This window comes from Streptomyces sp. NPDC047515 (genome assembly GCF_040643055.1).
GTDB lineage: Bacteria > Actinomycetota > Actinomycetes > Streptomycetales > Streptomycetaceae > Streptomyces.
Genome location: NZ_JBEYTM010000062.1, coordinates 1 through 46,863, shown reverse-complemented (window position 1 = coordinate 46,863; position 46,863 = coordinate 1). Strand labels below are relative to the sequence as shown.

The window sequence follows — 46,863 nt, the reverse complement described above, 5'->3', positions numbered from 1 at the left end:
GTGGGTGAACGCGCGCAGGAAGGTGCCCAGCGTGGACGGGGCACGGATACCCGCGAACACGGCCGGCATCGCCCCGTGCCGCAGCATGTCCAGGTTGTCGATGCTGTCCGCGCCTGCGGCCATGCCGGCGACGATGCTGGTGACCTTGGCGTCCGCCCAGGCGCCCGCGCCGTTCCTCGCTCTGGTCAGCCGCACCCTCTCGGCCACCAGCCGGGACAGGCCACACCGCTCGGCCAGCCGCATCACCGGGACCAGCCCGCCATACGCGATCAGATTCGGGTCATCGAACGCAGCGGAGACCGCCGCCGGAGTGTGGGAAACTTGCATCTCGGAAGTGCCTTGCCGATCGTGCGTGCTGGAAGCCTCAAGAACTCCCATCATCGCAGGTCGCAGGGCACTTCCTCGTTTCCCGAACAGTTATCCACCGCCATCAGATCGGTGGATCAAGGCTTAGACGGGGGCGGGACGGTGCGTACTCACTTGGTGATGCCCGCGGTCGGCAGGGACACGATGAGGTCGAAGTACATACCGATGGAGAGCACCACACCGAGGACGCCGAGCGCGATGCCGGCGGTCGCGACGGCCCGCACCCAGCCGGGCTGCGGGTGCGGGGAGGGTGTGCCGAAGGCCGGTCGCACCAGGGCGAAGACGCCGACCAGCACGGCGAGCAGCGCGAAGAGGCCGTTGACCAGCGCCGTGGAGTGCCAGGCGTCGCCGTAGATCTCGGAGATCTGCTGGGCGGCGGAGCTGCCGGTCGAGGTCTTGATCTGCCCGATGAGGGTCTCGCGCTCGGCGGCGACCTTGCCGGTCCAGGACCCGCTGAGTGCGACGACGCCGAGACCGGCGGCGGCCACGGCCGCGGCGGCCGGGCCGAGACCGGACGGCCCCGTGTCGGAGTCCGTGAACTCGGAGTCCTCGATCTCGGAGTCCCTGATGCCCAGGTCCTTGAGGTCCGGATCCTTGAGGTCCGGGGCCTTGAGACCCGGGGCCTTGCGGTCGACGTCCGTGGGGCCGGATTCGCCGGGTTCGGCGTCCGGGCCGACATCCTGCGCGGGCTCCGGGGCGGCGCCCGCCCCTGTGTCTCCGGCGGCCACCGCGCGCTCTCCCCCGGCTTCGGCCGCTCCCTCGTCGAGGCTGTGCGCCGTGCCCTCGGCGGCGGCCTGTTCGGCACCCGTCTTCTCGGCGTCGGAAGCGGCGGGGCCGGTGGGGGTGGTGAGGTCAGTGGGGTTGGTGGGAGTCCTGGGTTTCATGTCCCGCACGCTAGGCGGCCCGGATGAGAACCCTCTTAACACCCGCCCCGGCCGCCCTCCGCCCGTCGCGATCCCTCCGGCCGCCCTCAGGCGTTCCGCGCCCGCCACTCCGGTGCCAGCACGGACCAGATCTCCGAGTCGTGCCGCTCGCCGCGGTACAGGTAGTTCTCGCGCAGCACCCCGTCCCGCTTCATGCCGAGCCGCTCGGCCACGGCGATGCTGCGGGTGTTCGCGGCGGACGCGTCCCACTCCACGCGGTGCATGCCGCGCTCGAACACCGCCCAGTCGATCAGCTTCCGCGCCGCCCGGGTGATCAGCCCGCGCCCCTGTCCAGCCGGTTCCAGCCAGCAGCCGACCTCGCAGTTCCCGGACCCCGTGTCGAAGATCCGGAAAAGGACGCCGCCGACGAGGGTGCCGTCCAGCCAGATGCCGTAGAGCCGTCCCGTGTCGGCCGCCTGCTTCTCCGCGTACCGCCGGAGCAGGGCACGCGCCGAGTCCAGGTCGGTGGCGTAGGAGGCGAAGGGGATCCAGGGGTCGACGAGCTCGCGGGCCCGGTCCACATGAGCGAGGAACTCCTCCGCCTGCCAGATCTCCAACGGACGCAGTTCCGCTCCGTCGTCGCCCAGGGATATCGCGAACATCATGCTCCTTCTCGAACCGCTTCCACCGCGTGCGCCGACTGCGTCACGTCCACCGGATCCACCGGTCTTGCTGTCTGCGGGATCTTCGCACGCGGCGCGCGGCATTCGGGAGACTCGATGCTGATCCGCGGCAGCCGCCGGTCCAGCCAGCGCGGCAGCCACCAGTTCGCGCCGCCCAGCAGATGCATGAGCGCGGGGACCAGCAGCGTGCGGAGAACGAAGGCGTCGAGGGCCACGGCCGCGGCCAGCGCGATGCCGAACATGGCGATGACCCGGTCCCCGCTGAGGACGAACGCGAGGAAGACCGAAATCATGATCACGGCCGCGGAGTTGATCACGCGGCCGGTCTCGGCGAGGCCGACCCGCACCGCCCGCCTGTTGTCGCCGGTCTCCAGCCACTCCTCGTACATCCGTCCCACCAGGAACACCTGGTAGTCCATGGAGAGCCCGAAGAGCACCGACACCATGATCACCGGCAGGAACGGTTCGATGGGACCGGAACTGCCCAGTCCGAGCAGGTCGCTCCCCCACCCCCACTGGAAGATCGCAACGACGACTCCGAACGAGGAGGCGACGGCGGCCACGTTCATCACGGCGGCCTTCAGCGGGATGCCGATCGACCTGAAGGCCAGCAGCAGGAGCAGACAGCCGAGCCCTATGACGACACCGACGAAGAGCGGGAGTTTACCGATGATGACCCGGGCGAAGTCGTCGTAACTGGCCGTCACCCCGCCCACATGGGCCTTGAGCGAGGTGTTCGCCTCGGCCCGCGGGAGGACGTCCGTACGCAGCCGGTCGACGAGCGCGCTGGTCTCCTGCGACTGCGGGGAGGACTTCGGTACGACGGTGACGAAGGCCGCACTGCCGTTGCCGTTGTACGTGACCGGGCCGACCGAGGCCACCCCGTCGGTGGCCCGCAGCGTGGCCGGCAGGCCGTCCATCGCGAGCCGGTCGTCCGCGCCGTCGAGCTGCGCGGCGATCGTCAGCGGGCCGTTGACACCGGGCCCGAATCCGTCGGCCAGCAGGTCGTACGCCTGCCGGGTGGTCGATGAGGAGGGGTTGTTGCCCTGGTCGGAGGTGCCCAGATGCAGGGAGAGCGTGGGCAGGGCCAGGACCAGCATCACCACGGCGGCGCACGCCCCGAGCAGCTTGGGGTGGCGTGCGACGAAGGCGGCCCAGCGGGCGGCGAAGCCGGTGGGCAGTTCGGGCTGTGGCCCGTGTTCGGCGAGTTGTCTGCGCTCGCGCCGGCTCAGCGCCCGCATGCCGATGAAGGACAGCAGGGCCGGCAGCAGGGTCACGGAGGCGGCCACGGTCAGGACGACGGTGAGCGAGGCGGCGACCGCCACGCCGTTGAGGAAGCCGAGCCGCAGGATCAACATGCCCAGCAGCGCGATGCAGACGGTGGCTCCGGCGAAGACGACGGCCCGCCCGGTCGTCGTGACGGCGTTCCGCGCCGCCTCGGTGACCGTCATGCCTCTGCGCAGCCCGGAGCGATGCCGGGTGACGATGAACAGTGCGTAGTCGATGCCGACGCCGAGCCCTATCAGCATGCCCAGCATGGGCGCGAAGTCGGCGACGGTCATCACATGACCGAGCAGCACGATGCCCGCGTACGCCGTTCCGACGGAGACGAGGGCGGTGGCGATGGGCAGCATGCTGGCGGCGAGCGAGCCGAAGGCCAGGAACAGGACGACCGCCGCGACGACGACCCCGATGGCCTCGCTGAAGTGGACGGACGGCGCCTCGGTGAGGGCCACCGCCGAGCCGCCCAGTTCCACCTGGAGATGTTCGCTCGCGGCCGCCTTCGCGGTGTCGACGACGGCCTGTGCCTGCTGCACCGGGATGTCTTCGGACTGCTGGTCGAAGGTGATCGTGGCGTAGGCGGTGTGTCCGTCCTCGCTGATCTGTCCGGCCCCGGATGCCCCGTACGGCCCTATGACGGCTCCGACGCCGGGCAGTGCCTCGACCTCGTGCAGGGTCCGGGTCATCGTCTGGCGGACGTCGGCGGCCCGCACGGTGGAGTCGCTGGTGTGCCAGACGATGGTGTCGGTGTCACCGCCGAGGTCCGTGAAGCCGTTCTTGAGGAGTTCGGCGGCCTGGCCGGACTCCGTACCGGGCGCCTCGTAGTCGTTGGAGTACGCGGAACCCGCGAAACCCGCCGCGGTGGCCGCACCGCCGAGGGCGAGGAGCCAGATGAGAACGGCGATGAGGCGGTGCCTGATGCACCAGCGGGCAATGGCAGCCAACGGACGTGCTCCCTGAGGGTTCGCGGCTCTTCAGCGGGACAAAACATGAATTTCCCGTAAAGAACACATGACCTGAGAACAGCCACTCTTGCAGCCGATGGTGATCATTTGCCCTATTCGTGGCCATACTCACAATGGCTTCGGGACTCGCCGAGGCTTCCCGGCTCACCCGGTCAGCCGCTCCTCCTCCGTTTTCAGTTCCGCCTCGAACCGCTCCTCGATCTCCGCGACGCCCTTCGCCACGACCTCCGCCAAGCGGGCGGGGCAGGTCAGCGGCCCGCTCCCGGCGGCGTTGCGGGGGCAGGCCCCGGCCCCGTCCGGGGCGGCGAGCGGAACCCGGACGTCCGGCACGTCGCGCAGCGCGCTCGCGTCCGTGTCCCACCGCTCCAGGCTCCCGGTGTACGGATGAGCCGTGCGTCCGCAGCCGTCGGCCCCCGGGAGCCGCGCGTCCAGGGCCTTCGCCGCGGCGGCGAGCGCGTCCATCGCGACCCGTTCGACGGCGGCACCGCGCCGTCCGAGAACGTACGGCGCATGTTCACCAGACCGAGGGTGAACAGGACCGCCTGCTCACCGCCCGGTTCGACGATGAGCAGGCGGGCGCACTCCAGAACGACGGGGTCCGCCTCCTCGGGAGTAGCGCCCGACGTGACCCCGTCCCATTTCTCGATCAGTTCACTCGTGATCAAGGAAACGCCGCCCGTGCTCCGGCGGTTCCGTCGAGTGTCGAACTTCCGTACGCACAAGGGCCAACCGACCGGCCTGTCGGCCTGTCAGCCCGTCAGCCCGTCAGCCCGTCAGCCCGTCAGCCCGTCAGCCCGTCAGCCCGTCAGCCGGAGATGCTCGCCCGGCCGTTCTCGATGTGCCCCATCAGCCTGCGCCGGAAGGCGTCGTCCCCGTCGACGGTGACGGCCAGGTCGTACCAGCCGTGCGCGTCGGCCGCCGAGTGCACCACCGTACGGCTGCGTCCCGGCTTGACCTTGACCGTCCTGGTCCAGTCCCGCAGATCCGCCTCGTCGACGTATCCCAGCGGCCGTACGGTGAAGGTGAGCGTGGTCCGTCCCGTGTTGCGCAGAGTGAGGTGCAGATCCCGCTCGTGCGCGTCGATCCGCGAGGCGACCTCGGCCCCGGCGGACACGCCGTCCTTCGCGGGCCCGGCGAACTCTCGCCGGAAGCCGTTCGGTCCCGTCACCGTGAACCGGTACGCCGCACCGGTAAGGGGCACCGTCCATTGCGCCGTGCCCCTTACATCCCGGTGCTGCGGAACGGGGAACTCGCCCGCGTACGGGTACAGCGCGAAGTGCGCGGACGAGCGCCCCGTGTTATTGAGGGCCACCCGCACCGCCCCGTCCACCAACTTCGCCTGGGCGTCCGGCTGGTACGGCAGCGCACGGGCCGGGCGCGCTCCGGGCTCCTGTACGGCCATCTGCTGCACGAGCGGCGGCTTCGGCGCCCAGCGCCCGCTGAACGGCGGGATGGCGCCCGGCTGTTCCACCTCGGGCCGGCGCTGTCCACGCGTGAAGTCGAAGGCGGAGGTCAGATCGCCGGTGACGGTGCGCCGCCAGTCGCTGATGTTCGGTTCCTTCACCCCGGTCCAGCGCTCCAGGAAGCGGATCACCGAGGTGTGGTCGAAGACCTCGGAGCAGACATAGCCGCCGACGGTCCACGGCGACACGACGAGCAGCGGCACCCGCATCCCGAGACCGGTGGGCTTGCCCTCCCACTGCTCCTCGGTGACCTCGGGCGGCGCGACCGGCGGCGGCACGTGGTCGAAGAAGCCGTCGTTCTCGTCGTAGTTGATGAGGACGGCGGTGTGGCGCCACACGTCGGGGTGCTTGCCCAGCGCGTCCAGGACCTTGTAGACGATCGTCGCGCTGTGGATCGGCGAGGAGACGCTCGGGTGCTCGGAGTCGACGGCCGACGGCACCAGATAGGAGACCTCGGGCAGCGTCCCCGCCGCCACGTCCTTGGCGAACTCATCGGCCAGCGTTCCGGTCTCCACCCGGCGCAACGCCCGCTCGAAGAGGCTGCGTTCGGCCTTGCCCAGGGTGGCGACACCCTCTTCGAGCAGACCGAACAGGCGCTCCCGCTCCGCGGCGCCGGCGTCTCGTATCGCGGAGTAGAACGACTCCATGTACGTATGGCCGCCGGTCTTCGCGAGTGCCTTGCGGGCGATCGCCTTGAAGGTGGCGAAGAACTCGATCTGGTTGTCGGTGAAGTTCTCCCACTCGGTGTACGTACGCCAGCTGCGCCCGGCCTTCTCCAGCCGCTCCGCGTACGTGCCCCAGCCGTAGCCGGGGTGCGTGCCCTCGTCGTACGCGTCGTTCCCGACGGCCCGCTTGCCGTTCGCCTCGTTGCCCGTCTTCCCGCTCCACAGGTGGTTGCGGTTGGGGCTGGTCGAGGAGTGGATGGAGGAGTGGTAGGCGTCGCAGACCGTGAAGGTGTCGGCCAGTTCGTAGTGCAGCGGGATGTCACGGCGGTCGTAGTACGCCATGGTGGCGGCCGTCTTCGCGGTCACCCAGCCGTTCATCCACCCCCCGGCCCACGCCCTGCCGCCACCGCTCCAGGAGTGGTCGAGGGCGCCGATGTACTGGAGGTCCTTCTTCTGTGTCTCGGCGGCGTCGCGCACCGGGAACGGCAGCACGGAGGTGCCCGCCGCGGCGGGCTGCTCGAAGACCGGCTTGCCGGAGGGCAGCTCGACGGCGTTGCGGTCGCCGAAGCCGCGTACGCCCCGGAGCATCCCGAAGTAATGATCGAAGGAACGATTCTCCTGCATCAGGATCACCACGTGCTTGATGGCCCCGAGCCCGTCGCCGCCACCGGACCCCGCCGAGTGCGCCGGCTGCGCGGCCATCGCGGCCTGCAGGGATGGCGGCAGCAGCGACCCCGCCGCCGCAACACCGAGCGCGCCGCCGCCGAGCGCGAAGAGCCGCCGCCGTGAAATGTCCGTGGTCAAGTGAACCTCCCGAGTCCTGTCGTACAGCCGGGAAACTAATCAAGCCAGGTGGCGCCGGGAAGGATTTCGTACGGCTCCATGGTGAACGTCCAACAGGTCGGCCGGGAAAGTCCAACCGCGCTCCCCGGGCCGGGTCACACCCCGATCAGCCGCAGCGCGCCCCACAGCGCGAGGATCGACACGCCCAGGGTCGCTGGTACGGTCAGCAGCCCGAGCCGGGTGAAGTGGCCGAGGTCGGGCGCGGCGCCGTGGCTGTGCAGGATGCGGCGCCAGAGCAGGGTGGCGAGCGAGCCGACGTAGGTGAGGTTCGGGCCGAGGTTCACCCCGATCAGGGCGGCGAGGACCGGTCCGGGACCGGCCGCCGCGACGACCGGGAGCAGAGCGAGGATCGCGGGCAGGTTGTTGATCAGGTTGGCGAGCACGGCCGCCACCGCGGCCACCGCCAGCAGGGCGGGAAGTGACGAGCCGTCCGGCAGGAAGGTTTCGATCCCGGCGCCGAGGCCGTTGTCGACCACGGCCTCGACCACGACGCCCAGTGCGAGCACGAACAGGCAGAACAGCGGGTTGGCGGAGCGGACGAGGCCCCTCGCGGTTGTCTCGCGCCGCACCAGCGCGCGGACCGCCAGCACCCCGGCACCGGCCAGCGCCGCCCACAGCGGTTCCACACCCACGAACGAGGTGACGACGAAACCGCCCAGGGTCAGGGCGAGGACGACGAGTGTGAAGACGGGGACGTCAGGACGCTCCTCCTGCGGCTTCGGCGGATACGCGCCGGCTGCCAGGTCGGCGGCGAAGACCCGGCGGAAGACGACGTACTCGACGGCGATGGCGGCCGACCACGGCAGGGCCATGAGCGCGGCGAAGCGGGTGAAGGAGAGGCCGCTCGCGGTGAACGCCAGGAGATTGGTGAGATTGGAGACGGGCAGCAGCAGGGACGCCGAGTTGGCCAGGTGCGCACAGGCGTAGACGTACGGGCGGGGTCGGGCACCGACGCGGGCCGCGGTGGCGAGGACGACGGGGGTCAGCAGGACCACCGTGGCGTCCAGGCTGAGCACGGCGGTGATCACCGAGGCGACGACGAAGACGCCGCCGAGCAGCGGGCCGGTCCGGCCGCCGCAGGCCCGTGCGACCAGATCCCCGGCGGCCGTGAACAGCCCCTCGTCCGCGCAGAGCTGGGCCAGCACCAGGATCGCCGCGAGGAAGCCGACGACCGGCAGCAGGCTGCCCACCTGATCACGGGCCTGGGACCAGGGGACCGCACCGGCCACGATCACCAGCACGGCCGCGGGTACGGCGACGATCGCCTCCGGCAGCCCCCGGGGCCGTACGACGGCGAAGGCCAGTACGCCGAGCAGGAGCACGACGGAGACGATCTCTGCGGTGACGGTGTTCAGCGGACCGGGGACTCTCTGGACGGGTGAAGGGACGGCGCACCCGTCCCACGGATGCACCGCCCCTTCAGGGACGTGCGGAAGCCGCCCGCGCAGGGGCCGGGGTCAGCCCTCGACGCCGAGCTTCTCCAGGATCAGCTCACGCACCCGGGCCGCGTCGGCCTGACCGCGGGTGGCCTTCATCACCGCGCCGACGAGCGCGCCCGCGGCCGCGACCTTGCCGCCGCGGATCTTGTCCGCGATGGCCGCGTTGGCGGCGATGGCCTCGTCCACGGCAGCGCCCAGCGCGCCCTCGTCGGAGACGACCTTCAGGCCGCGCTTCTCGACGACGGTGTCCGGGTCGCCCTCGCCCGCGAGGACGCCCTCGATCACCTGGCGTGCCAGCTTGTCGTTGAGATCGCCCGAGGTGACGAGCTCGGCCACCCTGGCGACCTGCACCGGGGTGATCGGCAGCTCGTCGAGGCCGCGGCCGGTCTCGTTGGCGTTACGGGCTAGCTCGCCCATCCACCACTTGCGGGCCTGGTCCGAGGGGGCGCCCGCGTCGGTCGTGGCGACGATCAGGTCGACCGCGCCCGCGTTGAGGATGGACTGCATGTCGTGCTCGGAGACGCCCCACTCCTCCTTCAGCCGGTTGCGACGCAGCCGCGGCAGTTCGGGGAGGCCGCCCCGGAGCTCCTCGACCCACTCGCGGGCCGGGGCGACCGGCACCAGGTCGGGCTCGGGGAAGTAGCGGTAGTCCTCGGCGTTGTCCTTGATGCGGCCGGCCGTGGTCGAGCCGTCCTCCTCGTGGAAGTGCCGGGTCTCCTGCACGACCGTGCCGCCCGAGTTCAGCACCGCGGCGTGGCGCTGGATCTCGAAGCGGGCGGCGCGCTCGACGGAACGCAGCGAGTTCACGTTCTTCGTCTCGGAGCGCGTACCGAACGTCTCGGTGCCGTTGGGGCGCAGCGACAGGTTGACGTCGCAGCGCATCTGGCCCATTTCCATCCGGGCCTCGGAGACACCGAGCGCCTTGATCAGCTCGCGGAGCTCGGCGACGTACGCCTTGGCGACCTCGGGTGCGCGCGCGCCCGCTCCCTCGATCGGCTTGGTGACGATCTCGATGAGCGGGATGCCCGCGCGGTTGTAGTCGAGCAGGGAGTGGGACGCGCCCTGGATACGGCCGGTGGCACCGCCGACGTGGGTCGACTTGCCGGTGTCCTCCTCCATGTGGGCACGCTCGATCTGCACCCGGAAGATCTCCCCGTCCTCCAACTGGACGTCCAGATAACCGTTGTAGGCGATCGGCTCGTCGTACTGGGAGGTCTGGAAGTTCTTCGGCATGTCCGGATAGAAGTAGTTCTTCCGGGCGAAGCGGCACCACTCGGCGATCTCGCAGTTCAGCGCGAGACCGATCTTGACGGCGGACTCGACGCCGATCTCGTTGACGACCGGCAGCGCGCCGGGCAGGCCGAGACAGACCGGGCAGGTCTGGGAGTTGGCGTCCTGCTTGAGCTCGGTCGAGCAGCCGCAGAACATCTTGGTCTTGGTGCCGAGCTCGACATGGACCTCCAGGCCCATGACGGGGTCGTAGGACGCGAGCGCGTCCTCGTACGACACCAGGTCGGTGACAGTCACGGTGAAACTTCCCTCTCAGCCCAGCAGTACGTCGTCATCGCCGAGGCGCTTGAGTTCGCGCAGCAGCAGGGCGAGACCGGTGGCGATGGCGGCGGCGGAGACAACGGCGTCGATCAGTTGGAGCGTGTCGTGCTCGAAGCGGGCCTTCCTGGCCTGCTTGATGACGCCCAGCGCTCCGAAGGCGGTGGTGCCGATGGACAGGTACGTACCGGTCTTGGACTTCTTGAAGCCCTTGGCCTTGGTCAGTGCACTCACAGTGACGGAGCCTCCTCCAGCAGCGGGTGTCCCCACTTTTCCACGAAGGCGGCCTCGACGGCGGCTCCGACCTTGTAGAGACGGTCGTCCTTCATGGCGGGGGCGATGATCTGCAGTCCGACCGGCAGGCCGTCCTCCGGGGCCAGGCCGCAGGGCAGCGACATGGCGGAGTTCCCGGCGAGGTTGGTCGGAATGGTGCACAGGTCCGCGAGATACATCGCCATCGGGTCGTCGGCGCGCTCGCCGATCGGGAAGGCGGTGGTGGGCGTCGTCGGCGAGACGATGACGTCAACCTGCTCGAAGGCCTTCTCGAAGTCCTGGGTGATGAGGGTGCGGACCTTCTGCGCCGAGCCGTAGTACGCGTCGTAGTAGCCGGAGCTGAGCGCGTACGTACCGAGGATGACGCGGCGCTTGACCTCGTCGCCGAAGCCGGCCTCACGGGTGAGCGCGGTGACGTCCTCGGCGGACCTCGTGCCGTCGTCGCCGACCCGCAGGCCGTAACGCATCGCGTCGAAGCGGGCCAGGTTGGACGAGCACTCGGACGGCGCGATCAGGTAGTACGCCGACAGGGCCAGGTCGAAGGAGGGGCAGTCCAGCTCGACGATCGTGGCACCGAGCGACTTCAGCAGCTCGACCGACTCGTTGAAGCGCTGGACGACACCGGCCTGGTAGCCCTCGCCCGCGAACTGCTTGACGACACCGACGCGCATGCCGTCGACGCTGCCGTTGCGGGCGGCTTCGACGACCGGCGGGACCGGGGCGTCGATGGACGTCGAGTCCATCGGGTCGTGCCCGGCGATCACCTCGTGCAGCAGGGCCGCGTCCAGAACGGTACGGGCGCAGGGGCCGCCCTGGTCCAGGGAGCTGGAGAACGCCACCATGCCGTAGCGGGAGACGCCGCCGTAGGTGGGCTTGACACCGACCGTGCCGGTGACGGCGGCGGGCTGGCGGATGGAACCGCCGGTGTCCGTGCCGATGGCGAGCGGGGCCTCGTACGACGCGAGCGCGGCCGAGGAGCCGCCGCCGGAGCCGCCCGGGATCCGAGTGAGGTCCCACGGGTTGCCGGTGGGGCCGTAGGCGCTGTTCTCGGTGGAGGACCCCATGGCGAACTCGTCCATGTTGGTCTTGCCGAGGATCACGACGTCGGCGGCCTTCAGCCGCTTGGTGAGGGTCGCGTCGTACGGCGGGATCCAGCCTTCGAGGATCTTGGAACCGACCGTGGTGGGCATGCCCTCCGTGGTGAAGATGTCCTTCAGCGCGAGCGGGACACCGGCCAGCGGGCCCAGCTTCTCGCCGGCCGCCTTCTTCGCGTCGACGGCACGGGCCTGCGCGAGAGCGCCCTCCCGGTCGATGTACAGGAAGGCGTGGACCTTCTCGTCGACCGCGTCGATCCGGGCCAGGTGGGCCTCGGTGACCTGGACGGCCGTGAGCTCGCCGGACGCGATCTTCTCGGCGATCTCGGCCGCGGTGAGCTTGATGATGGTGCTGTTGTCCGTCATGGCTTTTAGTCCTCCCCCAGGATCTGCGGCACCTTGAAACGCTGCTGCTCCTGGGCCGGGGCGCCGGAGAGCGCCTGCTCGGGGGTGAGCGACGGACGGACCTCGTCCGCGCGCATGACGTTGGTCAGCGGCAGCGGGTGGGAGGTCGGCGGTACGTCTTGGTCGGCGACCTCGGAGACGCGGGCGACCGCGCCGATGATGTCGTCGAGCTGACCGGCGAAGTGATCGAGCTCTTCGCCCTTCAGCTCCAGACGCGCCAGCCGGGCGAGGTGGGCGACCTCCTCGCGCGTGATGCCAGGCATGCAGCGATCCTCAGGGGTTGGTGTGTGGTTTTGGCCCAATCCTATGGTGTCGGCCGCGACCGCTCCCGCCACGGGGCGAACGCCCTGGTCGGACGCCGGATTCGGGTCTGCCCGATGTCAGGCGGCACGACGGCCGCCGGGCGCCTCGGCACGCGGCCCCCGGACCGTGTACTCACCGACCGCGTGCTCCCGTGCGCCCGCGTTCACGGCGTCGCCGCCTCGCGCCCGGTGAGCGGTTCGGCGCCTGGCCGGCGTCCCGCGTTCACGGCGTGGCCGCCTCGCGCCCGGTGAGCGGTCGGGCGCCGGGCCGGCGCACCGCTCACGTCGTCGCGGGCCTCGACTCGACCGCCCGTCCGGACGCCCGTTGCTCCAGCTCGGGCGTCGCGCCCGCGGCTGCCGCTGCCGCGGCGGCGGCGGCGGCCAGTTCCGCGGGCCGTCGCCATCCGTGCTCGCCCCGCGCCCGCAGCCAGGCCGTCGCCTCCTGCGGCGGCATGGCCGCGGCGACCAGCCACCCCTGCACCGCATCGCACCGCAGATCCCGCAGCCGCTCCCAGGTCTCGTCGTCCTCGACCCCCTCCGCGACGACCAGCAGGCCGAGCGAGTGGGCGAGGTCGATGGTGCAGCGGACGATCTCCGCGTCCTCGTTGTCCACGGCCAGTCGGGCCACGAACGACCGGTCGATCTTCAGCTCGCTGACCGGCAGCCGACGCAGATGGACCAGCGAGGAGTACCCCGTGCCGAAGTCGTCGAGGGACATCTTCACGCCGTGCCCGGTCAGTCCTGCGAGGGTGTCGGCGGCGCGCTGGGGGTCCTCCAGCAGCACGTGTTCCGTTATTTCCAGCTGCAGTGCCCCGGCCGGGACGCCGTGCCGGGCGAGCCGGGCCGCCACACCGCCCGCGAATCCGGGCGTGTGCACGTCGCGCGGGGAGACGTTGACCGCGACCGGGACGAACAGCCCCTGCGCCCGCCACCGGGCGACCTGGGCCAGCGCCGTCTCCAGGACGTACTCCGTCAGGTGCGGCATCAGGCCGGACGACTCCGCGATGGCGATGAACTCGTCCGGAGGGACCCGCCCGCGCTCCGGATGCACCCAGCGGACCAGCGCTTCGAGGCCGGCCACCTGTCCGTCGAAGCGGACCTTCGGCTGGTAGTGGAGCTCCACCTCGCCGGCGTCCAGCGCGCGCCGCAGATCACCGAGCAGTCCGAGCCGATCCGGGGTGTTGCTGTCCCGCTTCGACTCGTACACCTCGACCCCCGTACGGTCGCGCTTGGCCTGGTACATCGCCACGTCCGCGCGCCGGAGCAGGCCTTCGGCGTCCAGCGCGTGGTCCGGGTAGACGGCGACCCCGGCGCTGGCCTCCAGCACCAGGGTCAGACCGTCCAGGTCCAGCGGGGAGGACAACTCGGCAACGAGGTGGCGGGCGACCCGCTGGGCACTGGTGGTGGAGCCCGCGGCCGGCAGGAGCACCGCGAATTCGTCGCCGCCGAGCCGCGCGGCCTCCGCTCCCCGCGGGAGCGCCAGTCGCAGACGTTCCGCTATCTGCAGCAGCAGCCGGTCCCCCGCCAGATGCCCGAGGGTGTCGTTGACCGCACGGAACCGGTCGAGGTCGATCAGGACGAGAGCGGATCTGGCGCCGACGGACTCGGCGTCCTCCAGGGCCGTCCAGGTGCGTTCCAGCAGCCACTGCCGGTTGGGCAGTCCGGTCAGGGGGTCGCGCAACTGCTCCTCGGCTCGCGCGCGGGCTATCCAGAGGGTGGAGTCCAGGGCGATCAGAGGGACCGCGAAGAGCGGCAGGAGTACGGGCATGGCCATCGCCACCACGCAGATCAGCGGTGCGATTCCGAGGAGGGCGACCGCGACGAGGCTCTGGCGCAGCAGCGCGGTGCGGGCGATGGTGGGCAGCCCGCCGTTCTGGGGTGCCCGCGCATACCACAGCAGGACCCGGGTGACCAGAAGATAGGTGGAGGCGGCCAGAAGGACCTCGGGGACGGCGGCGATGCCCCAGTCGAGTGGCCGCCAGGGCGATTCGACGGTCTGGACGTCGCCGAACGCGGCGAGCACCAGGGCCGCCGCGCCTATCCCCAGGATGTCCACGGCGCCGTGCAGCAGCCCCTGCCACCAGCGGTGTCTGCGGGCCGCGCCGACGAGGACGACTACGACCAGGCTGACCAGACCGGCGGGTACCCAGCCATAGAGGAGCAGCACGGCGAGAGTGAGGGCGGCCCCGGAACCGGTGCCGCCCCACCATCGGTCGCGTCCGAGCGCGACCAGATGGCCGACGACGATTCCCGTGAGGACGGCCAGGGACCACCCGGCCCTGCCGTCGGGGAAGAGCGCGCGTCCCTCGCTCACGGTCCGGTAGAAACCGGTCGTGAGCTGAACAACGGCGATCACCACGACGACGGCACCCACTTTGGGCGTGAGGCCGACGAAACCTTGCAGCCGCGACACCGGTGCGGCGCTCTCGGTCGGTTTCATTCCGTCCCTCTCACAGCCGGCGGTGCCGATGTCACCTGATGGTTCAGCTCCATGCCACCACGACCCGATTTCCCATCCCGCGGCCGGGCATGGCAGGTGCATCCCTCAACAGTAGGCCGCGGAAGGCTTTTACGGGCAGCGCTCTACAGCTCTTGCCCGAATGCGAACCAACCGTCCGTCAGCATCTGCTATGCGCCGATCGGGTGAACCCGACCTCCCGGCGACGACCCCTGCCCCTGTCCGTCCCCCTACACCCTTTCTGTGCGGTCTTGTTCACTGTTTACCCACTGATCGATGCCGATGCGGGGTTCTTGGACGGGGATCTGTCCCATTGCGTCAATTCTCCCGCGAAGATCCCGCCATATTCCGCCTATTTTCGGTCAGGGATCTGTCCTATTCCGCAGGTTCCCCGATAGGCACGGCCGCGGCGCGCGCCGCGTCCGGCCCCTCTTCGAGCAGCACGGCGAAGCCGCCCTCGTCCAGCACGGGCACCTTCAACTGCATCGCCTTGTCGTACTTCGAACCGGGGTTGTCACCGACGACCACGAAGGAAGTCTTCTTCGAGACGGATCCCGTCACCTTCGCCCCTCGGCTCTGGAGCGCGTCCTTCGCGCCGTCCCTGGTGTGGCCGGACAGCGTGCCGGTGACGACGACGGTGAGGCCTTCGAGCGGGCGCTGGCCCACGTCGTCCCCCGCCCCCTCGTCCTCCATCCGGACTCCGGCCTCCCGCCACTTGCGCAGGATCTCCCGATGCCAGTCCTCCGCGAACCACTGCTTCACCGAGGCGGCGACGATGGAGCCGACCCCGTCGGCATCGACCAGCTCCTGTTCGGTCGCCTCGTCGATCCGGTCGATGGAGCGGAACTGGCGGGCCAGCTCCTGGGCCGCGACGGGGCCCACATGGCGGATGGAGAGCCCGGTGAGAATGCGGGCGAGCGGGGCGTCCTTGGCCGCGTCGATGGCGTCGAGCATGGCGAGGGCGTTCTTCTTCGGCTCGCCCTGCTGGTTGGCGAAGACCCACGCGGTCTTCTCCTCGCCGGTCTTCGGATCGCGCTTGGGCAACCCGCTGTCCTGGTCCAGGACATAGGCCCGGATCGGCAGGAGCTGCTCGACGGTCAGCCCGAAGAGATCACCCTCGTCACGCAGCGGCGGCTCGGCGGGCTCCAACGGCTTCGTCAGAGCCGCTGCCGCGACATAGCCGAAGTGGTCGATGTCGAGGCTCTTACGACCGGCGAGATAGGCGAGGCGCTCGCGCAACTGCGCGGGACAGGAACGCGCGTTGGGGCAGCGGACGTCGATGTCGGCCTCCTTCATGGGCCGCAGTTCCGTGTCGCACTCGGGGCAGTGCGTCGGCATCACGAACGCCCGCTCGGTGCCGTCGCGCAGATCGACGACCGGGCCGAGGATCTCCGGAATCACATCGCCGGCCTTGCGGAGCACCACCGTGTCCCCGATCAGGACGCCCTTCGCCTTCACCACGTTCTGGTTGTGCAGGGTGGCGAACTCGACCTCGGAGCCCGCCACCTCGACCGGCTCGACCTGCGCGTACGGCGTGACCCGGCCGGTGCGTCCGACGCCGACCCGGATGTTGACCAGCTTGGTGTTGACCTCCTCCGGCGGGTACTTCCACGCGATCGCCCAGCGCGGCGCGCGCGAGGTGGAACCCAGCCGGCCCTGGAGCGGGATCTCGTCGAGCTTGACGACGACGCCGTCGATCTCGTGCTCCACGGAGTGCCGGTTCTCGCCGAAGTACGCGATGAACTCCCGCACCTCGTCCAGCGAGGCGACCACCTTGTTGTGCTTGGCGGTGGGCAGACCCCACTCGTGCAGCAGCTCGTAGGCGTGCGAGAGGCAGCCGATGTCGAAGCCCTCGCGGGCGCCGATGCCGTGCACCACCATGTGCAGCGGGCGGGTGGCCGTGACCTTCGGGTCCTTCTGCCGCAGCGAACCGGCCGCCGCGTTGCGCGGATTGGCGAAGGGCTTGTCGTCGGCCTCGACGAGCCGGGCGTTGAGCTCCTCGAAGGCCTCCATCGGGAAGAAGACCTCGCCGCGGATCTCGACCAGCGCCGGAACGCGGTCGCCCTTCAGCCGGTGCGGGATCTCGGCGATCGTGCGGACATTGGGGGTGATGTCCTCGCCGGTGCGGCCGTCGCCACGGGTCGCGGCCCGGGTCAGCCGCCCGTGCTCGTAGGTGAGGTTGACCGCGAGACCGTCGACCTTCAGCTCGCACAGGAAGTGGTAGTCGGTGGTGCCGACGTCCTTGGCGATCCGTTCGCCCCAGGACGCCAACTCGATGTCGTTGAACGCGTTGTCCAGTGAGAGCATCCGCTCGCGGTGCTCGACGGAGGTGAACTCCGTCTGGTACGGCCCCGCGACCTTCTGCGTCGGCGAATCCGGCGTGCGCAGCTGCGGATACGTCTCCTCCAAGGCCTCCAGCTCACGCATCAGCCGGTCGAACTCGGCATCGCTCACGACCGGCTGGTCGTTCACGTAGTACCGGAAGCGGTGCTCCTCGATCTGCTCGGCCAGGAGCGCGTGCTGCTCCCGGGCCTGTGCGGGCACTGCCATCTGCTGTTCGCCGGCCATCGTCTCGTCCTCCCGTTACCCGTTGCCCCGTTACTCAGGGTTGTCTGCGAGCGATCTCGCGGCCCGGACGCAGTGGGCGAGCGCGGCGCGCGCGTACGTGGGCGAGGCACCCGCGAGCCCGCATGAAGGGGTGATCACCACGGACTCCGTCAGAATCCCCGGATTCAGCCCCAGCCTGCGCCACAGCGTCCTGACACCCATGACGCTACCTCCCGGGTCCGACAATGCGCCCGAGGCCGGGTCGGTGCCCGGCACCACCCCGAGGAAGAGTTGCGTGCCGCCCTCGACCGCTTCCCCGATCGCATCCTCCTCACGCTCGGTGAGCAACGAGAAGTCGAAGGAGATGCCGTCGACCCCCGCCCGGCGCAACAGCCCGAACGGCACCTCGGGCGCGCAGGTGTGCACGACCGTCGCCCCGTCCCCGCCCGCGGCCAGGACATCACGCAGGGTGCCCTCCACGACCTGGCGGTCGACGGCCCGGTGGGTGCGGTACCCGCTCGCCGTCCTGACCCGTCCGCGCAGTACGGCGGTCAGTGACGGCTCGTCGAGCTGGAGGATCACCTCGGCGCCGGGCACCCTGCGCCGTACCTCTGCGAGGTGGGCGCGGAGCCCCTCGGCCAGTGAGCCCGCCAGGTCCCGGCACGCCCCCGGGTCCCCGAGCGCGGCCTGGCCGCCCCGCCGTTCCAGCGCGGCGGCCAGGGTCCAGGGCCCGACGGCCTGGACCTTGAGCGGACCCTCGTAGCCCTGGGTGAACTCCTCCAGCGCGTCGAGGTCCTCGCCGAGCCACGACCTGGCCCGGCGGGTGTCGCGTCCGGGCCGGTCGCTGATCCGCCAGCCGCTGGGCTCGACATGCCCGTACAGGTCGACGAGGAGCCCGATGGTCCGCCCGATCATGTCCGCACCGGGCCCGCGGGCCGGCAGTTCCGCCAGATGCGGCAGCCCCTCGCCGTCCCCGAAGGACCCGATGACGGTCTTCGCCGCCTCCCGCGCGTCTCCCCCGGGCATGGAACCGATTCCGCTGGCCGGGCACCCGCTGAACTTGCTGTTCTCGCTCACACGGGAAGCCTAAGGCCGTGCCCGGCCCGTCCGGTCGGCGGTGGCGGTCAGCGCCCGGGGCGCACCGTGAGGTCGTTGACCTCGGCGTCGCGCGGGAGGTCGATGGCCATCAGGATCGTGGTGGCCACCGACTGCGGGTCGATCCAGCGGGAGGGGTCGTACTCCTTGCCCTCCTGCTGGTGGGCCTTGGCCTGCATGGGGCTGGCGGTGCGCCCCGGGTAGACGGAGGTCACCCGGACGCCGTTCGCGTGCTCCTCCTGGCGCAGCGAGTCGGCGAGCGCCTTCAGGCCGTGCTTGCTCGCGGCGTACGCGCTCCACTCGGCGTGCGCGGCGAGGCCGGCACCCGAGTTCACGAAGAGCACATGGCCCTGGGCGACGCGCAGTTGCGGCAGGAAGAGCCTGGTCAGCTCGGCGGGTGCGACCAGGTTGGCGTTGAGCTGGAAATGCCACGCCTTGGGCGTGAGGTCACCGACCTTGCCGAGCTCGACGACGCCCGCGACGTTCAGCAGCGAGTCGACCCGCTCCGGCATCGCCTGCTGGGCGAACGCCCAGGAGAGCCGGTCCGGGTTGGAGAGGTCACCGACGAGCGTACGGGCGCCGGGGTGGAGCGCGGCCAGCTCCTTCGCGCGGCCGGCGTCACGGGCCAGCAGCACGGTCTCGTCACCGCGCTCCAGTAGACGACGGGTGACGGCTGCGCCGATGCCGGAGCCGGCGCCGGTGATGACATGAGTGGACATCCCGCCATGATCTCACCCGTCATCGCGTCACCGCAGGCCGGACCACTCCTCCAGGTAGGCCAGGGCGCCCACACCGTCCTTCGCGAAGAACACCAGGTCGGTCAGCGGAAGGGGCAGGAAGCCCTCGTCCTCCATCCGCTGGAACTGCTGACGCAGCCCGTCGTAGAAGCCCGCCGTGTTGAGCAGGACGACCGGCTTGTCGTGCTTGCCGTGCTTCTTCAGCTCCAGGATCTCGGTCGCCTCGTCGAGCGTCCCGGTACCGCCCACCATGATCACGACCGCGTCCGCCTTCTCCAGGAGCAGCGCCTTGCGCTCGGCGAGATCGCGCGCGATCACCATCTCGTCCGCGTTGCTCCGGGCCTTGGCGGCCAGGAAGTCGACCGACACCCCGACCAGCCGTCCGCCCGCTGCCTGCACCCCGTCGGCGACGACCTTCATCAGGCCGCTCTCCGACCCACCCCAGACCAGCGTGTGTCCGCCCCGGCCGATCAGTTCGGCGAATTCGCGGGCCGGCTGGGTGTAGCGGTCGTCGAGGTCGGCGGCGGAGAGGAAAACGCAGATATTCATGCAGCAACCGTAAAGGCCACCACTGACAGCCCCGAGGGCGGGTGGAAAACCGGCCTGCGGGGAAGAAAACGGCCCGCGTCACCGCTGAACCAGACATGACTTCCACACGAGGACACGTCATCACCGTCGAACCCGGCACCGAACATGTACGTGTGGTACGCGACGGGCAGGTGCTCGCCGAGAGCCGGCGCCCGCTCGTACTGCGCGAGACGGGTTGTCCGGCCCGCTACTACCTGCCGCCCGAGGACGTCCGCACGGAGCTGCTCACGGCCTCGGACACCCACACCCACTGCCCGTTCAAGGGCGACGCCTCCTACTGGTCGCTGCCGGACGCGGCCGATCTCGTCTGGGCCTACCCCGAGCCGAAGCCCGAAGTCGCCGCGATCAAGAACCACTTCTGCTTCTACGACACCGAGACCGTCAGCGAATGACCGTCAACCACGCCTCCGACCTGGAGAATTGAGTAATTTCAAAAAATCTCGGCGCCGGCGATGAGTTTTCGCGGGCGCCGCAGTCCACTCTCACATGGACAAGATTCTCTCCCGCGACGGCACCTTGATCGCGTATCGGCGCCGGGGTGAAGGACCGCCGGTGATCCTGGTCGGCGGGGCTCTGAGCACGGCGGCGACCGAGGCCCCCCTGGCGCGGCTCCTCGCGCCGCGCTTCGGCGTCATCACATACGACAGACGCGGCCGCGGCTCCAGCGGCGACAGCGGGCCGTACCGGGTGGAGCGCGAGATCGAGGACCTGGCCGCGCTCGTCGCGGCGGTGGGCGGGCGGGCCTCGCTGTTCGGCACGGGGGCCGGCGGGGCGCTGGCCCTGGAGGCACAGGCCGCCGGGCTCCCGGTCGACCTGCTGGCGGTGTACGAGCCGCCCTACACCCCCGGTGCCTCGGGAGAGCGGTTCAAAGCCTGCTGCACGGCTCGGCTGCACCGGCTGCTGACCGCCGGGGACCGCGCCGGGGCCGTGGAGCTGTTCCTGTCCGTGACGGGGGTCCCGGCCGACATGATCGCCCGGATGCGGAGCGCGCCGCTGTGGCGGGAGCTGATGTCGATGGCGCACACCCTCGCGTACGACGACGCGCTGCTCGGCAACGGCGCGATCCCGGCCGAGCGGCTCGCGTCCGTCACGGCGCGCACCCTGGTGGCCTGCGGCGGCTTCAGCGCCACCCCGGCCCGGCTGTCGGCCCGCGCCCTCGCGGACGCCTCCCGCGCGGACGCCACCGCACCCTGACGGGCCAGACGCGCGACTTGGCGCCCCAGGCGATCGCCCCCGTCCTGGCGGATTTCTTCACCCGCGACATGTACGCGCACCAGGCCTCCTGAGCCCACGATCCACCCCGCCCGGTCACGTCCGTACAGGGGTCGGACGTGGCCGTGCGGGGCACGTGCGAGATGACCGGCAGGGACACAACCTGACCTCGGTGTTCGCTGATTCCGGCACCGTCGTGCTCGCCTGTCGGCGGGCACGGCGCACCCTCCCCAGCGGTCGGCGACGAGTTCGAGGCAAGGTTCATGCGCCGAGCTGCGGTGACGGAGAAGGAGTACTCAACCTGACCGTCTGCCCTGGTGTCAGAACGTGTGAAGCCCCTCACGCGAGGCTTCACAGTGGGGTCAGAACGGAACGGACGATCCACACCTGCGGCCCCCATGACGGCCGCGAGGTCGGTGCCGCCCCCTCGGCCGTCAGCCGACCGCGGCTTCGTCCTCGGCCTCGGTGCGCCGCACCGTCGTCGCGATCGTCGCCGAGCCGACCACGCGGGTGCCGTCGTAGAGCACGACCGCCTGGCCGGGGGCCACGCCGCGTACCGGCTCGGTGAAGGTGACGTTCAGCGTGCCGTCGATCAGTTCCGCCGTCACCTCGGTCTCGCCGCCGTGGGCGCGGAGCTGGGCGGTGTACGTGCCGGGGCCGGCCGGGGCGGTGCCGCACCAGCGGGGCCTGATGGCGGTGAGCGCGGTGACGTCGAGGGACTCGACCGGGCCGACCGTCACCGTGTTGTTCACCGGGGAGATGTCCAGGACGAAGCGCGGCTTGCCGTCCGGGGCGGGGTGGCCGATGCGCAGACCCTTGCGCTGGCCGATGGTGAAGCCGAAGGCGCCCTCGTGGGTGCCGACCTTCGTACCGGACTCGTCGACGATGTCGCCCTCGGCGGTACCGAGCCGGCTCGCCAGGAAGCCCTGGGTGTCGCCGTCGGCGATGAAGCAGATGTCGTGGCTGTCGGGCTTCTTGGCGACGGCGAGGCCCCGGCGTTCGGCCTCGGCACGGATCTCGTCCTTGGTGGTGAGGGTGTCGCCGAGCGGGAACATCGCGTGGGCGAGCTGCTTCTCGTCCAGGACACCGAGGACGTACGACTGGTCCTTGGCCATGTCGGAGGCACGGTGCAGTTCGCGGCCGCCGTCCTCGCGCAGGACGACCGTGGCGTAGTGGCCGGTGCACACGGCGTCGAAGCCGAGCGCGAGGGCCTTGTCGAGCAGCGCGGCAAACTTGATCTTCTCGTTGCAGCGCAGGCACGGGTTGGGGGTGCGCCCCGCCTCGTACTCGGCGATGAAGTCGTCCACGACGTCCTCGCGGAAGCGTTCCGCCAGGTCCCAGACGTAGAACGGGATGCCGATGACGTCCGCGGCGCGGCGCGCGTCGCGGGAGTCCTCGATCGTGCAACAGCCGCGCGCCCCGGTACGGAAGGACTGCGGGTTCGCGGAGAGGGCGAGGTGCACACCGGTCACGTCGTGACCCGCCTCTGCGGCGCGGGCCGCGGCGACGGCGGAGTCGACACCGCCGGACATGGCGGCGAGCACACGGAGGGGGCGCGGGGAAGTCTGAGTCATAGCTCCACCAGGGTACGGGGCGCCGGGAACCGAACGCTCGCGGATATGCGTTGTGGATCACATGGGGACCAAGGGGACGTCGGGCGCCAAGCGTTTCGCGGGGGCGAAGTCCGGGCACGGCATCAGCCGGCGCGGGCTGCTGATCGGCGCCGCCGTCACGGCGGTGGGCACGGCCGCGCTGGCGCGGGAGAAGCTGGAGCACGTCTGGTGGCGGCTGCCCGGGGTGGACAAGCCCCGGACACCCGGCGAGGTGGACTACGCGCGGGCCGAATGGATATCGGCGTCTCCGGCGAACTGGCGGCGGGCCGACCGTCCCGCCGACTATCCGGTCGACCGGGTCGTCATCCACGTCACCCAGGGCGGCTACCGGGGCGCGGTGAGGGCCTTCCAGGACCCGGGGCACGGGGCGGCGGCGCACTACGTGGTGCGCAAGGACGGCCATGTGACGCAGATGATCCGTGAGCTCGATGTGGCGTTCCACGCGGGGAACAGGTCGTACAACGAACGCAGCGTCGGCATCGAGCACGAGGGCTTCGTGGACCGTCCGCAGGACTTCACGGCGGCGATGTACAGGGCGTCGGCGCGCCTGACGGCGGCGATATGCGGGCGGTACGGGATGCCGGTGGACCGCAAGCACATCATCGGGCATGTGGAAGTGCCGGGCACGGATCACACCGATCCGGGCAAGCACTGGGACTGGGACCGCTATCTGAAGCTGGTCCGGGCGGCGCGTCCGAGGCCGTCCGGCGCCTGAGGAGGGATCGGCTGCGGGACGGGCCCGGTTTCAGCTGAGCCCCGCCGTCCGCGCACGCTCCACCGCCGGTCCGATCGCACGGGCCACCTCGTCGATGTCCTGCTTGGTGGAGGTGTGGCCGAGCGAGAAGCGCAGGGTGCCCCTGGCCAGGTCCGGGTCGGTGCCGGTGGCCAGCAGGACATGGCTCGGCTGGGCGATTCCCGCGGTGCACGCGGAGCCGGTGGAGCACTCGATGCCCTGGGCGTCCAGCAGCAGCAGCAAGGAGTCGCCCTCGCAGCCGGGGAAGCTGAAGTGGGCGTTGGCGGGGAGCCGACCACCCGGGGCCGGGTCGCCGCCGAGGACGGCGTCCGGCACGGCCGCCAGCACGGCCGCGACCAGATCGTCGCGAAGGCCGCCGATCTCGCGGGCGAAGTCCTCGCGTCCGTCGGCGGCCAGACGCCCCGCGAGCGCGAAGGCGGCGATGGCGGGCACGTCGAGCGTGCCGGAGCGGACGTGCCGCTCCTGGCCACCGCCGTGAAGCACGGGTACGGGGGTGTATGCGCGGCCGAGCAGCAGCGCGCCGATGCCGAAGGGGCCGCCGATCTTGTGCGCGCTGACCGTCATCGCGGCCAGCCCGGAGCGGGCGAAGTCGACTTCCAGCTGTCCGAACGCCTGGACCGCGTCGGCATGCATCGGTACGTCGAACTCGCGGGCCACGGAAGCCAGTTCACGTACCGGCATGATCGTGCCGATCTCGTTGTTGGCCCACATCACGGTGACCATCGCGACATCGTCGGGGTTGCGCAGGATCGCCTCGCGCAGTACGTCGGGGTGGACGCGTCCGTGCTGATCGACGGGGAGGTATTCGACGTTCGCGCCCTCGTGTTCGGCGAGCCAGTCCACGGCGTCCAGCACCGCGTGGTGCTCGACCGGGCTGGCCAGCACCCGGATGCGGCGGGGGTCGGCGGCGCGGCGGGCCCAGTACAGGCCCTTCACCGCGAGGTTGTCTGCCTCGGTGCCTCCGGAGGTGAAGACCACCTCGCTGGGGCGTGCGCCGAGGGCGTCGGCGAGGGTCTCTCTCGACTCCTCGACGGTGCGGCGGGCCCGGCGCCCGGCGGCGTGCAGTGAGGACGCGTTACCGGTGACGGCGAGCTGGGCGGTCATCGCCGCGATCGCCTCCGGAAGCATCGGCGTGGTCGCGGCGTGGTCGAGGTAGGCCATGGTGGGCTCGATTCTACGAGCCCTTGGTGGGGCGTATGCCGGGCGCATCGCAGCCCGGTGCCCGCGCACCGGACAGGGCACTCGATCGCCCGCCCCGGTCCGGAGCCCGGTCCGGTCAGGGACGGCGTCGCAAGGACCGCCGGTCCGGGCCTTCGGTGCGGGGCGTCGGCGCTGGTTGCCGAGTGCGGGCTGTGCGTCTCAGCCGGGCGCCTCAGCCGTACGTGACGGCCGGGCGTCTCAGCCGTACGCGCCGGGGGCCGTACGCGTCGGGGCCGTACGCGTCGGCCGTTCCGGTCGGCCTCGGTCAGCCGGCGAAGTTCCAGGAGACGGTGCCGGTGCCGGTGACCAGGAAGGCCAGCACCACGAGGTCGGCGATGCCGAGGGCGAGCCCGAGGAAGGCGCGACCGCGACGGGAGGTGGAACGGGCGAGGGCGACGACCGCCATGACGATGGCCGCCGGGCCGAGCAGGATGTTCATCACCAGCAGGCCGACGAGCCCGAGCACGAAGGAGGCGACGGCCAGTCCGTCGGCGTCCCGGGTGCGAGCCGCACGCTCTGCGGACGGGGTCCCGGCACCGGCCTCGGTGCTGATGTCGGTACCGGTGGTGGTGGCGGGCTTCGCGGCGGTGGCGGGCTTCGCGGCGGCGCGGCGGACGGATGCGGTGAGCGTCATGGTGCGAGCTCCTTCAATCAATCGGTGATCGAGCAATCAATCGGTGATCGAGCGATCGGCGGTCGGAAGGGAATGCGGACCGGTGGTCAGCGGGGCCCGCGCTGCGCACCCCGCCACTCCCGCACGGCGAAGATCAGCAGCCAGCAGCCGATCGCGGCGGCGAGCGCGAAGGTGAGCGGGAGCGGAATCTGGACCACCGCTCCGAGCACGACTCCGAGCAGGAGCAGGGCGGCGACGAGGATGACCATGTTCAGCCTTTCTGCGGGCTCTCCACGAGCACTTGAGAGTACGACTGTTCACTGACTTGTCAGTCTAGCGCCGCACATCTCTTCCCTGCCCCGGAGAACAGTTGTTTACTGAATGGCATGAGTCACACCGTCGGCATCCGTCAGACCCAGAAGCTGAGAACCCGCCAGGCACTCCTGGACGCCGCGCTCGGACTCCTGGAGCACCAGAGCCTCAGCAGCCTGGGACTGCGCGAGGCGACCCGGGCCGCCGGACTCACGCCCACCGCCTTCTACCGACACTTCGACGACACCGCCCAACTCGGCGTGGCGCTCGTCGAGGAGACGCTGGGCAGCCTGCACGGAATGATCGGCGCGACGCTCGCCGAGACCGGCGACAGCGAGGAACGACTGGACCGCAGCGTGCGGCTGATCACGCGTCATGTCCGCGAACAGCCCGCGCACTTCCGCTTCATCGCCCGCGAGCAGCACGGCGGCGTGGGCCCGGTCCGCGAGGCCATAGCGGCCCAACTGCGGCGCTTCGCCGAGGAGGCGGCCGCGGCACTCGCCGAGGAGCCGCAGTCCCGGGGCTGGAACGACGAGGATCTGCTGATGCTGGGCGGCCTGTACGTCGACCACATGGTGATCACGGCCTCGGCCCTACTGGACGCGGGGCCGGGCGGTGAGCAACGGGTGGCGGAGGTGGCCCGCCGCCGACTGAGACTCGTCACCCTCGGCAGGCTGCACTGGCTGGACGACGCATCCTGAGGCCCTTCGACCCACCGCCTGCGCCGGCGAAGATCCCGCTACGACATCCGACAGGCCACGCCCCGACCCGGCAGGGATGCGTCGGAAATATTTGACGCGTCGGATTTTCCCGACGCATAGTGGTGTCATGCCTACCGACGTGTTCAGCGTGCTGGCCAACCCGGTGCGTCGCAGACTGCTCGAAAGTCTGCGTGAAGGACCCCGCTCCACCGGTGAGCTGGCCGGGATGTTCGAGCTCGGGAGGCCCGCGGTCTCCGAGCACCTGGCGGTGCTCCGTACCGCCGGACTGGTGCGGGAGGAGCCGCGTGGCCGGCACCGCTTCCACCACCTCGAACCGGCCCGGCTGGCCGAGGTGAGCGAGTGGCTGCATCCGTTCGAGCACTACTGGAAGCAGCGCCTGGAGGCGCTGTCCGATCTTCTGGACGAGGACAACGAGACATGACCGAGAGCAACACGATCAGCTGCGAGAAGTTCCTGCCCCACCCTCCGGCAGCGGTGTGGAAGGCCCTGACCGACCCCGATCTCCACGCCCGCTGGTGGGCCGCAGGCGACGTCAAGCCCGTCGTCGGGCACCGCTTCACCCTCGACATGGGTGGCTTCGGCAGCCAGCCCTGCGAGGTGACCGAGGTGGACGAGCAGCGTTTGCTGGCCTACCGGTTCGCCGAGGGCACGCTCGACACCACCATCACCTGGGAGCTGCGGCCGGAAGGCGAGGGCACCCGTCTCGTCCTGACTCATGCGGGCTTCGACCTGGACTCCCCGATGGGCCGGCAGGCCTATGACGGCATGGGCAGGGGCTGGCCCCATGTCCTCGGCCGCCTCGACACCGTCCTGAGCGAGGCCGCCTGACGCCCTGACGGGCGGGTCCGCGTCCGGACGGGCCTCGACCGGCGTACCGATCACCTCTGGGCCACACCTCACCGCCACCCCGCATCGGTGTCCGGTCACGGCGCCGGCCCCAAAGCCTCATCCGCCTCCGCGTACAGCGCCACGACCGCCGCCGCGTGACGGGTGAGCACGGTCCGCGCCTCCGGCGGGGAGAGCACTTCGAGGTTCGGGCCGAAGGAGAGCAGGGAGCGGGCCCACTCCACCGAGTCCACGGCCAACTCCGCCCGCACCCACTCCGCTTGTCCCTCGGCCGACGCCCACTCCCCTTCCTCCCCTTCCCCCTCGGGCCGCGGCTCCCCGGTCAGCGCACCGGCGTGCAGGCGTACGAACAGATCGAGCCGGGAACGGTGTACCCGCACCCGCAGCCGTACGCCCCCAGGCCGCTCCTCGACCTGCTTGCGCAACGCGTCCCACAGATCCGCGAGCTCCACCCCGGGCCGGCGCACGACCGCGTCGTCGGTGAGAGCGGCCCGTCGCACCCGGTCCGCCCTGAAGAGTTGCGGCACCCCGTCACGGTCCGCGACCAGGTACCAGACGCCCGCCTTCACGACGAGGCCGTACGGATCGACGGTGTAGGCGCGCGGGGTCCGCGTACCGCTGTGCCGGTAGTCCAGCCGCAACCGTCGGTCGGCGAACACGGCATCGTGCAGTTCGGCGACATCCACGACCGGGCGCGGGCCGCTCATCCAGCGCACCGGGTCGACCAGGATGCGTCTGCTGGTCAGCTCGGCGGCGGGCCGGTGCGGTGCGGGCAGGGCGGCCATCACCTTGCGCAGCGCGGACCCGAGCGCGGCGTCGAGACCGAGCGCGGCATGGGCGCCCTGCGCGGCGAGGACGAAGAGGGCGCGCGCCTCGTCGGCGGTGAGCCCGGTGACGTCCGTGCGGAATCCCGGCAGCAGCGCGATGCCACCGTGCCGCCCCCGCTCGGCGTAGACGGGGACGCCGGCGGCCGAGAGTGCCTCGATGTCGCGGTAGATGGTGCGCACGGAGACTTCGAGACGCTCGGCGAGCTCACCGGCAGGCACACGGCCGCGGGTCTGGAGCAGCAGGAGGATCGAGAGCAGCCGGTCGGATTTCACGTCACCAGCTTCCCCCGCGGCTCCGCTCGCCCGCGCCCCGCTCCCGTACGGCCAGGGTCCTTCGTTTGGATCAGGCCGGATCAGCCCCGCACGATCCGAACGAGAGGCCCTACGCGCGAGGTGCCCGCGCCAGTTGGCGGGACTGGGCCACCAGCCGGTCCGCACTGTCCCAGACTTCCGCGTCCTCCTCCAGGTAGCCGCCCGCCAGGTTGCGGGTGGTGATGGAGACGCGCAGCGGGCCCCGGGCGGGGCGGCAGCGGATGTGGGTGGTGAGCTCGATGGTCGGCGTCCAGCCCTTGAGGCCCAGCTCGAACGAGGTCGGGGGCAGTGCGTCGACGGTCAGCAGCAGCGAGAGCGGGTCGGCGTCGCGGCCGTCCGCGAGACCGAACCAGCCGCGCATCTCGCCCTTGCCGGAGGGGGCGCCGACGGCCCAGCCGACCGTCGCCGGGTCGAGCTTGATGTCGAGCCGCTCGGTGATGGCGGAGCTGCCGGGGATCGGGGCCGGGCCGTCGGCCGGGCCGAGGCAGTGCTCCAGCGGCGGGATGGCCGGCGGCTTCGCGGAGGTGCGCACCTCGTCGGACAGCGCGCCCAGATCGCCGTAGGTGGCGATCACCCGGATGCGCTCGATCTCGGTGCCGTCCTGCGCGTACTGGAAGAGGGAGGCCTGGCCGGTGGAGAGGGTACGGCCGGTGCGGATCGTCTGGGTGCGGATGACCGCGGGGCCCGGAACGGAGGCGGTGAGGTAGTGCGCGGAGACGGAGAAGGGGTCCGTGTGCGGCAGCGCCTCACCGAGTGCGCGGCCGAGCATGGCGAGCAGATAGCCGCCGTTGACCGCGTGGATGATCGTCCATCCGGCGGAGAGCTCGGCGTCGTAGACGCCTTCTTCTCGAAGGGTGACGGCGGTGTCGCGGTCGAACTCGCTGTCCCCGATGGTCGCCTGTGCGGTACGCGCCGCCTGCTCTGCTGCCTGTGCCATGCGCAGCACCGTACACCGACAATATTACTGAGCGGTAGCTTTTTTGTGGCCGAAAGATGTCGGCGCACCCCGTCGACCCGCCCGCGAAGCGGTGTCAGGTGGTCGCGAAGCCGTGTCAGGTGGCCGCGGAGCCTTCCTCGGCCGTCGCCGACCGTCGGTTGTAGGCACGCGGGGCCCGCCAGTGGAAGCGCATCGAGAGCAGCCGCAACACGAACGTCAGGATCACCGCGGTGCCGCTGGTGAAGGCGTTGAGCACGCCGAAGCGGATGCACAGCACGATCATCGTGGCGCCGACGATCGCGGGCACCGCGTACAGGTCGCGGTCCCAGCGCAGCAGCGAAGGCACCTCGTTGGCCAGCACGTCGCGCAGCACACCGCCGCCGACCGCGGTGGCCAGCCCCAGGGCCGCCGACGCGGTGAGGCCGAGACCGTAGGCGTACGCCTTGACCGTGCCCGTGACGCAGAAGAGCCCGAGGCCGGCCGCGTCGAAGACGTTGACGCCGACCTGGATCCGTTCGACGTGCGGATGCAGGAAGAACACCATGCCGGCGGCGAGGAGCGGGGTGGTGAAGTAGCCGAGGTCCGTGAAGGCCGCGGGCGGGACCGCACCGATGACGATGTCACGGAACAGCCCCCCGCCCAGCGCGGTCGCCTCGGCGAGTACCGCGATGCCGAAGACATCGAAGTTCTTGCGTACGGCGAGCAGTGCGCCGGAGATCGCGAAGACGAAGATTCCGGCGATGTCGAGCGCATGCTGGACGGAGGGCGTGAACAGTTCGTTGAGCACCGGGCAATTGTGCCGGTACTACCCCTTCGGGCCGCCCTCCGACGTATCGGGCGATCCGGTGGCGCCGTCCGGGGCGGGCTCCGCGGCCTCCGCGGCCTCGGGCTTCCCCGTTACGGCGGACTCTGCGGTCTCCGCAGCCTCGGGCTTCCCCGCCACGGCGGACTCCGGCTCCGCCGCCGTGGCGGCGTCCTCCGCCGCCCCGTCCGGCTCCGGCTTCCCCGCCGTGACGATCTCGATCGCCTCGCGCGCCGCCGCCGTCACCGTCTCGCCGGGCACCTGGTCGGGTGCGTTCTCCGGGTGGTGGCAGGCCACCTGGTGTCCGGTCTTCAGCGCGACCAGCGGCGGTTCCTGCGTCTTGCAGACCTCCGTGGCCTTCCAGCACCGGGTGTGGAATCGGCAGCCGCTGGGCGGCGAGATCGGCGACGGCACGTCGCCCTTCAGCAGGATGCGCTCGCTCTTGGCCGAACGGCGCTTCGGGTCCGGGATCGGGACCGCCGAGAGCAGCGCCTTGGTGTACGGGTGCATCGGCGCCTTGTAGAGCGACTCGCGGTCGGCCAGCTCCACGATCTTGCCGAGGTACATCACCGCGATCCGGTCCGAGACGTGCCGGACGACCGACAGGTCATGGGCGATGATCACGTACGTGAGGCCCAGCTCGGTCTGGAGGTCGTCGAGCAGGTTCACGACCTGCGCCTGGATCGAGACGTCCAGCGCCGACACCGGCTCGTCCGCCACGACCAGCTTGGGGTTGAGCGCGAGCGCGCGGGCGATCCCGATGCGCTGGCGCTGGCCGCCGGAGAACTCGTGCGGATAGCGGTTGTAGTGCTCGGGGTTGAGGCCCACGACCTCCAGCAGCCGCTGCACCTCCTTCTTGACGCCGCCCTCGGGCGTGACGCCCTGCAGCTTGAAGGGGGCGCCCACGATCGTGCCGATCGTGTGCCGGGGGTTCAGCGAGGAGTACGGGTCCTGGAAGATCATCTGCATGTCGCGGCGCATCGGGCGCATGGCACCGACGCCGAGGTGCGTGATGTCCCTCCCCTCGAACTCGATCTTCCCCGCGGTGGGTTCGAGCAGCCGGGTGACCAGCCGGCCCATCGTCGACTTTCCGCAGCCGGACTCCCCGACCACGCCCAGGGTCTCGCCCGAGCGCACCTCGAAGTCGATCCCGTCGACGGCCTTCACGGCACCGGCGTTGCGCTGCAGCATCCCCTTCTTGAGAGGGAAGTGCTTCTGCAGCCCCGTCACCTTGAGCAGCACCTCGCGGGAGGCGGCGTCCTCGACCGGCGCGCCGCTCCCGGCAGACCTCTGCGCCGGAACGTCCACGCCCTTGTCCTCGCTCGTCACGGCCTTGTCCTCGCTCACAGCTTGGGCGCAATCTCTTCGGTCCAGATACGCTCCCGCTGCTCCTGCGACATGTGGCAGGCCGCCCAGTGCCGGCTGCCGACCTCCTGCAGCTCGGGCCGAACGGTGCGGGTCACGTCGTCCTTGGGCACATCCGCGTACGGGCAGCGCGGGTTGAAGGCGCAGCCCGAGGGGATGTTGATGAGCGACGGCGGGGACCCCTTGACCGGGATGAGCCGGTCGGTCTGGTCGCGGTCGAGGCGCGGCATCGAGCCCAGCAGACCCCAGGTGTAGGGGTGCCGGGGCTCGTAGAACACCTTCTCGGCCGGTCCGCGCTCGACGCAGCGCCCGCCGTACATCACCAGGAGGTCGTCGGCGAGCTCGGCCACGACGCCCAGGTCGTGGGTGATGATGATGACCGCGGAGCCGAACTCCTTCTGCAGATCCCTGATCAGGTCGAGGATCTGCGCCTGGACGGTCACGTCCAGCGCGGTCGTCGGTTCGTCGGCGATCAGCAGCTCGGGGTTGTTGACCAGCGACATGGCGATCATCGCGCGCTGGCGCATCCCGCCGGAGAACTCGTGCGGGTAGCTGTCGACCCGCTTGTCGGGCTGCGGGATGCCGACCCGGTCGAGCATCTCGATCGCACGCCTGCGGGCGGTCTTCTTGTCCACGTCGTGGTGGACCCGGTACGCCTCCACGATCTGCTTGCCGATCGTGTAGTACGGGTGCAGCGCGGACAGCGGGTCCTGGAAGATCATGGCCATGTCCCGGCCGCGCAGCTTGCGCACCTCGTCCGGGTCCGCGGACAGCAGTTCCTTGCCGTCCAGCCAGATCTCGCCGGAGACCTGCGCCTTGCGCTTTCCGTACTGGCCCGCGGTGTGCAGGCCCATGATGCCCAGCGACGTGACGGACTTGCCGGAGCCGGACTCGCCGACGATGCCGAGGGTCTTGCCCTTCTCCAGCTGGAAGTTGAGCCCGTCGACGGACTTGACCAGGCCGTCGTCGGTCGGGAAGTGCACCTTGAGGTCGCGTACTTCGAGGAAGGCGGTGGGAGCGGGCGAGCCGGCCGGGGCGGGTTCGCCCAGCGCGGCACCACTCTTGTGCAGTTCGGTCATCCCAGCCTCACTCGCGGGTCGATGACGGCGTACAGAATGTCGACGACGAGGTTGGCGACGGCGATCGCGAGAGCCGCGAACAGGGTGACGCCGAGAATCACCGGCAGGTCCTTGTTACTGATGGCCTGGACCGCCGCGAGCCCGAGCCCCGGCAGGTTGAACGTGGACTCGGTGAGGACGGCGCCACCGAGGAGCACGCCGATGTCGAGGCCGAAGACGGTGAGGATCGGGGTCATCGCGGAACGCAGAGCGTGCCGGGTGATGACGGTGCCCTCGCCCAGACCCTTGGCGCGGGCGGTACGGATGTAGTCCTCGCCGAGCACTTCGAGCATGGTGGCTCTGGTGAGCCGGGCATACATCGCGGCGTTCAGGAAGGCGAGCACGATCCACGGCAGGATCAGTGTCTGGAACCAGGTGCCGATGCCGTCGTCCGTGGAGAGGTTGTCGGCGATGTGCACCCAGCCGAGGTTGTGCACGAAGAGGCCCATCGCGACCATGCCGGTGAAGAAGATCGGCAGGGAGACGCCGCCGAGGGCGGTGGTCATCGCGGCACGGTCCCAGATGCTGCCGCGCCGCAGCGCGGACACGACACCGGTGGCGACCCCGCCGAGGAGCCACAGGACGCAGGCACCGGCGGCGAGCGCACCGGTGACGGGCAGGGCGTCCTTGAGGGTGGTCCAGACCGGAACCTCCGTGCGGAAGGAGTACCCGAAGCAGGGTGCGGCGCAGTGGGTGACGTCGTCACCGTTGGCGTAGTCGCGCCCCAGCGGGATGCCCTTGACGAAGTCCCAGAACTGGACGAGAAGGGGGTCGTCGAGACCCAGTTTGATCCGGATGCCCGCGAGCTGCTCGGCACCGGAAGCCTTGCCGGCGAAGAGGACTGCGACGTCCTGACCCGCCCACTTGGGCAGCATGAAGAAGATGGTGAAGGTCGCGAGCAGTACGACGAGCACCATGATGACTACGGCGAACAGGCGCCGGATGAGATAAGCAAGCACTGTGCGCGGCCCGGCGGTGGCCGCGAACCCCTTGTGGGGGGCTCCCGGCCACCGCCACGGCCATCACCTGCCCTTCGGACTGGCGGGTTTCGGCGGCGGTGGGGCAGTCAACGGGGTTGACTGCGAATGCTGTTGACTACAGCGGCTACTTGACGACGCCGAGCGAGACGTAGTCGTAACGGCCGTTGTAGGCGTCGGACATGTAGGCGTTGGTCAGCCGCTTGCCGCGCCAGGTGATGTTCTTCTCGTAGATGAAGGGCATCCAGTCGGCCTGGTCGAGGATCCGCTTGTCGAGCTGCTTGTAGATCTCGCCGGCCTTGTCCGCGTCGGTCTCCGCGATCGCGTTGTCGAAGAGCTTGTCGATCTGCGGGTCCTTGAGCTGCGACTCGTTGTAGTTACCGGTCTCCGACAGGAACCGGCTGTCCCACAGCGGCTGACCGAAGCCCTGGCCGGAGGGGAAGTCCGGGCCCCAGCCGCTCATCGTCATGCCGTAGCCGCGCTTCTTCACGACGGACGGCGAGCCGGTGATGCTGGAGGCCTCGGCGCCGTCGATCGGGTCGACCTCGATCTTGATGCCGACCTTGCCGAGCTGCGCCTGCAGCGCCTCGGCGACATCGACCTCGCCCGGGTTGTTGTTACGGGCGGTGAGCTTGGTGGAGAAGCCGTTCGGCTGGCCGCACTGCTTCAGCTCGTCCTTGGCCTTGGCCTCGTCCGGCTTGCCCTTGCGGGCGAGGACACCGTACGGGTCGTAGTCGCTGTGGCCCTTGATGGAGGCCGGCAGGGTGCTGTTGGCGATCGCGCCACCGGCGATCTCGCCACCGCGGGTCTGCTGCAGGGCAGCGAAGTCCGTGGCGTAGAAGACGGCCTTGCGGCAGTGCACGTCGTCCAGCGGCTTCGCCGTGTGGACGAGCGCGACGTAGCGGACGAAGGACGTCTGCATGTTGTCGACGCTGTCCTTGTGGTCCTGGACGGCGGTGACGCGGCCGGACTGGGTCATGCCGGTGCCGTTGAGGTCGACGTCGTAGTCGCCCTCCATCAGCTTCTTGTCGTTCTCCTCCAGGTTGGCGGAGATCGTGACGGTGACCTTGTCCGGGAGCGCGGCGCGGATCGGGTCCGAGGACTTGTCCCACTTGTCGTTGCGCACGAGAACGATGCTCTTGCCCGGCTTGTACGTCTCGAACTTGTACGGGCCCGAGGAGAACGGCCGCTGGGTGTACTTCGCCTTGGTGTCCTGCGACGCCTTCACGGGCGAGCCGGACGGCATGGCGAGGAACTGCTCGAAGTCACCGTTGGGCTTGGGCAGCTTGAAGATGATGGTGCTGTCGTCGGGCGTCTCGATCGCCTTCAGACCGAGCTTGTCCGGGGACGAGTCCTTGTACGGGCCCTTGTACTCGTGCTTGGGGTCCAGCGTCTGCATCAGATACTGCGGGCCACCGGTGATGGTGTCCGTCGCCCAGATGCGCTCGATGCCGTACTTGACGTCCTTGGAGGTCAGCTTGGAGCCGTCCTCCCAGGTGAGGCCGGACCGCAGCTTGTACGTGTAGGTCTTGCCGCCGTCCGTGATCTCACCGGGGCCGGTGGCGAGGTCGCCGACCAGCTTGGTGGACGCGGCGCCGGGCTTGGTGTCGTACGTGACCAGCTGGCGGGTGTAGAAGCGCATGAAGTCCCACGCCATGCCGTAGTAGGCACGCTGGGGGTCGGCGGAGTCGAGGTCCTGCTTCCCGACCATCTTCAGCGTTCCACCCTTCTTGGTGGACGCGTTGGCGACCTTGTTGAACGCCGCGTTGAAGCCGGCGCCCTTCGCCTTGCTGTCGCCGCTGCCGCCGTCGTCGCCGCCGCCGCACGCCGTGGTGGTCATCAGCGCCGCGACCACGAGGGCCGCACCAGCGGTGAGCCGTCGTTTCGAGGTAACTGTGGACATTTTCTCGTAACCTCCGAGATCGCGGTCCCAGGCCATTGCTTGCCGGAGAACCATGGGAAGAGCCACCTGACAGTGCGGCAGGGGCAAGTCGTGGGCTATCGGGTCCCCTTGGGGTCCAGGGCGTCGCGCAGCCCGTCCCCGAAGAGGTTGAAGGCCAGAACGGTGATGAAGATCGTCACGCCGGGGAAGACCATGAACATCGGGTCGTGCTCGTACGTCTCCAGGGCGTCCCGCAGCATGCCGCCCCAGGAGGCCGTGGGCGGCCGGACACCGGCGCCGAGGAAGCTGAGGGCCGCTTCGGTGAGGATGTTGGTGGGGATCATGAGCGTCGCGTAGACGGTGATCGGCGCCACCAGGTTCGGCAGCAGCTCGCGGAAGAGGATGTGGCCGCGCCCGCCGCCGAGACTGCGCGCCGCCTCCACGTATTCGCGCTCACGCAGCGAAAGCGTCTGCCCCCGGACGATGCGTCCCACGTACGGCCAGCCGAAGAAGCCGATGACGGCGACGAGTACGGCGATGCGCACCCCGCTGCCGGTGAGGCCGAGCAGGTCGTCGGGGAGGACGGAGACGAGGGAGATGATGAAGAGGAGCTGCGGGAAGGAGAGCAGCACGTCCATGATCCGGCTGATCACCGCGTCGATCCAGCCGCCGAAGTAGCCGGCGACGATCCCGAAGAGCGTGCCGAGGGCCACCGCGACCAGGGCCGCCAGGAAGGCCACGAGGAGCGAGATCCGGGCGCCGTAGATGATCCGGCTGAAGATGTCGCGCCCCTTGTTCGGCTCGACGCCGAAGAGGAAGTCGCTGCTGACGCCGCCGAGGCTCCCCTGGGGGAGGTTGGTCAGCGGGTCGAGCGTCTCCTGATGGAAGTCGTTCGGCGGATGGCCGAGCAGGCCCACGATCAGCGGCGCCAGGATGGCCACCACGATCAGGACGAGGACAACGATGCCACCCGTCAGAGCAACCTTGTCCTGCTTGAGGCGGTTCCAGGCGATCTGCTTGAGGGAGCGCCCCTCGACCTTCTTCGTCCCGGAGTCGACTGCGGGACCGCCGGTCGCGATCGGGTCCGCTTCCGTGGTCGGCTCGTGCAGTGGTGCCGTCATCGTGGCAAGGACCCCTCTCAACCGGCGGTGGCCGGGCCGAACTGGCCGCTGTGGCGGCGCGATCAGTCAGTCGTACGCAGAGGCGGCAAGACGCCCTTGCTGCGGGAGTCTTCATTGCCGTCGCGACAGGTAGCCATAGCGACAGACGAATGGATGCCTAACCGTGATGCGGTCAGGGGTGTTCCGTTATCCGGACGGATGTGAACGCCCCTCGAACACGGGTCAGTTGAGGTGGAAGAGGGGCACGCGCGCAGATTCTTGCCGCTTTCACCACCAGACCTACCCAGCGCGGAAATCCCGGACATGGAGGGCGGGATGCACCGGAAGGCCGTGAACACGCGCCCGCATTTCGGGAGTTGGCCCTCTATGGATATGTCCCGGAAATCAGGAACGTACACCTGCATTCCGGGCACACCGGGCTCACGCGGTCGCGTTAGCTCACGCGTCAGTGCGCGCGCCTGGGACGGCGTGCGCTCAGTACGCGCCCTGCGGCGGCGGATAGCCGTAGCCCGCCATCGGGGCCGCCGGGGCATGGGCCTCGCGGTCGTAGAACGGACGGGTGTTGGCGCGCAGCCACATCGCGACCGGGTCGTACTCGTCGGACATCGCGACGGTGGAGACGGGCAGCCCGTCCGGCACCGCGCCGATCGACTGCTGCATCATCGCGCGCACGGCGTCGACCGAGGTCTGGCTCGTGTCGTAGAGGTCGAGGCCGACGGCGAGATAGGGGACACCGAGCGCGGGCTGCACCCAGGCGCGGCGCAGCGAGCGGATCGCGGGGGTGTGGTGGGCGTTCTGCGTGAGCAGGGCGTAGAACTGCGGGATCTCGATGGCCGGCTCGGTGAGCCGGAGGGGCCCCGCGGGCATCCGGTCGAGGCCGGTGGCGATCCGGCGCAGATCCAGCCAGGGGATGCCGACGCCGCCGCCCGGGGCGTGCGGGTTGAGCCAGATGCCCCAGCGGTCGGGGAAGAGGGCGCGGGCGATGTCGCGGCCGCCGACCAGTTCATGGGCCCGGTTCCAGCCACTGGCCGAGAGCTCCTGGGCGGAGGTCACACAGGGGGCGTAGCCGAGGCCGTCGATCTCCATGTTTCCGTACTGGGCGTCGGGCGCGCCCGCCTGTCCGTGCCAGAGGAGCATCCAGATCCGGCCGTTCGCGAGGGCCTGCAGCAGCGCCTCGTACGCGTCGTAGCGTCCGGGCGTCACTTGGCGCAGCATGTGCTCGACCTGCCCGGCCGCCGCGGTGCCTGACGCACTCACCTGGTCCCGCCCCTCTTCGATCCACTGTGTCGGCCCGCCGCTCCCGGGCACACGGGTGCGGCATGGTGCCGAGGCACCAGCCATCAAACCAGCTTATGCGCCGGTCCTGACACCGACTTGACGCCATCGGCCGACGTGGCGCTCGGCTCCGGGGCCGTCGACGTGCTACGGGGTCTCGCGCCGGTAGAACGGCCGGACCTTCTCCCGCATCCAGTCACCGACCGGGTCCTGTGCCACATCGAGCAGGACCAGGTTGACCGGCCAGGGCACCTCGACGCGGCCCAGCGCGCGGCCGAGGGCGTCCATCGGGGCATTGCGTCCGGCGCCCTCCCAGGTGGAGAAATCGACCCCTATGAAGAGGACGGGCTCGCCGCCCTCGATGCTGGCCAGCGCCCTGCGGGCGGTGAGCACGACGCCGCTCTCCTCGAATTCGCCGGCCGCCGCGGCGAGGAAGTCGACGGGCTCCTCCTGCCAGGACGGTTCGAACAGCCGGACCCGGCCGCCGCCGGCCGGCCCGTCCAGCGGGGTGCGTCCGGCGCGGCAGAGCTCGGCCACGGCGGGCGGCGGCAGCGGCATTCCGACGGCACCGCCCGGATTCACCGCGATACCGAGCTGCGGGGGCAGGCCGCGGGCGAAGTCGCGGGCGGGCGCGACGGTGAAGGACATACGGGTGCCGACGCAGGCATGGAACTGCTGTTCGGAGCTGAACACGGGAACGTACGCGGCGCCGTCGATCTCCAGAGTCGGCAGGTCCAGGTCCAGGGAGTCGGGTCCGCCGCCGTTGGGCAGGGGCACCCAGACCTGGCTGCGCCCGAGCACCTCGACGAGCCGTCCGCCCGCCTCCGGGCTGCCCACCGAGGCCATCAGCACCTCTTCGAGCTCATTGGCCGGCCATCCGCTCTGCGGATGGGATTGGACCTGCGCCGGAATGTCCACTGCTTCCCCTTCTTGCCCGAGCCTTCCGGCAGAAGATTAACGTCCGGCGGCCCGCCCCTTCGGTGCCGTGGCGAACGTGATCCGGCCCAGCACCCCTGCCGCCTCGCGGTCCAGCAGCACCGCCGAGGCGCAGCCGGGCGGCAGCAGGCCGGTCTCGGCGCCCCGCAGCAGCTTCCCCACCGCCCTGCGATGCCGGGCGAACGCGTATCCGGAGACACCCCGCCCGCGCTCCCGCTGGCCCTCCCTCGCCGTCCGCGGTGTGACGTCGAGCAGGACGAGGTGGAGGACGCGGCCCCGGCGCCGGGCGTCACGGGCCAGCCAGCCGCGCACCCACGCCTGGGTTCCGCAGTCGTGGACGACGACGGACTCGCCGGAGCGCAGCGCCCGCCACAGTCCCCGGTAGTGGGCGGCGCGGACCAGCGGACGGTAGAGGGCGTACGGGAGTAAGCGAGGCATCCGCCGGGCCCAGCGGTCCCGGGTGTCCTGGGAGTCGATGGCGCGGGCCGTCGTCACCGTCCGCCGGATGAGCGTCGATTTGCCGCTGCCGGGCAGCCCGGAGACCACCACCACGTCGCCCGCCGCGAAGCGCAGGCTGCGCGGGCCGCGCCCGGCCCGCGCCCGCAGGTCCCGTACGACGGGCGGGCGCGGGCCGCGCGTCTCCCCGGCCGGGACCCCCGGCTGTGCGGGCATCGCGTCGTGCGCGACTCCCACGGTTGTCGCGTACCGCTGCAACGTCATCACCCTCCCCCTGTCGGGTCACCCGCCTATGCCCATGAAGTGTAAAGAAAAGGTAATGCGACACAACCGTCCACGCCGTCGATTCCGGAGGGGGACCGGGGCCCCACTCCGGCGGGATGCGTGCGATGATGGCCCGGCCAACTGCATAAAGGCCGCTTGAATCCGCGCGGGAGAGTTCCGGTCACTGCATGTGCCGGGCGCCGAAGGAGCAAGTTCCTCCCTTGAATCTCTCAGGCCCCGTACCGCGTGGATGAGGCAGATCTGAAAAGCGGGCCGCTCCGCGGCTCCACCCAAGGTGCAAGCCGAACCCCTCAAGGGGCTCTCGGCGAACCTCTCAGGTTCCGATGACAGATGGGGAGGGATTGTCCTCGTCGTCATGCCCCGGGAGCCACATCCATGAGCACCGCCCCCCGTCTCACCGCCCTCGATGCCCTGCACCGTTCGCTGGGCGCGACCATGACCGACTTCGCGGGCTGGGACATGCCTCTGCGGTACGCCAGCGAGCGCGACGAGCACAACGCGGTGCGCACCAGGGCCGGTCTCTTCGACCTGTCCCACATGGGCGAGATCACCGTCACCGGCCCCGAGGCCGCGGCCTTCCTGAACTTCGCGCTGGTCGGCAACATCGGCACCGTCGCCGTGGGCCGCGCCCGCTACACGATGATCTGCGCCGAGGACGGCGGCATCCTGGACGACCTGATCGTCTACCGGCTGGGCGAGACCGAGTACATGGTCGTCGCCAACGCGGGCAACGCCCAGATCGTGCTGGACGCGCTGACCGCGCGGGCCGACGGCTTCGACGCCGAGGTCCGCGACGACCGCGACGCGTACGCGCTGCTCGCCGTCCAGGGCCCGGAGTCCCCCGCCATCCTGGCCTCGGTCACCGACGCCGATCTGGACGGCCTGAAGTACTACGCCGGTCTGCCCGGCACGGTCGCCGGTGTCCCCGCGCTGATCGCCCGTACCGGCTACACCGGCGAGGACGGCTTCGAGCTGTTCGTCGCCCCCGAGCACGCCGAGCAGCTGTGGAAGGCCCTCACCGAGGCCGGCGCCTCCCGCGGGCTGATCCCGTGCGGGCTCTCCTGCCGCGACACGCTGCGCCTGGAGGCGGGCATGCCGCTCTACGGGCACGAGCTGACCACCGGGCTGACTCCCTTCGACGCCGGCCTCGGCCGGGTCGTGAAGTTCGAGAAGGAGGGCGACTTCGTCGGCCGCGAGGCCCTGAAGGCCGCCGCCGAGCGCGCCGAGACCGCCCCGCCCCGCAAGCTGGTCGGGCTGATCGCCGAGGGCCGCCGGGTGCCGCGCGCCGGTTTCTCCGTGGTCGCCGGCGGCGAGATCATCGGCGAGGTCACCTCGGGGGCCCCGTCGCCCACCCTGGGCAAGCCGATCGCCATCGCGTACGTGGACGCCACGCACGCCACGCCCGGCACCACGGGCGTCGGAGTGGATATCCGGGGCAGCCACGAGCCGTACGAGGTCGTGGCGCTGCCGTTCTACAAGCGTCAGAAGTGACGTCCGCGCACCTCGGAAGTGACGCATTCCCGTCTCACACCGTAAGACCACCGTTCATCAGCACTCCCACGCGTACAGGAGAATTCAGGTCATGAGCAACCCCCAGCAGCTGCGTTACAGCAAGGAGCACGAGTGGCTGTCGGCCGTCGAGGACGGTGTGGCGACGATCGGCATCACGGAGTTCGCCGCCAACGCGCTCGGCGATGTCGTCTACGCCCAGCTCCCCGAGGTCGGTGACACGGTGACCGCGGGCGAGACCTGCGGCGAGCTGGAGTCGACCAAGTCGGTGAGCGACCTGTACTCGCCGGTGACCGGTGAGGTCACCGCCGCGAACCAGGACGTCGTGGACGACCCGTCGCTGGTGAACTCCGCTCCTTTCGAGGGCGGCTGGCTGTTCAAGGTACGTGTGGCGGAGGAGCCGAAGGACCTGCTCTCCGCCGACGAGTACTCCGAGTTCTCCGGCAACTGAGACCCCAAGGGACCACCTGATGTCGCTTCTCAACTCCTCCCTCCACGAGCTGGACCCGGACGTCGCCGCCGCTGTCGACGCCGAGCTCCACCGTCAGCAGTCCACCCTCGAAATGATCGCCTCGGAGAACTTCGCTCCGGTCGCGGTCATGGAGGCCCAGGGCTCCGTTCTCACCAACAAGTACGCCGAGGGCTACCCCGGCCGCCGCTACTACGGCGGCTGTGAGCACGTCGACGTCGTCGAGCAGATCGCCATCGACCGCATCAAGGCGCTGTTCGGCGCCGAGGCCGCGAACGTCCAGCCGCACTCCGGTGCGCAGGCCAACGCCGCCGCGATGTTCGCGCTGCTGAAGCCGGGCGACACGATCATGGGCCTGAACCTGGCCCACGGCGGTCACCTGACGCACGGCATGAAGATCAACTTCTCCGGCAAGCTCTACAACGTGGTCCCGTACCACGTCGACGAGACCGGCGTCGTGGACATGGCCGAGGTCGAGCGGCTGGCCAAGGAGTCCAAGCCGAAGCTGATCGTCGCCGGCTGGTCCGCGTACCCCCGTCAGCTGGACTTCGCCGCCTTCCGCCGCATCGCGGACGAGGTCGGCGCGTACCTGATGGTCGACATGGCGCACTTCGCCGGCCTGGTGGCCGCGGGTCTGCACCCCAACCCGGTGCCGCACGCCCACGTCGTCACGACCACCACGCACAAGACCCTCGGCGGTCCGCGCGGTGGCGTCATCCTGTCGACGCAGGAGCTCGCCAAGAAGATCAACTCGGCGGTCTTCCCGGGCCAGCAGGGCGGTCCGCTGGAGCACGTGATCGCGGCCAAGGCGGTCTCGTTCAAGGTCGCGGCGACCGAGGAGTTCAAGGAGCGCCAGCAGCGCACCCTGGACGGCGCCCGCATCCTCGCCGAGCGGCTGGTCCAGCCGGACGTCACCGAGGTCGGCGTCTCCGTGCTGTCCGGCGGTACGGACGTCCACCTGGTCCTCGTCGACCTGCGCAACTCCGAGCTGGACGGCCAGCAGGCCGAGGACCGGCTGCACGAGCTGGGCATCACGGTCAACCGCAACGCCATCCCGAACGACCCGCGTCCGCCGATGGTCACCTCGGGTCTGCGGATCGGTACGCCGGCCCTGGCCACCCGCGGTTTCCAGGCCGAGGACTTCACCGAGGTCGCGGAGATCATCGCCTCCGCGCTCAAGCCGTCCTACGACGCGGACAGCCTGAAGGCCCGCGTCGTCGCGCTGGCCGAGAAGTTCCCGCTGTACCCCGGTCTGAAGTAGTCCGGGACGCGGCTCGTCCCGAGTAATACGGGACACAGTTCGTCACCTTTCGGGCGGGGCACCACGCACACTGGTCAGTGAGCGCGGTGCCCCATCCCTTGTCCCCGCTGCTCTTCGGGCCGACCGGTCCGTACCGCACCACCCGGCAGACAACGGCGTCTACCAACCCCTTAGGAGTCACCCGTGGCCATCTCGGTCTTCGACCTGTTCTCGATCGGTATCGGCCCGTCCAGCTCCCATACGGTCGGCCCGATGCGCGCCGCCCTCATGTTCGCGCGTCGGCTGAAGAACGAGGGCCTCATCGCCCACACCGTCTCCATACGCGCCGAGCTGTACGGCTCGCTCGGTGCGACCGGTCACGGCCACGGCACCCCCAAGGCCGTCCTGCTCGGGCTGGAGGGCGAGTCGCCCCGTACCGTCGACGTGGAGTCCGCCGACGACCGGGTGGAGCGGATCCGTACCACCGGCCGGATCAATCTCCTCGGCATGCACGAGATCGACTTCGACGCCGACGAGCAGCTGGTCCTGCACCGCCGCAAGGCCCTGCCGTACCACGCCAACGGCATGACGATCTTCGCCTTCGACCACGAGGGCGCCCCTCTCCTGGAGAAGACCTACTATTCCGTCGGCGGCGGCTTCGTCGTCGACGAGGACGCGGTGGGCGAGGACCGGATCGTTCTCGACGACACCGTGCTGAAGCACCCCTTCCGTACCGGCGACGAACTGCTGCGGCTCTCCAAGGACACCGGTCTGTCCATCTCCTCGCTGATGCTGGAGAACGAGAAGGCCTGGCGCACCGAGAACGAGATCCGCTCAGGTCTGCTGGACATCTGGCGCGTCATGCAGGCCTGCGTCGCGCGCGGCATGTCCCGCGAGGGCATCCTGCCCGGCGGTCTCAAGGTCCGCCGCCGCGCCGCGAACACAGCACGTCAGCTGCGTGCCGAGGGAGACCCGCAGACCCTCGCGATGGAGTGGATCACCCTCTACGCGATGGCGGTCAACGAGGAGAACGCGGCGGGCGGACGCGTCGTCACCGCACCCACCAACGGCGCCGCGGGCATCATCCCGGCCGTGCTGCACTACTACATGAACTTCGCGGCGGGCGGCGCCACCGAGGCGGAGAAGGAGGACGGCGTCGTCCGCTTCCTCCTGGCCGCCGGAGCCATCGGCATGCTCTTCAAGGAGAACGCCTCCATCTCCGGTGCCGAGGTCGGCTGCCAGGGCGAGGTCGGCTCCGCCTGCTCCATGGCCGCGGGCGCCCTCGCCGAGGTCCTCGGCGGCACCCCCGAGCAGGTCGAGAACGCCGCCGAGATCGGCATGGAACACAACCTCGGCCTGACCTGCGACCCGGTCGGCGGCCTCGTCCAGATCCCGTGCATCGAGCGCAACGGCATGGCCGCGGTCAAGGCCGTCACGGCGGCGAAGATGGCGCTGCGCGGCGACGGCAGCCACAAGGTCTCCCTGGACAAGGTCATCAAGACCATGAAGGAGACGGGCGCGGACATGAGCGTGAAGTACAAGGAGACGGCCCGGGGCGGGCTCGCGGTGAACATCATCGAGTGCTGAGGCCGGAGCCCTTGATCAGGGGTTGCCTCCTCTGATCAGGGGTTTCCTCGTCCTTCGGCCACCGCTTCCCCTCGGTGTCGCTCACAGGTAGAGCTGTCGCCTGCAGGTACGGCAGTGGATCTTGCCCTCGCGCTTCTCGGTCTGCCGGTGCTCGCACGTCACAGCCTTGGCCGTAACCCCGTTCCCGTTCCTGGTCTCCGTCCCCGCCGTCGCGTCCCTGGCGTACGACTGGACGCGCACCATGTGGTCGAGTTCCGCGACGCACGGGCCGCACGCGTACAGGTCGCCCGTCGCGCCGGGCGTGTGCACGGAGCCGACCCACAGCACGCGCACGCCCTCGCGTCGGCAGTACAGCCAGCAGTTCCCCGTCACCCACGCGTTGCCGTCGTCCGTCCGCGCGGCCGGCGGCCACGCATCGCGCCACGGACGTGCGACGGCCGGAGCGAAGCTCACCCCGCGCCTCCGCCCGCCCGCACCGGCTCAGTCGTCCCGCCCGGCTCGGTCATCTCACCCCGATCAGCCGACTCAGGCGTCTCACCCAGCTCGGCCGGCTCAGGCGTCTCACCCAGCTCGGCCGTCGGCCGCATGACCGCGTAGTCGTGAAAGTTCCGGCGGTAGCGCCGGTGTCCGGTCTCCTGCGTGTACCTGCGCTGCCACTCCTCGACCGGCACCGGATGGATGTACGTACCGGACCGCGCGCCGCACTCGGTTTCGTCGCCGGACACGCAGCGGACCTCGTACTCCGGCTCCGCCGTCGCGTCCTGCTCGATGGTGAACGGTACGTAGCGGAAGACGCGCCGGGTCACCGCGCCGCTCCCTTCTCGATGACCGCCGCCAGCGCGCAGGCCACGGGCGCGGAGCACTCACCGAGGGTCACCAAGGCATATCCGGATGCGTCGGTGCGCGGCACGGGACGGACGTCCAGCGAGGGAAGCTGGATGCCTGCCCGCCGGAGCGCCGCTCCGAGCACGTCGCGCGCTTCCTCGGCTTCGTTGATCTTCCTGACCGCTCGCCGCTGCGTCGTCATGAGTTCCGCTCCGTTCGTCCAACACCTGTGTGTAGTGCGAGGGCTTCGACTACTGTGCGTGTTCCGGGCACTACGAGAATGGACCCGGAACGGGGAACGGACACCACCGGCGGGCTGTACTTCCCGGCCGTACGACGGTAGTTCCACACCTTCCACGGAGGAGTACGTCATGCCGCCGAGACGGGTGGTCACGGGTCGGAGCCAGCAACCACGTCAGCGGTTCGTCGAGGAGTTGCGGTTGCTCCGCTCGCAGCGCGGCCACAGCCTGCGCAAGCTCGGCGAAGTCCTTGGCTGGGATTGGTCGTTGTTCGGCAAGATGGAGAGCGGAGAGACACTCGGCGGTCCGGAGGTCGTACAGGCGCTCGATCAGCATTACGGGACGCCCGGCCTCCTCCTCACACTGTGGGAACTCGCGGTCGGCGACCCGACCCAGTTCCGGGAGCAGTACCGCCGGTACATGACCCTGGAGGCCGAGGCGGTGAGCCTGTGGCACTACGCCGCGAGCGCTCCGCCGGGCCTGCTCCAGACGTGGGGGTACGCGCGCGAGGCGCTCGCGGCGGGCGGCACCCAGGGTGAGGAACTGACCCAGCAGGTAGAAGCGCGCATAGGGCGGCGCAAGCTGCTGGAGGGGGATGACGCACCGCCGTTCCGGGTCATCCTCTCCGAGGCGGTGCTGCGTACGCAGCTGTGCGACGCCCAGGCCTGGCGGGAGCAGGTGGAGTATCTGGCCGAGGCGTCGGGCCGCCCGAACATCACTCTCCATGTGCTGCCGTTCAGCGCCGGTCCTCACGGCCTGATGAACACCGCCGTGAAGTTCCTGCGGCTGTCGGACGGCCGTACGGTGGCCTACACCGAGAACGACGTACGCGGTGAACTGATCGAGGAAACCGACAGGGTCGAGCGTGTGCAGCGCAGATATGATGCGGTGCGTGACCTGGCGCTGCCCCCGGTCAAGTCTCGGAAGTTCATCCTGCGGATGTTGGAGGAAGTGCCGTGCGAGCCATCGACCTGAGCAACGTGACGTGGCGCAAGAGCAGCTACAGCAACACGGACGGCGGCGACTGCGTCGAGGTCTCCGACGACTTCCTGAGCGCCGCCACCTGGCGCACGTCCAGCTACAGCAACACGGACGGCGGCAACTGCATCGAGGTGGCCGACGGCTTCCCCGCCGTCGTGCCCGTACGTGACAGCAAGAACCCGGGCGGCCCCGCGCTCGTCTTCGAGTCGGCCGCCTGGTCATCGTTCGTGACCGCCGCCAAGGGCGGGGAGTTCACCGCCTGAGCCACGCGACAGCCTTCGAACGACCGGCCCTCGCCCAGCGGCGGGGGCCGTTGTCGCCAAATACGTCGATGCGAATCTCTGAGCAGCCGGCCCCACCGGCCTCGTCCAGCCGGCCCCGCTCTCCGACGACGAAGAGGCTCACCGGATCCTGATGACCCACCGGGTCCGCAGGCGGTCAGCCCGCCCCTCACGATCGTGTGCACGGAGCGAAGAGCGGCCGGAGCTCCTCGGGAGCCCTGTCGCGCAGGGCAGGTCTCCCGCCCTTCGCGACCGGTGACAAGTGCTTCACGTTCGCACCCCATTGCCCCTCATTGCCCGCGCCGGTTCTTCGACGGCTGTGTCACAGCCTGTCCACAGCCGTGAGGTACTCGATTGCTTCGGTGCCGCCGGAGTTGATAGGGATGTGGGGCACATTTGTTTGCTCAGGTTCGGCGGGGGGACTGGATGAAGTTCGACATGGGGGCCCAGGTTCTGACGACTCTGTCGTCGAAGTCGCGTGGGTCGAGTACTGATCTGGGGACGTTGATTCGTCAGTTGGTGCAGGCGGCGGCGCCGTTGGAGGGGAAGTTC

The 46,863-nt window shown here is 70.1% G+C and carries 44 protein-coding genes, 2 pseudogenes and 1 riboswitch; of the genes and pseudogenes, 12 read left to right on the top strand and 34 right to left on the bottom strand.

Annotated elements, in window-relative coordinates; genetic code table 11:
- The 16 genes and pseudogenes from ABZ826_RS33180 to ABZ826_RS33105 all read right to left on the bottom strand — a co-directional run.
- Positions 1 to 327 (bottom strand): annotated as a pseudogene (locus ABZ826_RS33180) (IS1380 family transposase); the annotation flags it as partial.
- Positions 328 to 476: 149 nt separating this feature from the next.
- A complete protein-coding gene (locus ABZ826_RS33175) occupies positions 477 to 1,094 on the bottom strand; it encodes a hypothetical protein (RefSeq protein ID WP_361456802.1) in 618 nt (205 codons plus the stop codon).
- 242 nt (positions 1,095 to 1,336) lie between these two features.
- Complete coding sequence (locus ABZ826_RS33170; protein WP_361456793.1) at positions 1,337 to 1,891, bottom strand: GNAT family protein; 555 nt, start codon at positions 1,889 to 1,891, stop codon at positions 1,337 to 1,339.
- Positions 1,891 to 4,137 carry an MMPL family transporter gene (locus tag ABZ826_RS33165; RefSeq protein ID WP_361456790.1) on the bottom strand — a complete coding sequence of 749 codons (2,247 nt, stop codon included), beginning with the start codon at positions 4,135 to 4,137 and terminating at the stop codon, positions 1,891 to 1,893. Before ABZ826_RS33165 ends, ABZ826_RS33170 begins: the two co-directional genes overlap by 1 nt.
- A gap of 165 nt (positions 4,138 to 4,302) precedes the next feature.
- Positions 4,303 to 4,620 carry a hypothetical protein gene (locus tag ABZ826_RS33160; RefSeq protein ID WP_361456787.1) on the bottom strand — a complete coding sequence of 106 codons (318 nt, stop codon included), beginning with the start codon at positions 4,618 to 4,620 and terminating at the stop codon, positions 4,303 to 4,305.
- A 343-nt stretch (positions 4,621 to 4,963) separates the two neighbouring features.
- Positions 4,964 to 7,090 (bottom strand): phosphocholine-specific phospholipase C, encoded by a 2,127-nt coding sequence (locus ABZ826_RS33155; RefSeq protein WP_361456784.1) that lies wholly within the window; start codon positions 7,088 to 7,090, stop codon positions 4,964 to 4,966.
- 134 nt (positions 7,091 to 7,224) lie between these two features.
- Positions 7,225 to 8,484, bottom strand: coding sequence for an SLC13 family permease (locus ABZ826_RS33150; protein WP_361456799.1), 1,260 nt, complete (start codon positions 8,482 to 8,484; stop codon positions 7,225 to 7,227).
- 102 nt (positions 8,485 to 8,586) lie between these two features.
- Positions 8,587 to 10,095, bottom strand: a complete 1,509-nt coding sequence (gene gatB, locus ABZ826_RS33145; RefSeq protein ID WP_361456781.1) for an Asp-tRNA(Asn)/Glu-tRNA(Gln) amidotransferase subunit GatB — start codon at positions 10,093 to 10,095, stop codon at positions 8,587 to 8,589.
- Positions 10,096 to 10,110: 15 nt separating this feature from the next.
- Positions 10,111 to 10,350, bottom strand: coding sequence for a hypothetical protein (locus ABZ826_RS33140; protein ID WP_361456778.1), 240 nt, complete (start codon positions 10,348 to 10,350; stop codon positions 10,111 to 10,113).
- On the bottom strand, positions 10,347 to 11,849 hold the full coding sequence (gatA, locus tag ABZ826_RS33135) for an Asp-tRNA(Asn)/Glu-tRNA(Gln) amidotransferase subunit GatA (RefSeq protein ID WP_361456775.1): 1,503 nt from the start codon (positions 11,847 to 11,849) through the stop codon (positions 10,347 to 10,349). Before gatA ends, ABZ826_RS33140 begins: the two co-directional genes overlap by 4 nt.
- 5 nt (positions 11,850 to 11,854) lie before the next feature.
- Positions 11,855 to 12,151, bottom strand: a complete 297-nt coding sequence (gene gatC / locus ABZ826_RS33130; RefSeq protein ID WP_015036350.1) for an Asp-tRNA(Asn)/Glu-tRNA(Gln) amidotransferase subunit GatC — start codon at positions 12,149 to 12,151, stop codon at positions 11,855 to 11,857.
- Positions 12,152 to 12,470: 319 nt separating this feature from the next.
- On the bottom strand, positions 12,471 to 14,630 hold the full coding sequence (locus ABZ826_RS33125) for a bifunctional diguanylate cyclase/phosphodiesterase (protein ID WP_361456772.1): 2,160 nt from the start codon (positions 14,628 to 14,630) through the stop codon (positions 12,471 to 12,473).
- Between the two features lie 393 nt (positions 14,631 to 15,023).
- Positions 15,024 to 17,216 carry an NAD-dependent DNA ligase LigA gene (gene ligA / locus ABZ826_RS33120; RefSeq protein ID WP_361456769.1) on the bottom strand — a complete coding sequence of 731 codons (2,193 nt, stop codon included), beginning with the start codon at positions 17,214 to 17,216 and terminating at the stop codon, positions 15,024 to 15,026.
- A gap of 30 nt (positions 17,217 to 17,246) precedes the next feature.
- On the bottom strand, positions 17,247 to 18,272 hold the full coding sequence (locus tag ABZ826_RS33115; RefSeq protein WP_361456766.1) for a methionine synthase: 1,026 nt from the start codon (positions 18,270 to 18,272) through the stop codon (positions 17,247 to 17,249).
- A 47-nt stretch (positions 18,273 to 18,319) separates the two neighbouring features.
- Positions 18,320 to 19,009 (bottom strand): SDR family oxidoreductase, encoded by a 690-nt coding sequence (locus tag ABZ826_RS33110; RefSeq protein ID WP_361456763.1) that lies wholly within the window; start codon positions 19,007 to 19,009, stop codon positions 18,320 to 18,322.
- 27 nt (positions 19,010 to 19,036) lie between these two features.
- A complete protein-coding gene (locus tag ABZ826_RS33105; protein WP_361456760.1) occupies positions 19,037 to 19,576 on the bottom strand; it encodes a TIGR00730 family Rossman fold protein in 540 nt (179 codons plus the stop codon).
- Between the two features lie 95 nt (positions 19,577 to 19,671).
- Between ABZ826_RS33105 and ABZ826_RS33100 the strand changes: the two genes are divergently transcribed.
- A complete protein-coding gene (locus ABZ826_RS33100) occupies positions 19,672 to 20,007 on the top strand; it encodes a DUF427 domain-containing protein (protein WP_361456757.1) in 336 nt (111 codons plus the stop codon).
- Positions 20,008 to 20,101: 94 nt separating this feature from the next.
- A pseudogene (locus tag ABZ826_RS33095) lies at positions 20,102 to 20,901 on the top strand (alpha/beta hydrolase).
- 360 nt (positions 20,902 to 21,261) lie between these two features.
- Here ABZ826_RS33095 and mnmA read toward each other — a convergent pair.
- Positions 21,262 to 22,401 (bottom strand): tRNA 2-thiouridine(34) synthase MnmA, encoded by a 1,140-nt coding sequence (mnmA, locus tag ABZ826_RS33090; protein WP_361456754.1) that lies wholly within the window; start codon positions 22,399 to 22,401, stop codon positions 21,262 to 21,264.
- 61 nt (positions 22,402 to 22,462) lie between these two features.
- On the opposite strand from mnmA, the gene ABZ826_RS33085 reads away from it, so the two are divergent.
- Positions 22,463 to 23,155 carry an N-acetylmuramoyl-L-alanine amidase gene (locus ABZ826_RS33085; RefSeq protein ID WP_361456751.1) on the top strand — a complete coding sequence of 231 codons (693 nt, stop codon included), beginning with the start codon at positions 22,463 to 22,465 and terminating at the stop codon, positions 23,153 to 23,155.
- A 30-nt stretch (positions 23,156 to 23,185) separates the two neighbouring features.
- On the opposite strand, the gene ABZ826_RS33080 is transcribed toward ABZ826_RS33085, so the two are convergent.
- From ABZ826_RS33080 to ABZ826_RS33070, 3 genes are all read right to left on the bottom strand, one after another.
- Positions 23,186 to 24,355, bottom strand: coding sequence for a cysteine desulfurase family protein (locus ABZ826_RS33080; RefSeq protein ID WP_361456748.1), 1,170 nt, complete (start codon positions 24,353 to 24,355; stop codon positions 23,186 to 23,188).
- A 304-nt stretch (positions 24,356 to 24,659) separates the two neighbouring features.
- Positions 24,660 to 25,028, bottom strand: a complete 369-nt coding sequence (locus tag ABZ826_RS33075) for a DUF4190 domain-containing protein (protein WP_361456745.1) — start codon at positions 25,026 to 25,028, stop codon at positions 24,660 to 24,662.
- 86 nt (positions 25,029 to 25,114) lie between these two features.
- Positions 25,115 to 25,276: a hypothetical protein gene (locus ABZ826_RS33070; protein WP_361456742.1), complete on the bottom strand. Its 162-nt coding sequence runs from the start codon at positions 25,274 to 25,276 to the stop codon at positions 25,115 to 25,117.
- 117 nt (positions 25,277 to 25,393) lie between these two features.
- Here ABZ826_RS33070 and ABZ826_RS33065 point away from each other — a divergent pair, with 117 nt between their 5' ends.
- The 3 genes from ABZ826_RS33065 to ABZ826_RS33055 all read left to right on the top strand — a co-directional run bounded on the left by ABZ826_RS33065 (position 25,394) and on the right by ABZ826_RS33055 (position 26,869).
- Complete coding sequence (locus tag ABZ826_RS33065) at positions 25,394 to 26,020, top strand: TetR family transcriptional regulator (protein ID WP_361456739.1); 627 nt, start codon at positions 25,394 to 25,396, stop codon at positions 26,018 to 26,020.
- Between the two features lie 127 nt (positions 26,021 to 26,147).
- Positions 26,148 to 26,462 carry a metalloregulator ArsR/SmtB family transcription factor gene (locus ABZ826_RS33060; protein ID WP_361456736.1) on the top strand — a complete coding sequence of 105 codons (315 nt, stop codon included), beginning with the start codon at positions 26,148 to 26,150 and terminating at the stop codon, positions 26,460 to 26,462.
- Positions 26,459 to 26,869, top strand: coding sequence for an SRPBCC domain-containing protein (locus ABZ826_RS33055; protein WP_361456733.1), 411 nt, complete (start codon positions 26,459 to 26,461; stop codon positions 26,867 to 26,869). Before ABZ826_RS33060 ends, ABZ826_RS33055 begins: the two co-directional genes overlap by 4 nt.
- Positions 26,870 to 26,964: 95 nt before the next feature.
- Here the strand turns inward: ABZ826_RS33055 and ABZ826_RS33050 are convergent, their stop codons facing one another.
- The 11 genes from ABZ826_RS33050 to ABZ826_RS33000 all read right to left on the bottom strand — a co-directional run bounded on the left by ABZ826_RS33050 (position 26,965) and on the right by ABZ826_RS33000 (position 39,159).
- Positions 26,965 to 27,987, bottom strand: a complete 1,023-nt coding sequence (locus ABZ826_RS33050; RefSeq protein WP_361456730.1) for a YafY family protein — start codon at positions 27,985 to 27,987, stop codon at positions 26,965 to 26,967.
- A gap of 109 nt (positions 27,988 to 28,096) precedes the next feature.
- On the bottom strand, positions 28,097 to 28,963 hold the full coding sequence (locus tag ABZ826_RS33045; RefSeq protein ID WP_361456727.1) for a thioesterase family protein: 867 nt from the start codon (positions 28,961 to 28,963) through the stop codon (positions 28,097 to 28,099).
- A gap of 115 nt (positions 28,964 to 29,078) precedes the next feature.
- Positions 29,079 to 29,750, bottom strand: a complete 672-nt coding sequence (locus ABZ826_RS33040) for a trimeric intracellular cation channel family protein (RefSeq protein ID WP_361456724.1) — start codon at positions 29,748 to 29,750, stop codon at positions 29,079 to 29,081.
- 18 nt (positions 29,751 to 29,768) lie between these two features.
- The gene (locus ABZ826_RS33035) at positions 29,769 to 31,073 is read right to left on the bottom strand and encodes a dipeptide ABC transporter ATP-binding protein (protein ID WP_361456796.1); all 1,305 of its coding nucleotides are present in this window, start codon (positions 31,071 to 31,073) and stop codon (positions 29,769 to 29,771) included.
- Between the two features lie 35 nt (positions 31,074 to 31,108).
- Positions 31,109 to 32,209: an ABC transporter ATP-binding protein gene (locus ABZ826_RS33030; protein WP_361456721.1), complete on the bottom strand. Its 1,101-nt coding sequence runs from the start codon at positions 32,207 to 32,209 to the stop codon at positions 31,109 to 31,111.
- Positions 32,206 to 33,207 carry an ABC transporter permease gene (locus ABZ826_RS33025; RefSeq protein WP_361456718.1) on the bottom strand — a complete coding sequence of 334 codons (1,002 nt, stop codon included), beginning with the start codon at positions 33,205 to 33,207 and terminating at the stop codon, positions 32,206 to 32,208. Before ABZ826_RS33025 ends, ABZ826_RS33030 begins: the two co-directional genes overlap by 4 nt.
- A gap of 145 nt (positions 33,208 to 33,352) precedes the next feature.
- A complete protein-coding gene (locus tag ABZ826_RS33020; protein WP_361456715.1) occupies positions 33,353 to 35,128 on the bottom strand; it encodes an ABC transporter substrate-binding protein in 1,776 nt (591 codons plus the stop codon).
- Positions 35,129 to 35,223: 95 nt separating this feature from the next.
- Positions 35,224 to 36,228: an ABC transporter permease gene (locus ABZ826_RS33015; protein ID WP_361456712.1), complete on the bottom strand. Its 1,005-nt coding sequence runs from the start codon at positions 36,226 to 36,228 to the stop codon at positions 35,224 to 35,226.
- Between the two features lie 474 nt (positions 36,229 to 36,702).
- On the bottom strand, positions 36,703 to 37,485 hold the full coding sequence (locus tag ABZ826_RS33010; protein ID WP_361456709.1) for an enhanced serine sensitivity protein SseB C-terminal domain-containing protein: 783 nt from the start codon (positions 37,483 to 37,485) through the stop codon (positions 36,703 to 36,705).
- Between the two features lie 165 nt (positions 37,486 to 37,650).
- The gene (locus ABZ826_RS33005) at positions 37,651 to 38,421 is read right to left on the bottom strand and encodes an enhanced serine sensitivity protein SseB (RefSeq protein ID WP_361456706.1); all 771 of its coding nucleotides are present in this window, start codon (positions 38,419 to 38,421) and stop codon (positions 37,651 to 37,653) included.
- 36 nt (positions 38,422 to 38,457) lie between these two features.
- Positions 38,458 to 39,159, bottom strand: coding sequence for an AAA family ATPase (locus ABZ826_RS33000; protein WP_361456703.1), 702 nt, complete (start codon positions 39,157 to 39,159; stop codon positions 38,458 to 38,460).
- Between the two features lie 157 nt (positions 39,160 to 39,316).
- Positions 39,317 to 39,414: riboswitch (glycine riboswitch) on the top strand.
- A gap of 141 nt (positions 39,415 to 39,555) precedes the next feature.
- Here ABZ826_RS33000 and gcvT point away from each other — a divergent pair.
- The 4 genes from gcvT (at position 39,556) to ABZ826_RS32980 (ending at position 43,985) form a co-directional block, all read left to right on the top strand.
- The gene (gene gcvT, locus ABZ826_RS32995; RefSeq protein WP_361456700.1) at positions 39,556 to 40,671 is read left to right on the top strand and encodes a glycine cleavage system aminomethyltransferase GcvT; all 1,116 of its coding nucleotides are present in this window, start codon (positions 39,556 to 39,558) and stop codon (positions 40,669 to 40,671) included.
- Positions 40,672 to 40,762: 91 nt separating this feature from the next.
- Positions 40,763 to 41,140, top strand: coding sequence for a glycine cleavage system protein GcvH (gene gcvH, locus ABZ826_RS32990; RefSeq protein WP_361456697.1), 378 nt, complete (start codon positions 40,763 to 40,765; stop codon positions 41,138 to 41,140).
- Between the two features lie 19 nt (positions 41,141 to 41,159).
- Complete coding sequence (glyA, locus tag ABZ826_RS32985; RefSeq protein WP_361456694.1) at positions 41,160 to 42,419, top strand: serine hydroxymethyltransferase; 1,260 nt, start codon at positions 41,160 to 41,162, stop codon at positions 42,417 to 42,419.
- Between the two features lie 183 nt (positions 42,420 to 42,602).
- Complete coding sequence (locus ABZ826_RS32980; protein WP_361456691.1) at positions 42,603 to 43,985, top strand: L-serine ammonia-lyase; 1,383 nt, start codon at positions 42,603 to 42,605, stop codon at positions 43,983 to 43,985.
- 81 nt (positions 43,986 to 44,066) lie between these two features.
- Here the strand turns inward: ABZ826_RS32980 and ABZ826_RS32975 are convergent, their stop codons facing one another.
- Genes ABZ826_RS32975 through ABZ826_RS32965 form a run of 3 tightly spaced genes read right to left on the bottom strand, consistent with a single transcriptional unit; the run spans position 44,067 to position 45,012 of the window.
- Positions 44,067 to 44,438 carry a hypothetical protein gene (locus ABZ826_RS32975; protein WP_361456688.1) on the bottom strand — a complete coding sequence of 124 codons (372 nt, stop codon included), beginning with the start codon at positions 44,436 to 44,438 and terminating at the stop codon, positions 44,067 to 44,069.
- Positions 44,435 to 44,791, bottom strand: coding sequence for a hypothetical protein (locus ABZ826_RS32970; RefSeq protein WP_361456685.1), 357 nt, complete (start codon positions 44,789 to 44,791; stop codon positions 44,435 to 44,437). Before ABZ826_RS32970 ends, ABZ826_RS32975 begins: the two co-directional genes overlap by 4 nt.
- A complete protein-coding gene (locus ABZ826_RS32965; RefSeq protein ID WP_361456682.1) occupies positions 44,788 to 45,012 on the bottom strand; it encodes a hypothetical protein in 225 nt (74 codons plus the stop codon). The genes ABZ826_RS32970 and ABZ826_RS32965 overlap by 4 nt, the downstream gene beginning before the upstream one ends.
- A gap of 169 nt (positions 45,013 to 45,181) precedes the next feature.
- Between ABZ826_RS32965 and ABZ826_RS32960 the strand changes: the two genes are divergently transcribed.
- Together ABZ826_RS32960 and ABZ826_RS32955 are read left to right on the top strand one after the other, a co-directional pair.
- A complete protein-coding gene (locus tag ABZ826_RS32960; RefSeq protein WP_361456679.1) occupies positions 45,182 to 46,024 on the top strand; it encodes a helix-turn-helix transcriptional regulator in 843 nt (280 codons plus the stop codon).
- Complete coding sequence (locus ABZ826_RS32955; protein WP_361456676.1) at positions 46,006 to 46,293, top strand: DUF397 domain-containing protein; 288 nt, start codon at positions 46,006 to 46,008, stop codon at positions 46,291 to 46,293. The genes ABZ826_RS32960 and ABZ826_RS32955 overlap by 19 nt, the downstream gene beginning before the upstream one ends.
- Positions 46,294 to 46,863: the final 570 nt, after the last annotated feature.

What these genes read in the sequence shown, in the direction of transcription:
- ABZ826_RS33170 (WP_361456793.1), bottom strand. Translation starts at nt 1,891, where the DNA reads ATGTTCGCGATATCCCTGGGCGACGACGGAGCGGAACTGCGTCCGTTG.
- ABZ826_RS33160 (WP_361456787.1), bottom strand. Translation starts at nt 4,620, where the DNA reads ATGGACGCGCTCGCCGCCGCGGCGAAGGCCCTGGACGCGCGGCTCCCG.
- gatA (WP_361456775.1), bottom strand. Translation starts at nt 11,849, where the DNA reads ATGACGGACAACAGCACCATCATCAAGCTCACCGCGGCCGAGATCGCC.
- gatC (WP_015036350.1), bottom strand. Translation starts at nt 12,151, where the DNA reads ATGCCTGGCATCACGCGCGAGGAGGTCGCCCACCTCGCCCGGCTGGCG.
- ABZ826_RS33125 (WP_361456772.1), bottom strand. Translation starts at nt 14,630, where the DNA reads ATGAAACCGACCGAGAGCGCCGCACCGGTGTCGCGGCTGCAAGGTTTC.
- ligA (WP_361456769.1), bottom strand. Translation starts at nt 17,216, where the DNA reads ATGGCCGGCGAACAGCAGATGGCAGTGCCCGCACAGGCCCGGGAGCAG.
- ABZ826_RS33110 (WP_361456763.1), bottom strand. Translation starts at nt 19,009, where the DNA reads ATGTCCACTCATGTCATCACCGGCGCCGGCTCCGGCATCGGCGCAGCC.
- ABZ826_RS33105 (WP_361456760.1), bottom strand. Translation starts at nt 19,576, where the DNA reads ATGAATATCTGCGTTTTCCTCTCCGCCGCCGACCTCGACGACCGCTAC.
- ABZ826_RS33100 (WP_361456757.1), top strand. Translation starts at nt 19,672, where the DNA reads ATGACTTCCACACGAGGACACGTCATCACCGTCGAACCCGGCACCGAA.
- mnmA (WP_361456754.1), bottom strand. Translation starts at nt 22,401, where the DNA reads ATGACTCAGACTTCCCCGCGCCCCCTCCGTGTGCTCGCCGCCATGTCC.
- ABZ826_RS33085 (WP_361456751.1), top strand. Translation starts at nt 22,463, where the DNA reads ATGGGGACCAAGGGGACGTCGGGCGCCAAGCGTTTCGCGGGGGCGAAG.
- ABZ826_RS33080 (WP_361456748.1), bottom strand. Translation starts at nt 24,355, where the DNA reads ATGGCCTACCTCGACCACGCCGCGACCACGCCGATGCTTCCGGAGGCG.
- ABZ826_RS33075 (WP_361456745.1), bottom strand. Translation starts at nt 25,028, where the DNA reads ATGACGCTCACCGCATCCGTCCGCCGCGCCGCCGCGAAGCCCGCCACC.
- ABZ826_RS33070 (WP_361456742.1), bottom strand. Translation starts at nt 25,276, where the DNA reads ATGGTCATCCTCGTCGCCGCCCTGCTCCTGCTCGGAGTCGTGCTCGGA.
- ABZ826_RS33065 (WP_361456739.1), top strand. Translation starts at nt 25,394, where the DNA reads ATGAGTCACACCGTCGGCATCCGTCAGACCCAGAAGCTGAGAACCCGC.
- ABZ826_RS33060 (WP_361456736.1), top strand. Translation starts at nt 26,148, where the DNA reads ATGCCTACCGACGTGTTCAGCGTGCTGGCCAACCCGGTGCGTCGCAGA.
- ABZ826_RS33055 (WP_361456733.1), top strand. Translation starts at nt 26,459, where the DNA reads ATGACCGAGAGCAACACGATCAGCTGCGAGAAGTTCCTGCCCCACCCT.
- ABZ826_RS33045 (WP_361456727.1), bottom strand. Translation starts at nt 28,963, where the DNA reads ATGGCACAGGCAGCAGAGCAGGCGGCGCGTACCGCACAGGCGACCATC.
- ABZ826_RS33030 (WP_361456721.1), bottom strand. Translation starts at nt 32,209, where the DNA reads ATGACCGAACTGCACAAGAGTGGTGCCGCGCTGGGCGAACCCGCCCCG.
- ABZ826_RS33020 (WP_361456715.1), bottom strand. Translation starts at nt 35,128, where the DNA reads ATGTCCACAGTTACCTCGAAACGACGGCTCACCGCTGGTGCGGCCCTC.
- ABZ826_RS33015 (WP_361456712.1), bottom strand. Translation starts at nt 36,228, where the DNA reads ATGACGGCACCACTGCACGAGCCGACCACGGAAGCGGACCCGATCGCG.
- ABZ826_RS33000 (WP_361456703.1), bottom strand. Translation starts at nt 39,159, where the DNA reads ATGACGTTGCAGCGGTACGCGACAACCGTGGGAGTCGCGCACGACGCG.
- gcvT (WP_361456700.1), top strand. Translation starts at nt 39,556, where the DNA reads ATGAGCACCGCCCCCCGTCTCACCGCCCTCGATGCCCTGCACCGTTCG.
- gcvH (WP_361456697.1), top strand. Translation starts at nt 40,763, where the DNA reads ATGAGCAACCCCCAGCAGCTGCGTTACAGCAAGGAGCACGAGTGGCTG.
- glyA (WP_361456694.1), top strand. Translation starts at nt 41,160, where the DNA reads ATGTCGCTTCTCAACTCCTCCCTCCACGAGCTGGACCCGGACGTCGCC.
- ABZ826_RS32965 (WP_361456682.1), bottom strand. Translation starts at nt 45,012, where the DNA reads ATGACGACGCAGCGGCGAGCGGTCAGGAAGATCAACGAAGCCGAGGAA.
- ABZ826_RS32960 (WP_361456679.1), top strand. Translation starts at nt 45,182, where the DNA reads ATGCCGCCGAGACGGGTGGTCACGGGTCGGAGCCAGCAACCACGTCAG.